Origin of the sequence: Mesorhizobium sp. M0293 (assembly GCF_040321735.1) — a bacterium.
In the GTDB taxonomy this organism is placed as follows: domain Bacteria; phylum Pseudomonadota; class Alphaproteobacteria; order Rhizobiales; family Rhizobiaceae; genus Mesorhizobium.
Genome location: NZ_JAMYSA010000002.1, coordinates 56,075 through 113,745, shown reverse-complemented (window position 1 = coordinate 113,745; position 57,671 = coordinate 56,075). Strand labels below are relative to the sequence as shown.

43 protein-coding genes and 1 pseudogene (1 of these 44 cut by a window edge) are annotated in these 57,671 nt (G+C 63.4%); 33 read left to right on the top strand and 11 right to left on the bottom strand.

Annotated elements, in window-relative coordinates:
- Nucleotides 1–124: 124 nt before the first annotated feature.
- From NKJ06_RS01540 to NKJ06_RS01530, 3 genes are all read right to left on the bottom strand, one after another.
- Nucleotides 125–883, bottom strand: coding sequence for a M15 family metallopeptidase (locus NKJ06_RS01540; protein ID WP_352635676.1), 759 nt, complete (start codon nt 881–883; stop codon nt 125–127).
- 204 nt (nt 884–1,087) lie between these two features.
- Nucleotides 1,088–3,178: a penicillin-binding protein 1C gene (gene pbpC, locus NKJ06_RS01535; RefSeq protein ID WP_352635674.1), complete on the bottom strand. Its 2,091-nt coding sequence runs from the start codon at nt 3,176–3,178 to the stop codon at nt 1,088–1,090.
- Between the two features lie 216 nt (nt 3,179–3,394).
- Complete coding sequence (locus NKJ06_RS01530) at nt 3,395–8,875, bottom strand: alpha-2-macroglobulin family protein (protein ID WP_352635672.1); 5,481 nt, start codon at nt 8,873–8,875, stop codon at nt 3,395–3,397.
- A gap of 272 nt (nt 8,876–9,147) precedes the next feature.
- Here NKJ06_RS01530 and NKJ06_RS01525 point away from each other — a divergent pair, with 272 nt between their 5' ends.
- The 7 genes and pseudogenes from NKJ06_RS01525 to NKJ06_RS35760 all read left to right on the top strand — a co-directional run bounded on the left by NKJ06_RS01525 (nt 9,148) and on the right by NKJ06_RS35760 (nt 24,330).
- A complete protein-coding gene (locus NKJ06_RS01525; protein ID WP_352635671.1) occupies nt 9,148–11,076 on the top strand; it encodes an autotransporter assembly complex protein TamA in 1,929 nt (642 codons plus the stop codon).
- A 2-nt stretch (nt 11,077–11,078) separates the two neighbouring features.
- Nucleotides 11,079–17,132 carry a translocation/assembly module TamB domain-containing protein gene (locus tag NKJ06_RS01520; RefSeq protein ID WP_352808676.1) on the top strand — a complete coding sequence of 2,018 codons (6,054 nt, stop codon included), beginning with the start codon at nt 11,079–11,081 and terminating at the stop codon, nt 17,130–17,132.
- Between the two features lie 266 nt (nt 17,133–17,398).
- Nucleotides 17,399–19,051 carry an ABC transporter substrate-binding protein gene (locus NKJ06_RS01515; protein WP_352631536.1) on the top strand — a complete coding sequence of 551 codons (1,653 nt, stop codon included), beginning with the start codon at nt 17,399–17,401 and terminating at the stop codon, nt 19,049–19,051.
- Between the two features lie 233 nt (nt 19,052–19,284).
- The gene (locus NKJ06_RS01510) at nt 19,285–20,319 is read left to right on the top strand and encodes an ABC transporter permease (protein WP_352631538.1); all 1,035 of its coding nucleotides are present in this window, start codon (nt 19,285–19,287) and stop codon (nt 20,317–20,319) included.
- A 12-nt stretch (nt 20,320–20,331) separates the two neighbouring features.
- A complete protein-coding gene (locus NKJ06_RS01505; protein WP_352808673.1) occupies nt 20,332–21,489 on the top strand; it encodes an ABC transporter permease in 1,158 nt (385 codons plus the stop codon).
- Nucleotides 21,490–21,555: 66 nt separating this feature from the next.
- Nucleotides 21,556–23,859 (top strand): annotated as a pseudogene (locus NKJ06_RS01500) (dipeptide ABC transporter ATP-binding protein); the annotation flags it as partial.
- Nucleotides 23,860–23,943: 84 nt separating this feature from the next.
- On the top strand, nt 23,944–24,330 hold the full coding sequence (locus NKJ06_RS35760; RefSeq protein WP_502905579.1) for a helix-hairpin-helix domain-containing protein: 387 nt from the start codon (nt 23,944–23,946) through the stop codon (nt 24,328–24,330).
- 16 nt (nt 24,331–24,346) lie between these two features.
- Here the strand turns inward: NKJ06_RS35760 and NKJ06_RS01495 are convergent, their stop codons facing one another.
- Nucleotides 24,347–24,937, bottom strand: coding sequence for a transglycosylase SLT domain-containing protein (locus tag NKJ06_RS01495; RefSeq protein WP_352631541.1), 591 nt, complete (start codon nt 24,935–24,937; stop codon nt 24,347–24,349).
- Nucleotides 24,938–25,154: 217 nt separating this feature from the next.
- Here NKJ06_RS01495 and NKJ06_RS01490 point away from each other — a divergent pair, with 217 nt between their 5' ends.
- Nucleotides 25,155–26,693 (top strand): trimethylamine methyltransferase family protein, encoded by a 1,539-nt coding sequence (locus tag NKJ06_RS01490; protein ID WP_352631542.1) that lies wholly within the window; start codon nt 25,155–25,157, stop codon nt 26,691–26,693.
- A 57-nt stretch (nt 26,694–26,750) separates the two neighbouring features.
- Nucleotides 26,751–29,177, top strand: a complete 2,427-nt coding sequence (locus NKJ06_RS01485) for a GcvT family protein (protein WP_352631544.1) — start codon at nt 26,751–26,753, stop codon at nt 29,175–29,177.
- Nucleotides 29,178–29,204: 27 nt separating this feature from the next.
- Here NKJ06_RS01485 and NKJ06_RS01480 read toward each other — a convergent pair whose 3' ends face one another.
- Nucleotides 29,205–29,597, bottom strand: a complete 393-nt coding sequence (locus NKJ06_RS01480; RefSeq protein WP_352631546.1) for a DoxX family protein — start codon at nt 29,595–29,597, stop codon at nt 29,205–29,207.
- Nucleotides 29,598–29,801: 204 nt separating this feature from the next.
- Between NKJ06_RS01480 and NKJ06_RS01475 the strand changes: the two genes are divergently transcribed.
- Complete coding sequence (locus NKJ06_RS01475; RefSeq protein ID WP_352631547.1) at nt 29,802–30,290, top strand: hypothetical protein; 489 nt, start codon at nt 29,802–29,804, stop codon at nt 30,288–30,290.
- 82 nt (nt 30,291–30,372) lie between these two features.
- On the opposite strand, the gene NKJ06_RS01470 is transcribed toward NKJ06_RS01475, so the two are convergent.
- Nucleotides 30,373–31,149 (bottom strand): VOC family protein, encoded by a 777-nt coding sequence (locus tag NKJ06_RS01470; protein ID WP_352631549.1) that lies wholly within the window; start codon nt 31,147–31,149, stop codon nt 30,373–30,375.
- A gap of 172 nt (nt 31,150–31,321) precedes the next feature.
- On the opposite strand from NKJ06_RS01470, the gene NKJ06_RS01465 reads away from it, so the two are divergent.
- From NKJ06_RS01465 to NKJ06_RS01415, 11 genes are all read left to right on the top strand, one after another.
- A complete protein-coding gene (locus NKJ06_RS01465) occupies nt 31,322–32,047 on the top strand; it encodes a gamma-glutamylcyclotransferase (protein WP_352631551.1) in 726 nt (241 codons plus the stop codon).
- Between the two features lie 122 nt (nt 32,048–32,169).
- Complete coding sequence (locus NKJ06_RS01460) at nt 32,170–33,534, top strand: NAD(P)-dependent oxidoreductase (RefSeq protein ID WP_352808668.1); 1,365 nt, start codon at nt 32,170–32,172, stop codon at nt 33,532–33,534.
- 2 nt (nt 33,535–33,536) lie between these two features.
- Complete coding sequence (gene preA, locus NKJ06_RS01455) at nt 33,537–34,850, top strand: NAD-dependent dihydropyrimidine dehydrogenase subunit PreA (protein ID WP_352604281.1); 1,314 nt, start codon at nt 33,537–33,539, stop codon at nt 34,848–34,850.
- A 107-nt stretch (nt 34,851–34,957) separates the two neighbouring features.
- Nucleotides 34,958–35,467: an RrF2 family transcriptional regulator gene (locus NKJ06_RS01450; RefSeq protein ID WP_352808666.1), complete on the top strand. Its 510-nt coding sequence runs from the start codon at nt 34,958–34,960 to the stop codon at nt 35,465–35,467.
- Nucleotides 35,468–35,487: 20 nt separating this feature from the next.
- The gene (locus NKJ06_RS01445; protein WP_352631556.1) at nt 35,488–35,946 is read left to right on the top strand and encodes a carboxymuconolactone decarboxylase family protein; all 459 of its coding nucleotides are present in this window, start codon (nt 35,488–35,490) and stop codon (nt 35,944–35,946) included.
- A gap of 69 nt (nt 35,947–36,015) precedes the next feature.
- Nucleotides 36,016–36,393 carry a DoxX family protein gene (locus tag NKJ06_RS01440; RefSeq protein ID WP_352631558.1) on the top strand — a complete coding sequence of 126 codons (378 nt, stop codon included), beginning with the start codon at nt 36,016–36,018 and terminating at the stop codon, nt 36,391–36,393.
- 110 nt (nt 36,394–36,503) lie between these two features.
- On the top strand, nt 36,504–37,565 hold the full coding sequence (locus NKJ06_RS01435) for a glycosyltransferase family 4 protein (protein ID WP_352631560.1): 1,062 nt from the start codon (nt 36,504–36,506) through the stop codon (nt 37,563–37,565).
- Between the two features lie 35 nt (nt 37,566–37,600).
- A complete protein-coding gene (locus NKJ06_RS01430) occupies nt 37,601–39,763 on the top strand; it encodes an amylo-alpha-1,6-glucosidase (RefSeq protein WP_352631561.1) in 2,163 nt (720 codons plus the stop codon).
- A 149-nt stretch (nt 39,764–39,912) separates the two neighbouring features.
- Nucleotides 39,913–41,691: an alpha,alpha-trehalose-phosphate synthase (UDP-forming) gene (locus tag NKJ06_RS01425; protein WP_352631563.1), complete on the top strand. Its 1,779-nt coding sequence runs from the start codon at nt 39,913–39,915 to the stop codon at nt 41,689–41,691.
- Nucleotides 41,688–42,452 carry a trehalose-phosphatase gene (gene otsB, locus NKJ06_RS01420; RefSeq protein WP_352631565.1) on the top strand — a complete coding sequence of 255 codons (765 nt, stop codon included), beginning with the start codon at nt 41,688–41,690 and terminating at the stop codon, nt 42,450–42,452. The genes NKJ06_RS01425 and otsB overlap by 4 nt, the downstream gene beginning before the upstream one ends.
- A 27-nt stretch (nt 42,453–42,479) precedes the next feature.
- On the top strand, nt 42,480–42,773 hold the full coding sequence (locus NKJ06_RS01415) for a hypothetical protein (RefSeq protein ID WP_352631567.1): 294 nt from the start codon (nt 42,480–42,482) through the stop codon (nt 42,771–42,773).
- A gap of 30 nt (nt 42,774–42,803) precedes the next feature.
- Here NKJ06_RS01415 and NKJ06_RS01410 read toward each other — a convergent pair whose 3' ends face one another.
- Nucleotides 42,804–43,526, bottom strand: a complete 723-nt coding sequence (locus NKJ06_RS01410; protein ID WP_352631569.1) for an SDR family oxidoreductase — start codon at nt 43,524–43,526, stop codon at nt 42,804–42,806.
- Nucleotides 43,523–44,368 (bottom strand): SDR family NAD(P)-dependent oxidoreductase, encoded by an 846-nt coding sequence (locus NKJ06_RS01405; protein WP_352631571.1) that lies wholly within the window; start codon nt 44,366–44,368, stop codon nt 43,523–43,525. The genes NKJ06_RS01410 and NKJ06_RS01405 overlap by 4 nt, the downstream gene beginning before the upstream one ends.
- A 103-nt stretch (nt 44,369–44,471) precedes the next feature.
- Between NKJ06_RS01405 and NKJ06_RS01400 the strand changes: the two genes are divergently transcribed.
- On the top strand, nt 44,472–45,353 hold the full coding sequence (locus NKJ06_RS01400) for a helix-turn-helix transcriptional regulator (RefSeq protein WP_352631573.1): 882 nt from the start codon (nt 44,472–44,474) through the stop codon (nt 45,351–45,353).
- A gap of 4 nt (nt 45,354–45,357) precedes the next feature.
- Here NKJ06_RS01400 and NKJ06_RS01395 read toward each other — a convergent pair whose 3' ends face one another.
- Complete coding sequence (locus NKJ06_RS01395; RefSeq protein ID WP_352631575.1) at nt 45,358–45,993, bottom strand: TetR family transcriptional regulator C-terminal domain-containing protein; 636 nt, start codon at nt 45,991–45,993, stop codon at nt 45,358–45,360.
- A gap of 224 nt (nt 45,994–46,217) precedes the next feature.
- On the opposite strand from NKJ06_RS01395, the gene aptA reads away from it, so the two are divergent.
- The 6 genes from aptA to NKJ06_RS01365 all read left to right on the top strand — a co-directional run bounded on the left by aptA (nt 46,218) and on the right by NKJ06_RS01365 (nt 51,643).
- The gene (gene aptA, locus NKJ06_RS01390; protein ID WP_352631576.1) at nt 46,218–47,546 is read left to right on the top strand and encodes an omega-aminotransferase AptA; all 1,329 of its coding nucleotides are present in this window, start codon (nt 46,218–46,220) and stop codon (nt 47,544–47,546) included.
- A gap of 139 nt (nt 47,547–47,685) precedes the next feature.
- Complete coding sequence (locus tag NKJ06_RS01385; RefSeq protein ID WP_352631578.1) at nt 47,686–48,105, top strand: endonuclease domain-containing protein; 420 nt, start codon at nt 47,686–47,688, stop codon at nt 48,103–48,105.
- Nucleotides 48,106–48,108: 3 nt separating this feature from the next.
- Nucleotides 48,109–49,359, top strand: coding sequence for a Zn-dependent hydrolase (locus tag NKJ06_RS01380; protein WP_352631580.1), 1,251 nt, complete (start codon nt 48,109–48,111; stop codon nt 49,357–49,359).
- A gap of 64 nt (nt 49,360–49,423) precedes the next feature.
- The gene (hydA, locus tag NKJ06_RS01375; protein ID WP_352631582.1) at nt 49,424–50,875 is read left to right on the top strand and encodes a dihydropyrimidinase; all 1,452 of its coding nucleotides are present in this window, start codon (nt 49,424–49,426) and stop codon (nt 50,873–50,875) included.
- A 2-nt stretch (nt 50,876–50,877) separates the two neighbouring features.
- A complete protein-coding gene (locus NKJ06_RS01370) occupies nt 50,878–51,249 on the top strand; it encodes a hypothetical protein (RefSeq protein WP_352631584.1) in 372 nt (123 codons plus the stop codon).
- Nucleotides 51,250–51,265: 16 nt separating this feature from the next.
- Nucleotides 51,266–51,643 (top strand): hypothetical protein, encoded by a 378-nt coding sequence (locus tag NKJ06_RS01365; RefSeq protein ID WP_352631586.1) that lies wholly within the window; start codon nt 51,266–51,268, stop codon nt 51,641–51,643.
- 29 nt (nt 51,644–51,672) lie between these two features.
- Here the strand turns inward: NKJ06_RS01365 and NKJ06_RS01360 are convergent, their stop codons facing one another.
- Complete coding sequence (locus tag NKJ06_RS01360; protein WP_352631588.1) at nt 51,673–52,077, bottom strand: cupin domain-containing protein; 405 nt, start codon at nt 52,075–52,077, stop codon at nt 51,673–51,675.
- A 129-nt stretch (nt 52,078–52,206) separates the two neighbouring features.
- On the opposite strand from NKJ06_RS01360, the gene NKJ06_RS01355 reads away from it, so the two are divergent.
- The 4 genes from NKJ06_RS01355 (at nt 52,207) to NKJ06_RS01340 (ending at nt 56,377) form a co-directional block, all read left to right on the top strand.
- A complete protein-coding gene (locus NKJ06_RS01355; protein ID WP_352631590.1) occupies nt 52,207–52,998 on the top strand; it encodes an ABC transporter ATP-binding protein in 792 nt (263 codons plus the stop codon).
- A gap of 337 nt (nt 52,999–53,335) precedes the next feature.
- On the top strand, nt 53,336–54,214 hold the full coding sequence (locus NKJ06_RS01350) for an ABC transporter permease (protein WP_352631592.1): 879 nt from the start codon (nt 53,336–53,338) through the stop codon (nt 54,212–54,214).
- The gene (locus tag NKJ06_RS01345; protein WP_352631594.1) at nt 54,211–55,365 is read left to right on the top strand and encodes an ABC transporter permease; all 1,155 of its coding nucleotides are present in this window, start codon (nt 54,211–54,213) and stop codon (nt 55,363–55,365) included. Before NKJ06_RS01350 ends, NKJ06_RS01345 begins: the two co-directional genes overlap by 4 nt.
- A gap of 40 nt (nt 55,366–55,405) precedes the next feature.
- Nucleotides 55,406–56,377 (top strand): ABC transporter substrate-binding protein, encoded by a 972-nt coding sequence (locus tag NKJ06_RS01340; RefSeq protein ID WP_013894623.1) that lies wholly within the window; start codon nt 55,406–55,408, stop codon nt 56,375–56,377.
- A gap of 41 nt (nt 56,378–56,418) precedes the next feature.
- Here NKJ06_RS01340 and NKJ06_RS01335 read toward each other — a convergent pair whose 3' ends face one another.
- Nucleotides 56,419–56,877, bottom strand: a complete 459-nt coding sequence (locus NKJ06_RS01335; RefSeq protein ID WP_352631597.1) for an Lrp/AsnC family transcriptional regulator — start codon at nt 56,875–56,877, stop codon at nt 56,419–56,421.
- Nucleotides 56,878–56,998: 121 nt separating this feature from the next.
- Here NKJ06_RS01335 and NKJ06_RS01330 point away from each other — a divergent pair, with 121 nt between their 5' ends.
- A protein-coding gene (locus tag NKJ06_RS01330; protein WP_352631599.1) for a cystathionine gamma-synthase family protein crosses the window boundary here: on the top strand, nt 56,999–57,671 show its 5' portion. It continues 611 nt past the right edge of the window; 673 of the gene's 1,284 nt are visible here — the first part of the coding sequence; it begins with the start codon at nt 56,999–57,001; its stop codon lies beyond the right edge, outside the window.

The window sequence follows — 57,671 nt, the reverse complement described above, 5'->3', positions numbered from 1 at the left end:
ATCTTTCGTCGTATGGAGAAATATTTTCCTCCTGCGTCTCCGGGACGAATCCATGCCGGCCACCCCAGCCTATTTAGAAATGAGCAGTGCCGAGGCAAGGCCGTGTGGAATTTAGTCCGGCGCCTCAATCGGCGGTGACGGGAAAGTCGAAACGCTCCTTGGCAAACGGTTCGTTCGCCAGCGTGAAGTGCCACCATTCGCGTGCATAGTTCTTGAAACCGCCGGTGCGCATGGCCTCGACAAGCATCTTGCGGTTTGCCGCCGCTTCACCGGCGAGGCCGCGGTGGGCGGTTTCGCTCTTCGGGTCGAAGCAGTCGAAGCCAGTGCCGAAATCGAGCGTGTCGGCATCAACGGTGCCGCAGGTCGGGTTTAGGCTGGACTTGAGGTCCGTTCGGGCGAGGGCGACATCGACGGTCGAGCCACGTGAATGGGTCGATAGTTCACCGACATAGCCCTTGGCGATGAGGTCGCCGCGCCTGACCTTCGGATACCATTGCGGATCGGGTGGCCCGCCTTGTCTCGTCCATTCGCCCATGTCGGCGACGGCTCGGGCAGGGCGGTAGCAGTCGAACACGACCAGCGTCAGGCTTTTGGCGACGATCGCCTTCTGGACGGCGGCAAGGGCTTCCGCCGCTTGTCTGGTGAGAATGCAGACCGGCGCTTCATAGCCATCGGCCTTGCGATGCAGGAAGTTTTCGACGCCGGCATAGCGGATGTCCTGGCGGATCGAGGGGGCGACATCGGCGAGCCGGACAAAGCCGGCGGGCAGGGCGTCGGCGAAAGCGGGTAGAGGGATTGCGGCGACAAGGATTGTTGCTGCCAGTGCTGAGGCTAACAACGGTCGAGGATTGCGCGAGGCACCCCCCTCTGCCCTGCCGGGCATCTCCCCCGCATGGGGGAGATCGGCAGGTTTGCCGTTGCGTATTGTCTTTGACAGTTGGCGAAAGCGGAAAGGAAATCCGATCTCCCTCCTTGCGGGGGAGATGGCCGGCAGGCCAGAGGGGGGTGCCTCGGAACAGGCATGGGTGAATATCCTGCTATCTGCCGAGCGCCCGGAAAGCCAATTCGATGAATCGCTTGGCTCGGTCTATTCGACGAACACCTTCACACTCGCCGCACGCCCCGCGGCGTCGATTACCGTCAGCGTCGAATAGCCGGCGCCGTCAGGTTGCCAGGTCGCGGTGCGGCGACGGTCGATGCCGGTGAGCGGCTTGCCGTTGGCCAGCCAGCGGAACGGCGCGCGCCCGCCTTGCAGCTTCAGCACCAACGGCGAGGCATCGACCGAGTTGGTGCCGAGATCGACGCGGGCGCCGTCGGGCGGGAAGATGATGGTCGGTGCGGGTTCGGTCACTGTCGCCTGCACCAGGCCGTCCGACCCGGCTCCGAAGCGGGCGAGGGTCACCGGCAGGTCTTCGCGCCTGGGGTTGAACAGACCGGGCGGCTTGCCCGGCAATGGGACGGTGGCCAAGCCCGAGCGCACAAAACCCTCGAAGAGGATGGGAGCGGCCGAGACATAGCCGGACAGGCCGGGCACCGCGCCGGCGTCGGGGCGGCCGACCCAGACACCCAGGACATAGCGGCCGTCGAAGCCGACCGACCACGCGTCGCGGTAGCCGTAGGAGGTGCCGGTCTTGTAGGCGATGCCGCGCTGCAGGGCACCCTCGGGCGGCTTGACGCCCGACAGGATGTCGATGATCTGCCAGTTGGCCTGACCGTCGAGGATGGTGGCGGTGGTGCGCTCTGCATTGGCAGGCTCGGTGCCGTCATGCAGCGTGTGCGTCTTGCCGCCATTGGCGAGCCCTGTGTAGAGCTGGACGAGATCGCGCAAAGTGATCCCAACGCCGCCAAGCCCGATGGCCAGGCCCGGCGCCTCGTTGACCGGCAGCACGGGGCTTACACCGGCCTGACGGAAGCGCGCCATCAGCCGCGTCGGACCGACAGCGTCGAGCACGCGGATCGCCGGCACGTTGAGCGACAGTTGCAGCGCTTGCCGGATGCTGACGTCGCCCTGGTAGCCCATATCGAAATTCTTCGGCCGATAGCCGGAGAAATCGACGGGGCTGTCGTCGATCAGCGTCTCCTGCGCCACCAGGCCCTGTTCGAAGGCAAGACCGTAGATGAACGGCTTCAGCGTCGAGCCGGGCGAGCGGACGATCTTGGTCATGTCGATCCAGCCGGAGCGGCTGGCGTCGAAGAAATTGGCCGAGCCGACTTCGCCGAGGATGTCGCCGGTGCGGGAGTCGGCCAGGACCATGGCGACGGAGAGTCGGGGTCTAAGCTTGGTGGCCGCGTCCCGCGCCACCTGTTCCAGCCCTTCCTGGACGCTCTTGCGGATCGTCAGCTGCAAGGGTTGGCCGGGCACGGCCTTGGGCAACATCGCATAGGCGGCGTGCGGGGCGAGCGCCGGCAAGGTGCGGCGCAGGCCCGCCACGTCGTCGAGGGCGGCACGTGCGGCCTCGCGTTCGCCGAGCAGGCCGGAGGAAACCATGCGGGTCAGCACCCGGTCGCGTGCGGCGTGGGCAATCTTCAGGTTGCGATCGGGCCGCCGCTTTTCCGGCAGCTGCGGTAGAGCGACGAGCAGGGCGGCCTCGGAAACGGTGAGCCGCTTCGGTTCCTTGCCGAAATAGGCCAGCGAGGCGGCGCGCACGCCTTCCAGGTTGCCGCCATAAGGCGCCAGCGTCAGGTAGCGTTCGAGGATCTCGCGTTTCGACAGCCGCCGCTCGATCTGGATGGCGCGCAGCATCTGCTTGATCTTGGAGCCGAGGCTGCGGCTCTCGCGCGGCTCGATCAGCCGTGCAAGCTGCATCGACAGGGTCGAGCCGCCGGAGACGATGTGGCCGCTGGTGGCAAACTGGCCGGCGGCACGGGCCAGAGCCAGCACGTCGACACCCTCATGATCCCAGAAACGCTTGTCCTCATAGGTGACAAGCATGTCGACGAATTGCTTGTCGACCTGGTCGAGCCGGGTTTCGAGCCGCCAGTAGCCGTCCGGCGTGGCGAAGGCGCGCAACAGCTGGCCATCGCGATCCTGGACTTCGGTGGAGACAGTGAGTTCGGCAGGCAGCGGTGGCGGGAAGGCGCGGTCGAGTTCCCGGAGGGAGGCTGCGGAGAGAACGAGAATGCCAATGCAGGAAGCTGCGGCAATGACGGCGCGGCGAAGGTGTTTTCTTGAAAGCATGGCGCCGCCCCTCATTGCCCTGCCGGGCATTTCTCCCCGTATAGAGACGGGGAGAAAGAGGCCTGCATTGAGGATTTCGCCAATTTCCAAAGTTGCAGAACAGGTGCCGACGATCGCGACAGTGCCCTTCTCCCCGTCACTATACGGGGAGAAGGTGCCGGCAGGCGGATGAGGGGCAGCGCCATCGTCCTGTTCATGATCGTCACCATCGGCGCCTTACGGCGCCTTGATCTCCATCATGCCGGTAGCGGTGCGGGCCGAGTATTGCGGCCTGTACATGTCCTCCACCGTTGCCGCCGGGTGCGCATAAGTACCAGGCGTCACCGCACGCACGACATAGGCGAGGGTCAAATTGTGGTCGTGGTCGCCGTCGGCCGGGTTGAACGCCGCGACGAAACGGTCGTCGCGGAATTCGAGATGGGCCGCATCGGTCTGCGCCAGCCAGGAGAAGTTCGTCAACTGGGCGCTGGAAACCAGGCCCGGATTGTCGATCTCGAAGCCGGCCGGCAACAGGTCGGTGATCAGCAGCCGCGACGGCCATTTGTTCTGCTCGTTGACCTTGAGCACGACGACATAGCGTTCGTTCTGCGTCGCCTCGGTGACGTTGGCTTCGGTGCCATCGAGCTTGTAGTAAGTGCGATCGATGGTGAAGCCGTCGCCGCCGGCTGGCAGGGGCTGGATCGGCGACGCCACGGTGGTGACGACGGTCTGCAGCGGGGTTTTGCCGGTGTTGGCGATGGTCAGCGGGCTGTCTATCAGGTCACTGCCGTCGACCTGGTTGGAATAGCCGCCGGAGTGCGCGGCGCCATTGACGGTCAGCGTGATCGTATCGTTGCCTTCCTTCAGCGCGCGGGCAGCCAGCAGCATCCAGGATTCGTCCTGGGTGCTGGTCCAGCGGGCTTCGGCGCGTTCCCTGGTTACCAGCTTGATTAGCTCCGGCACGATCGTCGGCACCGGCTTCGATTCCGCCGCCAGCGCCAGCATCGCCGCGCCGTCACGCAGCCGCGAGCCGTAGTCGGAGCGGTAGTAGTCGTAGTCGGTGGTCGACTTGGCGAGTTGCAGGGCTGTCTTGAACGTCGCTTCGGCGCGCGGCGTGTCGCCGTAGAGCGCCAGGCTCGCCGCCAATTGGGCAACGGCCATCGGGCTTGAGAACGCTTCGAGCTGGGTGTCCGCGTAGTAGCGCAGATCGCCGATCGAGGCCTTCTTGTTGCGGGCCAGCACGTAGAGGGCGTAGGCAATCTCGCTGCCACGGTCCTGTACGCTCTGGTCGTAGCCGATCGAGTTCTGCAGATTGCTCAGCGCCTGGTTCATGGCCAGGCTCGGCACGTCGTATTTCTGCTCGCGCGCCCTGGTCAGGAAGTCGCTGACATAGGCATCGAGCCACAGATCGCCGGAGCCCGGACCCCACAGGCCGAAGCTGCCGGCCGAGGCCTGGTAGCTCAGAACCTTGTAGATGGCGTCCTGGATGCGGCCATGGATGTCGGGGTCGCTGGCCATGCCGATGCCGGCCGCCAACTCATTGACGTAGAGAAGCGGCATGGCGCGGCTGGTGGTCTGCTCGGCGCAGCCATAGGGGTAGCGGTCGAGCGTCATCAACAGCGACGGCACGTCGAAGGCGGCGGCCTGGGAAACGCCGACGCTGACGGAAGCGCCGTCAAGCAGGCTTGCTGCCAGCAGTTCCTTGTCGACGCGCAGCGCGCCGCCATTGCCCTTGAGGTCGACCACCAGCCGGGTGGTGACCGGCAATTGCGCCGGACGCACCGGCACATAGAGCGTCTGCTCGACCTTGGTGCCGTCGGCATGGGCGAGCTTGATGGTGAGCGAGGCATTGCCAGCCGTCTGCGCGATCAGCGGCACGGTCAGCGTCTGGCGCTTGCCCTGGGCGAGCGTCAGCTTCTGGGGCAGGGGCTTGTCGCCCGTTGACAGGTCGCCCGTGGTTTCGATCGACAGCGCATAGTCGCCGGTAGGGCCGTCGGTGTCGGCGACATCGAGGCGCATGACGGCGGCGTCACCAGGCGCCAGGAAGCGCGGCAAGCCGGCGGTGATGACTATGGGATCGCGCACGATGACGTCGGACTGGGCATGGCCGACCGCGTCCTTGGTCCAGGCGACGGCCATGACGCGCACGGTGCCGTTGAACTGTGGAATGTCGAAGTCGATCCGCGCCTTGCCGTCGGCATCGAACTCGACGGGACCGGAGAAGAAGGCGACCAGCTTTTCGGTCGGCGGGCTGCCTTGCGCCTGCATGTTGGCGCCGTCGCCGCCGGTCCTGAGCTTGCCGGTGTTGCCAAGCGAGCCGTCGATCAGGCGACCGTAGATGTCGCGGATTTCCATGCCCAGCATACGCTGGCCGAAGAACCAGTTCTCCGGATCGGGTGCCTTGTAATTGGTCAGGTTGAGGATGCCGACATCGACGGCGGCAACCATGACATAGGCATTGCTGCCCGGCTGCACGCCGGCGACCGAAACCGGGATCGACAGCTGCTGGCGCGGCATGGTCTTGTCCGGCGGCGTCAAGGTGATGGCGAGCTTCTTCGAGCCCGGATCGACCTTCAGCCATTTCACGCCGATGGCGCGCGCCGGCATGCGCGTTTCCTGCGCCTCGCCCGGCCGGAACAGGGTTGCTGTGACATAGGCGCCGGCGCCCCAGTCGTCGCCGACCGGGATATCGACGGTGCTGCCGCCGGCCGGCACCGACGCCGTGACGGTCTTCAACAGCTTGTCGGAGCCGATGTTGATCAAGAGTTCGCCGGCAAAATGCGGCGAGACTTTCAGCTTGGCCACTTCGCCGGCGGCATAGGTGTCCTTGTCGAGGGCGATCTCGAGGCCGTCAGGCGTTTCGGTGGTGGTCGAGGAGACATACCAGCCTGCGTCGAATTCGTAGCTGGTCGCCGGTCCCTCGGGATCCGATGTCTCGACCTCGAGCCGGTACTGGCCCCAATCGACCGGGACGGAGACGGTTGCGTCGCCGTCGGCGTTGAGGTCGACTTGGCCGTTGGCGATCGACTTGGTGAAGCTGACCGGCTCGTAGTTCCAGGAATTGTTGGAGCGGTACCACTGGTAATTGCGTTCGACCTTGACCAGCGTCCATAGCGCGCCTTTCAGCGCCTCGCGCTTGCCGTCGGGATCGACAGCGATCAGGCTGAACTTAGCGGTGCCGCCCTGCGGCACTTCATTGTCGGCGAAGTCCGGGCGGATGCCGATCATATGGCCTTGCGGGCGGATGCCGATGTTGAGTGAACGCTCGATGGCGCGGCCACCGGTTTCGCGCATCCTGACCGTCACCTTGGCGTCGACCAGCTTGGTGGTAGAGGGCAGCTGCTCGACGGAGACCGGGAAGGTCACCTTGCCGTCATCGCCAACCACCGGCAGATCGGCGAGGGGGGTAACAGTGGGTTCTGCGGACTGCTCGTCTGCGAGGCCGAAGGAAAAGCCCTGGAAACGGTCCCAGTCGCGCGAGGTCGACAGCGTCAGCTCGCCTTCCAGCGCCAGGCCCGCTGCCGGCGCGCCGTAGAGAAAGCGGCCGTCAATGTTGATGTTGGCGGTTTCGCCCTGTGCGATCTCCTGCTTGTCGGCCTTCATGTCGAATTCGATGCGATCCGGCACGAAATCCTCGACCAGGAACATCTGGCTGGCTACGGCCGCCTGCTTGGGATCGGTGTAGATCGACACCGACCAAGTGCCGCGCATGGCGTTGGGTTCGAGCGGCAGGTCGACGGCATGGCCGCCGGCAGACGCGCCGTCGCTGACGATGCGGCGGTCCTCGACGCCGTCGGGGCGCGAGAAGATGAAGGTCAGCGGCAGGTTTTCGACCGCCTTGGCGGCGCCGTCGCGGGCAAGGGCCGCGACATGAACATCCTCGCCGGCCCGGTAGATACCGCGCTCGGTCCAGGCATAGACATCGAGCGCGCCTGGCGCTGCGCGTCCGGTAACGCCGCGGTCGGACAGGTCGAAGCCGGCTCGACCCATGTCGAGGAAGACGAAATCATTGTCGCCCTGCTTGGCCATCAGCACGGCCGGCACCATGCCGCCGTCGCCGCGCGTCAGGCCGGGGTTGAAGACGGCATGACCATCGGCATCCGATGTCGCGGTGCCGAGAACCTCATTGTTCCTGGCCACCAGCGTCAGTTCGGCGCCCGAGATCGGCTTGGCGCTGCCCAGCGACCGGGCAAAGACATTGAGCCCATCCTGGCCGGTATAGGTCGACAGGCCGATATCGGAGACGACGAACCATTGCGTGGCCATGGAATTGTAGTCGTCGCTGTTGTCGTTGACGGCCTGGGCGGTCAGCACATAGACGCCCGGCTTGCGCTGCGGCAGCGCCTCGTCGACCGGGAAGGATGTGGTGACCTCCTTGTTGAGATCAGTGGCGATGTCGAGCTGGCCTTGCCAGACCGGCGCGCCCATCTGCTCGGAAATGTTGGAAATGTCATAGCCGTCGAGCTGGTGCAGGAACTGGTAGCCCGACAGAAGCTGGGCCAGCGAGCGGTCGCCGATGCGGTAGAGCTTCATTTCGGCGGCGTTCATGTTGACGGTGACGACCGGAATGCCACGGCGCGCGCCGGCCGGAAGCACGAAGCTGTCGCCGGTGAAGCGGGCGGACGGTGCGCGGTCCTGAACATAGATCGACAGCACCACGGGGGCCGCGGTCACTTCGCCGATGGCCGCTGGCAGGCCGGCGCGGAAGGTGACGTCGTAATGCTGGCCGTGCTCCAGCCCTTCGACGCAGATCTGCTTGTCCTTGGCCTCGACGCCCTTGGGCGGCGCATTGTCGACGGTGACGAACTGCGCGTAATCGACGCCGGTCTTGACCAGATCCTCGGAGAATTGCGCGCATATACGCGGCGCGCTGGTGTCGGCATCGACCGTGTGGTCGATGACGCGGAAACCCTTGCGCGCCTTGAGATCGGCATAGTCGGCCTGGACGGCGGGCGAAGGGTTCAGGGCAAGGCTGGCTTCATAAGCCTGCAGCGCCGGCCGGTAGAGGTCGCGCTTGTCAAGGCCGTTGCCGAGCAGCGCCAGCACTTCGGCGCGCGTCTTGGCGGTGCGCAGCAGCTTGTAGGCATTGAATGCGGCGGAGGTGCCGTTTGCCGGCAAAGTGGAGGCATCGGAGGTGTTGGCGGCAGGCTGCACGGCCAGTGTTTCACGCGCCAGGTTGAGCCAGAGCTGGCCGTCATCGGGCATGACAGACACGGCGCCTTCGTATCTCAGCATGGCGGAGCGGTGGTCGCCGGTAAGCACCGATTGCTCGGCGGCATTCGTCAGCGCGGTCAGCCCTTCGGTCGGCTTGATGTAGGCCGGACCCAACAACTTGTTGCGGTATTGCTGGGCCTGATCGGCCATCCAGTTGGGGAAGAAGGCGAGTTCAGGCGGCGCGCCGATATCGGGATCGCCATCGATGTTGACGACCTTGCCGCCGATCGCGCCGTTGAACGGCTTCAGTTGATTGTAGTCGGATTTGAGAAAGCACCATTTGGCTTTGTTGTTGTAGGTGAAGGCGCGGCAGGCCGGATCGCCCAGACATGTCGTCTTGCACTGGTCGAGCGTCACATTCTGGTCGGATCTGAGATCGAAGCCGAAATAATCGGAATTGTCCGTCGTCGCAATTCGCCGGGCCTCAGTCGCTTGCGCGATACCGCTCCAGGCAAAAAACAGAAGAATCAGGATCGACAGACCACGAGCCGCGCGCATTGCCATAACACCCCTCCAGACACAGCTGACGTCCAGGCATGATCAAGCTTCAGTCAGGCTTGTCAACACAAGGACGCGGCAGGGTTCCGCCTGCCAACGGTTTCCTTTCCGGCCGATGGCCGGTAGTACCTCCATAGGACAGGGGATCACGCTTTCTTGCGGCAACGCAAAAGGTGTGAATTCCAAGCCCGTCCTATTTCAGACAATTGGATTGTGGCCCCTTTACGAGCGCTTCAGAACTTCATTCCAATTTTAGTTTTATAACCTAGGTTGTCTTAATGCCGGCGCATGAAGAGCAGATGTCAGGAGGTGGCGCGCCAGGGCGTGTGCTTCCGCGCGCCCTGCTTTTGGCCATGATCTGCTCGAGCGCGCTGGTCGCCGAATCGCGGCCAGTGGCCGCTTTCGAGCTTTTCGGCATCAAGCTGTGGGGATCGTCCAGCGACGAGGATGCCGACATCGTCGATCCCCTGCGCTATGCGGTCACCATCAACGCCCCCGACGCCGACAAGGATCTGGTCAAGAAGCTCGAAAACGCCTCGACGCTGAAAAGTGACGAGGAACGTCCGGTTTCCGGTTCGCTCGGGCTGATGGCCAAGGCGCGCAGCGATCGCGAACAGCTGGTCGCCGCGCTCTATGCCGATGCACGCTACGAAGGCGTCGTCACCGTCACCATCGACGGCAAGTCGCTCGACGATCTGCCGCCGGACGCCGAATTCAAGGGCCCACAGCCGGTCCCGGTGGTCATCGACATTGCCAGCGGGCCGAAATTCACCTTGGGCAATATCAGGCTGCAAGGCGACGCGGCGGGGCTGATGAGCGCCGATTATGGCTTGATATCAGGCGGCGATGCCGGGTCCGGCGCCGTTCTCAAGGCCGAGGCACTGATCGTGCGGACGCTGAAAGAGCAGGGAAGGCCGCTGGCCAAGGTGACGGACCGGCAAATCGTCGCCGACCATGCGACTTCGACGCTGGACGTGACGCTGACGGTCGCCGCTGGGCCGGTGGCCGGCTACGGCCCGACCACGGTGGAAGGCACCGAGAAGGTCGACCGCGACTTCACCGAATACATGACGGGCCTCAAGCGCGGCCGGCAATACTCGCCGCAAGAGATCGACGATGCGCGCGACCGGCTGCTGGCGCTAGAGGTCTTCAACAGCGTAACGTTCAAGGAAGCCGACACGCTCGATGCCGACGGCAACATTCCGATCGGCGTCCAGGTCAGCGAGCGAAAGCCGCGTTATTTCGGCGTCGGCGGCACCTTTTCCAACACCGAGGGGTTGGGCCTGGAAGGCTATTGGGGCCACCGCAACCTGTTCGGCCGGGCCGAGAAGCTGCGCATCGACGGCGCCATCAGCGGCATCGGCAGCAATGACCTCGGCGAACTCAACTACAATGCCGGCATTATGTTCGAAAAGCCGGGCGTGATCGGGCCGGCATCGAAGTTCTTCGCCAGCGTCAAGACCGTGCTCGAACATCCGGACGCCTATGACCATTTCTCGATCAAGGGCAGCACTGGCCTGTCCTACGAGTTGACCAAGAAGCAGACGGTTTCCGCGGAAGTCGCACTCGACTATTCCCGCATCCACGACGCATTCGGCAAGCACAAGTACCTGATCGCCAGCATTCCGCTGCAATATGTCTATGACAACCGGGACAACCGGCTGAACCCGACCAGCGGCTTCCGTGTGCTGGCCTATGCGGAGCCCAGCTACGACATTTTGAGCGGCGCGGCCTTCCTCAAGCTGAAGGGCGAGGGATCGGCCTATCAGTCGCTGGATTCGGCCTCGAAGTTCGTGCTGGCCGAACGTGTCGCCATTGGTTCGATCGTCGGCACCAGCCTTGAAAATGTGCCGGCCGACCGACGCTTCTATTCCGGCGGTGGCGGTTCGGTGCGCGGCTATGCCTATCAGGGCATTGGCCCCAAGGATTTCACCGGCCAGCCGATCGGCGGTCTGTCGCTCTTCGAGACCTCGGTCGAAATGCGCATCGCCGTCACCGACACGATCGGCATCGTGCCGTTCGTCGATGCCGGCACCGTGTCGACCAAATCGTTTCCCGATTTCTCCGACGTCAAGGTCGGCGCCGGCGTTGGCCTGCGCTATGTCACCCCATTCGGGCCGCTGCGCATCGACGCCGCCGTGCCGCTCAACCGCGATCCGGGCGACCCGCATTTCGGCATCTATGCCGGCATCGGACAGGCGTTTTGACGATGAAGACGGTCTGGCGCATCCTTCGCATTGTCCTTTACACGGTGCTGATCGTGGTCGCTGGAGCGATCGGTGCGCTGGTCGTGCTGACCAAGACCGAGCGTGGACGCGACAATCTCGCCGGCATCATCTCGCGCCTGGCATCGAGCGACGACCGCAAGATCACGGTCAGCGGCATAGACGGCATCTGGTCCGGGGCTCTCAGCGTCGACCATGTCGTGCTGGAGGACCGCGAGGGTGCCTGGCTGGTGGCACGCAAGGTGGCCGTCGACTGGTCGCCGCTGGCGCTGCTGTCGAAAAACTTCAGCGCCGACCGCATCGCGGCCGGGCGCATGGAACTTGCCCGGTTGCCGGTGGCGACCACGCAGCCGACGCAGAGCGGCGGCACGACGACACTGCCGGTTTCGCTCGACATCAAGCAGATCGACCTGCCCGAGATCGCGCTGGGGCAAGACCTTGCCGGCAGCGGCATCGCCGAACTTGCAGCCAAGGGTATGTTCAAGGCGGATGCTGCGCCGCTGGCGGTCGAGACGGTGCTTAACGTCACCCGCCGTGATGGCAAGCAGGGCAATGTCGACGCCAAAATCCACTTTGCGCCGGCAGACAACAGGCTCGACCTCGACCTCAAGGCCTCGGAGCCGGCAGGCGGCATCATCGCGAATCTGCTCAAATTGCCTGATACGCCGCCGGTCGACATAATCGTCTCGGGCACGGGACCGCTCGCCAACTGGAACGGCATCGGCACGTTCACGGTCGACAGCAAGATCGTCACTCAGCTGACGGGCCGCCACCAACTGACCGACAAGGGAAACTACATAGAGGCCGAGGGGGATGGCGATTTCGCCCGCTTCCTGCCGGAGAATTTGAAGCCGCTGTTTGCCGGCAAGACAAGTTTCGATGTCGCGGGTACCGCCACATCGGCCGGCGGCGTCAGTGTCGACCGCGCCAACATCGACAGCGATGCGGTGCATGGCACCGCCACCGGTATCGTCGATCCCGCCGGCGCCAGCGATCTCTCGGTCGAACTCGCCGCCAAGGGCCCGCCTGTCGTCGTCAGCGTGGGAAGCAAGGCGCAACCGATTACGCTGGCGATCAGCAACGCCACCGCCCGCGCGTTCGGTGACGGCAAGGCGCCGATCATCGATATCGGCGCCTCCTTCGTTTCGATCGTCGCCGGTGGTACGCGCTTGGACGATCTGGCGGCGCAGATCCATTCCGACGGTTTCGACATCCAGAATCGCGCCGGGCCGGTCACCGTCAAGCTGGAGGCGGGTGGTCTAAAAACTGACGTGGCGACGCTGGCGCCCTTGATCACCGGCAAGGTCGGTGTCGATCTGGCCGGATCGGTCAGCAAGGATGTCATTGCCATCGACCAGGGCACGCTGCGCTCCGACGCGCTCAATGCCTCGCTGACAGCCACGGTGGCGCTTGCCGATCTGTCGATGCAGCTCAAGATGAACGCGGATGCGGTGGCGACGGCCTTGCCGCCGCAGATCGCCTCGGTGCTCGGCGCCCGGGTGAAATTCTCAGCCACCGCGACGCGCGATCCACAAGGGTCCTTCGCTGCAAACTCGATCGAATTCACCTCCGGTACACTCAGCGCCGCCGGTACCGCCAGCATGCAAGGCACCAACATCCAGGCCGACATCAAGGGCAAACTGGGCGACGTTTCCGTGCTGTCGCCAACGGTCGGCGTGCCGGTTGCCGGCGGCGTCGATTTCGCGCTGTCGGCAAGCGGCGCCATGACGGCGCCGGATTTCACCGGTTCCGCCGACAGCGACAGCCTGACGGCCTCGGGCCGCACGGTGAAGAGCATCAAGCTGACGGCGAGCGGCAAGGCGGACATTGAGAGCCCCGCCGCCAATGTCTCGCTGACCGGCTCCGTCAACGACCAGCCGCTCGACATCAAGGCAGCGCTGGTGACGAGCGAAGGCAAGCGTTCGATCAATGGCTTCCTGGTCTCGCTCGGCGACAACAAGGTCTCGGGCGATCTCGCATTGGACGACAAGTTCATGCCGCTCGGCACGCTGACGTTCGCGGCACCCGCCATCGACCAGTTGGCCGCGCTCGCCGGTCAGTCGATAACGGGCGACATCGACGGCACCATCCGCTTTTCCAAGGAAGGCGACGCACCCTCCGTCGCGAACGACGCGAAGAGCACGTCGATCGCGCGCGGCGAGGTGACGGCCAAGGCCATCGCCGTCAATGCGCTGATCGCCAACTATCTCAAGGCGCCGGCGATCGCAGGTTCGATCAAGGCCGACAGCGTCACCTCGGGAACCACGGAAATCGGCGGCATCGCCGTCGACCTGAAGCGCGATGGCGACTGGACCAATTTCACCGGCGGCGCTACCATTTCGGGCATTCCGGCAACCGCTGCCGGCCGGGTGAAGATCGCCGATGGCACGACCAGCATCGAGATCGCCTCAGGCGAGGCCACGGTTCACGGCATCAAGGCGGCAATCGCTCAAGCTTCGACGTTGAGCATCGCCAACGGCACGACCAGCATCGAAAGACTGGCACTCGATGTCGGTGGCGGCTCGGTGACCTTGTCCGGTACCGCTGGCCAGACGCTCAATCTCGCGGCGCAATTCTCGGCACTGCCGGCAGCACTGGTCAATGATTTTTCGCCCGGCCTCGATGCGGTGGGCACGCTCGGCGGCACGGCGCAAGTGAGCGGATCGCCGGCCGCTCCCGACGTCCATTTCAACGCGCAACTGGCTGGCATCGAAACCAGCCAGACCCGCCAGGCCGGGCTCGGGCCGCTCGCTGTCGATGCGGCCGGCAGCTACACCATGGCCGGCGGCGTTGTGCTCGATCATGCGACGCTTTCCGGCGACAAGATTTCCGGCAAGGCGGCCGGAACCCTCAACCCGAACGGCGCCAGCGATTTCGTGTTGGATCTCATCTCATCCGGCCCCAGCCTGCCTCTGACGGTCGGCAGCGCCGAGAGCCCGGTCAAGGTCGAGATCCAGTCCTTGTCGGCAAAGGTGGCGGGCGAGAGCACGCGGGCCCGTCTGGATGTGTCTGCGATCCTACCCTCGATCACCACCAGCCCGGCGAAGGTGGATGGGCTTGTCTTGGCATTGCATTCGGATGCATTCGATCTCAAGAACCGCGCAGGACCGGTTTCCGGCACGGTGTCGGTGGACAAGGTCGGTCTCGACAATCTCGTGATCGCACCTCTGATCGCCGGCAAGGTCACGGCAGCGCTCAGCGGCCGCTTGACAGCCGACGCGGTCGCCATCGACAGCGGCTCGCTCAAGAGCGATGCGCTGAACAGCCAGGTAGCGGGCCAAGTGTCGCTGCGCGACGGCGCCATGGACCTCAATCTGACGGCGGATGCCCCATCATCGGCCTTGCCGGCGGCGGTGCGCGGCATGCTTGGTGAACGCGCGCAGATCAGCGCCACGCTGAAGCGCGACCCCAATGGCAGTATCGATATAGGCGGATTGAAGCTGACCTCGGGCGCGCTGGCCGCGCAGGGGCAAGCCAGCCTTGCCGACAATAAGGTGGCCGCCGACATCAAGGGCGCGCTGAGCGACATCTCGCTGCTGTCGAAAGACGCCAAGGGCGCCATCGCTTTTGCGTTGAACGCACAGGGACCAGCGACCGCGCCGGATCTGTCGCTGACGGTCGACAGCGACCGGCTGCTGGTGGCGGCGCGCGAGATCACCGGGCTGAAGCTGACCGCTACCGGCAAGGCCGATGCCGCCAACCCGGCGGCAAATGTGCAATTGACCGGCAATGTCGCCGGCCAGGCACTGCAAGGCAGCGCGGTGCTGGCGACGGCGGACGGCAAAAGCGCCATCAACGGCCTGCTGCTGTCGCTCGGCAAGAACAGGATTTCCGGCGATCTGGCGCTGGATGAGAAGTTCGTGCCGGCCGGCACGATTGCGCTCGACCTGCCCGATATCGGCCCGCTAGCGGCGCTGGCGCTGGAAAAGGCCGAAGGCGACGTGCGCGGCACGATTGCTTTCTCGAAGAACGGCACCGCACCGCAGGTCGCGATCAAGGCGACGACAGCGTCGGTTACGCGGGGCGACCTTCAGGCGAAAGCTGTCTCTATCGATGCCCTGGTCGCCAACTATCTGGCAGTACCCGTGATCTCCGGAAAAATCCGCGCCGACACCGTCACGTCAGGCGGCACCGTGATCAGCGGCATCGATGTCGACTTGAAGCGCGACGGCGACTGGACCGGCTTTTCCGGCGGCGCAACCGTCAAGGGCATTCCGGCGCGGGCCGCTGGCCGGGTGAAAGTGGCCAACGGCACGACGACCATCGAGCTTGCGTCCGGCCAGGCGACAGTCCAGGGCATCAAGGCGGCCATCGCCCAGGCCTCGACCGTCAGCATTGCCAATGGCGCGACGACGCTGGACCGTCTCGTGCTCAACCTTGGCGGCGGCACGGCGACGGTGACCGGCAAGGTCGGCACGGCGCTCGACATCAATGCGACGCTGGCGCGGGTGCCGATGTCGCTTGCGAACAGTTTCTCGGCCGGCCTCGACGCCGCCGGCTCGATTTCGGGCACGGTGAAGGTGACGGGTGCACCGGCGAGCCCTGCGGTCGCCTTCAACATCGACGCGGCGGGTGTGCAGACATCGCAGACCCGAGGTGCTGGTCTCGGGGCGGTGAGTGTCTCCTCGTCCGGCACCTTTGCCGCCAACAAGCTGGCCTTCACCGCCAATGTCAGCGATGGCGCCGGCCTTGGCCTCAAGGGCGGCGGCACCGTGACGACGGCCGGTACGCCGGCGCTGGTGCTCGATTTCAATGGCGCCGTGCCGTTCGGCCTGCTCAGCCAGAAGCTCGCCGCGCAAGGCATGTCGCTGTCTGGAACCGCCAATGGCAACGTGCAGGTGCGAGGTCCCGCGACATCGCCTGTCATCGGCGGCAGCGTCGGCACCTCCGGCGCGCGCCTTGTGGATGCGCGCTCGGGCCTCGCGGTCAACGATCTCGCCGCCGATGTCTCGATTGCCGGCGGCGTGGCCAGGATCAACCGGCTGACCGGAACGCTGTCGACGCGCGGCAGCCTGTCGGCCAGCGGCACCGTCGGCATCACCCCGGCGCAGGGTTTCCCGGCCGACCTGTCGATCAAGCTGGTCGACGGCCGCTATACGGACGGAAGGGTGGTGACCGCCAATCTTGGCGGCGACCTGACGATCAGGGGACCGCTGACTTCCGCACCGGTAATTGCCGGTACCATCAACCTCGCCAAGACGGTGATTACGGTTCCAGACAAATTGCCGGGCTCGCTTGCGGCGCTCGACGTCAAGCACAAGAACGCGCCGGGTGCGGTACGGGCGCAGGACAAGGCGCTGCGGCCGCCGACGACAAGCGGCAAGGGCGGCGGCACGGGCCTTGCCCTCGATGTCACGGTCAATGCGCAGAACCAGATCTTCATCCAGGGCAGGGGCGTCGATGCCGAACTCGGCGGCTCGCTCAAGCTGACCGGCCCGGCCTCGTCGCCGCAAGCGGTCGGCACCTTCACCTTGCAGCGCGGCCGGCTGTCGATTCTCGGTAAGCGGCTGACCTTCACCGAAGGCACGGTCGGCTTCTCCGGCTCGCTGGTGCCCTATCTCAACCTGACGGCGACAACCACGACGACCAGCACTACCGTCACCATCCTGGTGTCGGGCGAGGCGACCAATCCGAAATTCACCTTCTCCTCGGTGCCGGCGCTGCCCGAGGACGAGGTGCTGGCGCAATTGATCTTCGGCCGCTCGATGTCGAACCTGTCGCCGCTGCAGATCGCCCAGCTCGCAGAGGCGGCCGGGCAACTGGCCGGTGTCGGCGGCTCGACGTCGCTGCTGGAAAACCTGCGCAGCGCCATCGGCGTCGACGATCTCGACGTCACCACGGACGACCAGGGCGGCACGGCGGTTTCGGCCGGCAAATACCTCAACGACCGCACCTATGTGACGATCCAGAAGGGCGACAAGCCGGGCTCGGGCAAGGCGACGATCGACCTGAATGTCGGTCGCGGTGTCAAGCTGCGCGGCGAGGCCAACGATGCCGGCGAAGCCAAGGGCGGCATCTTTTACGAGAAGGAATACTGATACTTCGGCGGGAGTTTTGGCCCCATGGCGGCTCGATGGTGGCGCTGTCCGGCCCCCAGTAAATGTCTCAGTTTAATCGACTATCGAGATTTCAGAGGAATCCGTCGCGCAGTAGCAATTTTGCGCCAAGACTGTCGTTATCACGCGAACCGCTCCCTTTCCAAAGTTGCACATTCCCTAACATGTTCTCAATCCACGCCGTCTTTGACATCATGGCCTGGATGCGGAATGTTAAAAGGCGGAAAGCCAACAATGGGAGTTAAGTCATGACAATTTATAAGAGTAATGGCGATCGCGTTCCGGATCACATCCTGGCCATGGCCGAAGACGCCAAGGCAGGCAAGGTGGATCGCCGCGAATTCCTGGCCATGGCCAGCGTCTTCGGTGCATCGACGGCAATGGCTTACGGCTTGCTCGGCCTCGCCGACCCGACGCCGGCGAAGGCCGAAGAGGTAAAAGGCAAGAAGGGCGGCACGCTGAAGATCGCCCAGTGGATCAAGGATCCCAAGGATCCGCGCAAGGCCGACTGGTCGGAAATCGCCAATGCCGAGCGCCAGGCGCTCGAGCCGCTGGTCAAGTACACACCCGAATACACATTCCGCCCCTATCTGCTGGAAAGCTGGGACGTGAACGACGACGCCACGCAGTACACGCTGCATGTGCGCAAGGGCGTGACCTGGTCGAATGGCGATGCCTTCACCGCCGCCGACGTCGTCTTCAACCTCAAGCGTTGGGCCGACAAGAAAGCCGAAGGCAATTCGATGCCCGGTCGTCTCGGTTCGCTGGTCAAGGACGACAAGCTCGACGAAAGCGCCGTGACCATGCCTGACGACCACACGGTCGTGCTGAAGCTCGGCAAGCCTGACATCGCGCTCATTCCCAACATGTGCGACTATCCCGGCTTGATCGTCCACAAGAGCTTCGACGAGAAGGGCGGCGACTTCAAGGCCTGCCCGATCGGCACCGGCCCGTTCGAGCTCGTCTCCTACGATGTCGGCCAGAAAGTGGTCTACAAGCGCCGCACCGACGACAAGTGGTGGGACGGCGAAGTGTTCCTCGATGGTCTGGAATTCATCGACTACGGCACCGATCCGGCGGCCATGGTCAGTGCTTTCGAAGCCGGTGAAGTGCACACCAATTTCGAGACTTCGGCCGACTACGTGTCGATCCTCGACGGCATGGACCTGGTGAAGTCGGAAATCGTCACGGCGTCGACCATCGTCTGCCGCACCAACATCAACAACAAGCCTTATGGCGACCAGAAGGTGCGCAACGCGCTGCAGCTCGCGGTCGACAACAATGTCGTTCTTCAGCTTGGCTACGGCAATGCCGGCACGGTCGCCGAAAACCACCATGTCTGTCAGATTCATCCGGAGTATTATGAGCTTGCGAAGGTCGCCCGCGACCCAGCCAAGGCAAAGGCGCTGATGGCGGAAGCCGGCCAGGCCGACTTCGAACACGAGCTGATCACCGTCGACGAGGACTGGCACAAGAACACCGGCGATGCGATCGCCGCCCAGATGCGCGACGCCGGCCTCAAGGTGAAGCGCACCGTGCTGCCGGGCTCGACGTTCTGGAACGATTGGACCAAATATCCGCTGTCCATGACCAACTGGAACATGCGGCCGCTTGGCGTCCAGGTGCTTGCGATCGGCTATCGTACAGGCGAAGCCTGGAACGAGACGGCCTATGCGAATCCCGACTGGGATGCCAAGCTCAATGCGGCGCTCGCCGTTGCCGACGCCGCCAAGCGCAAGGAAATGATGAAGGACATCGAGCAGATCCTGCAGGATTCCGGCATCATAATCCAACCATACTGGCGCAAGCTCTACAGCCACTCGGTCAAGGCGGTGCAGAACTATAAGATGCATCCGACCTTCGAGCGCGACTACGGCAAGGTCTGGCTCGACCAGGCTTGATCGCACCGACAAGGGGGGGAGGGACGTCGTCGTCCCTTTCCCCTGCTGTTTGCATCGTCCATGCCTGTTGGTCCGCGCTTTCTCAAAAAAGTTGCGGGACTCCAAGGCAAGGTCATGCAACAAAAACAGGGTTGATCGCATCCGAAGGCCTGTTTGATAGCCAGCCCCGCCGGTCACGGCAGGGTTGGCTTTCATAGCCGGCTCAAACCCCAACCCATCGGCAGGGGGCCGCCATGCTTTCTTTCGTTATCAGGCGTCTTGGCACCATGGCATTGACGATGCTGTGCCTGACCATGGTTGTCTTCTTCCTGATCAACCTCGAACCCAATCTGAAGAAGCTGGCGATCAGCCAGACCGAAATGCACACGTCGGCCGAGCAGCTCGAGAGTTGGCTGGTCAACCATGGCTACCGGCAAAACTTCTTCGTGCGCTATGGCCAATGGCTGGGCGTCGTGCCCAAGCAGCCGGTGACCGACCCGGCGACTGGCAAGCCTGCGCAGCGTTTCTCCTTCTGCAACGATCCGCTTGTGCCGACCTTCGCAGGCGTTTTCGAGGGCGATTTCGGCTGCTCGACCAAGTTCAAGGCAACCGTCGCTTCGAAACTGTTCCCGGCGCTCGGCGCCACCGGCATCCTTATGTTCTGGGTGCTGGCGGTGATGGTGCCGATCTCGCTGCTGGTCGGCATTCTCGCCGGCATGCGCGAGGGCTCGCGAACCGACCGCGTGCTTTCGGTGGCCTCCATCGCCTCGACGGCGACGCCCGAATATGTGTCGGGCGTCATCTTCACCGTCATCTTCGCCTCATGGCTTGGCTGGCTGAACGGCTCGGCGGCTTCGGCAAGCCAAGGCATCACCTTCTATAATTTCACGCTGCCGGTGATGACGCTGGCGATCTACGGCATCGGCTACATCGCCCGCATGACGCGCGCTTCGATGGTCGAGGTGATGACGCAGCAATATATCCGCACCGCCCGGTTGAAGGGTCTCTCCTTCGGCAGCGTGGTGGTCAAACATGCGTTGCGCAACGCACTGATCGCGCCGTTCACCGTCATCATGCTGCAGTTTCCCTGGCTGCTCACCGGCGTCGTCATCGTCGAGGTGATGTTCCGCTACCAGGGTTTTGGCTACACGCTGGTCGAGGCGGCCGGCAACAACGACATAGACCTCTTGCTCGGCTGCTCGCTGGTTTCGGTGTTCATCGTCTTGATCACGCAGCTCATTTCCGATGTCGGCTACGCGTTTCTCAATCCGCGTATCAGAGTTCAGTAGGGAGCGAAGCGGATGCCGGTTCAATATATCAGTGGCTTCACCGTCGTTCTCGAAGTGCTGTCGCGCTTCTGGCCGGTCTGGATCGCGCTCGTCATCGTCATGGGTGCGAGTTTCGCCTACAAGAAGAAGCTGGCGCTCTACGGCCAGCTGTTCGATAGCGGCGTCGGCATCGTCGGCGTCGGCATCTGCCTGTTCTGGCTGTTCACGGCGATCTTCGCCGCGACCGTATCGCCGTTCGATCCACTGGCTCAGGTCCCCATCATGAAGGACGTACTGCCGGGCGCCATCGAACCGCAATCGGGACTGACCTATCTGTTCGGCGGCGACAAGCTGGCGCGCGACGTGTTCTCGCGCATGGTCTATGGCAGCCAGATCGTGCTGATCATCGCGCCTGCCGCAACCGGCTTCGCGCTGATGGTCGGCATCACGCTGGGCCTGCCCGCGGGCTACTACGGCGGCAAGATCGACACCGTGCTATCGTTCCTGGCCAATTTGGTGCTCGCCTTCCCGGTGATCCTGCTGTTCTACCTGCTGGTGACGCCGGGCATCATGGACACGCCGATCCCCTATGGCATGGCCGGCGTGTTCTTCCTGTTTCCGATCATCTTCTTCAGCGTGCTGTTCTGGACGCGCTACAAGAACCGGCCCGATCGGCTCTACATCCTTCTCGGCATCACCCTGATCCTCGGCGGCTGGATCTATGCCGGCCTGGTCTTCGACGCCGATCCGTTGAAGATCGTGCACATCGATCCCAACCAGCTCAACATCTTCGTGGCGGTGGTGTTCGCCTCCAGCCCCGGCGTGTTCCGCATCGTGCGCGGCCTTGTGATGGACATCAAGACGCGCGACTATGTGGCGGCGGCGCAGACGCGTGGTGAATCGCCGTGGTACATCATGCTGTGGGAGATCCTGCCCAATGCGCGCGGGCCGCTGATCGTTGATGCCTGCCTGCGCATCGGCTACACCACGATCCTGCTCGGCACGCTGGGTTACTTCGGCCTTGGCCTGGCGCCGGAAAGCCCCGACTGGGGCACCGCGATCAAGGACGCCAGCCGGCTGCGGCGCTCCTTCATCCACCCGGCGCGGCCGCCGACGATCGCGCTGATGTCGTTCGTGCTGGGCTTGAACCTGCTCGCCGACTCGTTGCGCGAACAATCGATGAAAGACTGATCTGCGGGTTTCGACCCGATGCGCCTGGAAGAACCAGGCCCGAAAGAACCAGGATTGGAGCGACCCATGAATGAGGCAGTTCGAAATCCCGCCAAGCCGACCCCAACCAAAGGGCCGATTATCGAGATCGAGAACCTGTCGATCTCCTTCTTCACCCGCAAGGGCGAAATCCCTGCGGTCATGGATTTTTCCTGCACGGTCATGCCGGGCGAGGCGATGGGCATCGTCGGAGAATCCGGCTGCGGCAAGTCGACAGTGTCGCTCGGCATCATGCGCGACCTCTCCAACATCGGTAAGATCGTCGGCGGCAAGATCAAATTCCAGGGCAAGGACATGGGCGAGCTCTCCGTCGAGGAGCTGCGTGCCATCCGCGGCAATAAGATCGCCATGATCTACCAGGAGCCGATGGCCAGCCTCAATCCGGCAATGAAGGTCGGCCAGCAGTTGATGGAAGTGCCGCTGATCCACGACAAGGTATCGAAGGAAGAGGCATATAAGCGCGCGCTCGAAATGGTGCGCTCGGTCAAGCTACCCGATCCCGAGCGCATGATGCGCTCCTATCCGCACCAGCTTTCCGGCGGCCAGCAGCAGCGTATCGTCATCGCCATGGCGCTGCTGTCGAAGCCGGCGCTGCTGTTACTCGACGAGCCGACGACGGCGCTCGACGTGACGGTGGAGGCGGGCATCGTCGACCTGGTCAAGGGGCTCGGCGAAAAGTTCGGCACTTCGATGATCTTCGTCTCGCACAATCTCGGCCTGATCCTGGAAACCTGCGACCGCATCACGGTGATGTATTCGGGCGAAGCGGTTGAGACCGGCAAGATCAAGGATGTGTTCGACCGGATGCGCCATCCCTATACGCAAGGGCTGTTCCGCTCGATCCCGCTGCCCGGCGCCGACAAGAATTCACGGCCGTTGATTTCCATCCCAGGGCAATTGCCGCTGCCACACGAGCGCCCCAAGGGGTGCAATTTCGGCCCGCGCTGCCACCATTTCGTCGAGGGCGTCTGCAACGCCGCCGAGATCCCGATGATCGAGGTCGCGGGACATGAAGGCCATTTCTCGCGCTGCGTGCGCTTCAACGAGATCGACTGGGAAGCGCTGCCGCCCGGCGCCAAGAAGGTCAATGAGCGTGTCGTGCCCGGCGCGCCGGTGCTCAAGATCGAGGACCTGCGGAAATACTACAAGGTCGGCGGCAGCGAGGTGTTCGGTTCGAGCGAAGGCCGTGTCGTCAAGGCCAACGAAACGATCTCGTTCATGGCGCGCGAATCCGAGACCGTTGCCATCGTCGGCGAATCCGGCTGCGGAAAGTCGACGCTGGCCAAGGTGCTGCTCGGGCTGGAGACGGCAAGTGCCGGCAAGGTGACGCTGGGCAACAAGGAAATCCAGTCGACCGGCATCGAGAGCCGCAGCGTCGAAACCGTATCGTCGATCCAGATGGTGTTCCAGAACCCGTTCGACACGCTCAATCCCAGCCATTCGGTGGGTTCGCAGATCATCCGCACGCTGGAGAAGTTCAATGTCGGCAAGACGGTTGCCGACCGCCGCAAGCGCATGCTGGAATTGCTGGACCTGGTGAAGCTGCCGCGGGCCTTCGAGACCCGCAAGCCACGCCAGCTTTCGGGCGGCCAGAAGCAGCGCATCGGCGTGGCGCGTGCCTTTGCCGGCGACGCCAAGGTGGTGGTGGCCGACGAGCCGGTCTCGGCACTCGATGTGTCGGTGCAGGCGGCGGTGACCGAGTTGCTGATGGACATCCAGCGCAAGAACAAGACGACGATGCTGTTCATCAGCCACGATCTGTCCGTCGTGCGCTACATCGCCGACCGCGTGGTCGTCATGTATCTCGGCTATATCGTCGAGCAAGGCACGACCGATCAGATCTTCGCGCCGCCCTATCATCCCTATACCGAGGCGCTGCTGTCGGCTATCCCGACCGCCTACACCAGCGTGGTGAAGAAGCACATCGTGCTCGAGGGCGATATTCCGTCGGCGATGAACCCCCCCACAGGTTGCCCGTTCCAGACACGCTGCGGCTACAAGAAGCTGGTGCCCGACAATCTCTGCGAGACCAAGGTGCCGCCGGTCAAGCATCTCGGCGACGGCCATATGAGCCTGTGCTGGCTCGCCGACGACGTGCTGGCCAAGATGGAACCGGTGATCAGGTTCGACAAGGAGCATGCCGCGCAAGAGGGCGTGCCGGAAGACGCGCCGCATGGCGATGGTCCCGGTTTTGTCGGCACGCCACCCAAGCGGCCGCATGGCAAGACGGGCAGCGCGGAAGCCGATGCGGTGGGGCAGGCTGCCGAGGAGACCGAAGCCGTTTCGAAAGCCCGCCGTCACGAGGTCCGTGACGAGTTCTCGGAAACCGGTGCACCCGCGACGGATGCCAACGCCACCTCGGCGCCGTTCACGCCAAGAACGCTTGGCGACGGCCGTCAGGCGGAGAGTGCACGCGTGGCGCCACTTGGCGAGCGCGCCGCAAGGCGGGCCAGGCCAAGCCAGGATGCGACAAAGACGAGCGGGACGGTCGAGCCAGCCCGGCTGACCGGCGCAAGTGCCGTCGACAAGAACCGCCCGGATGGCATCGCCAGGCCTGCCAAGCCGGACGACTTGAAGCTGATCGCCGGTGTTGGCCCGAAGATCGAGCGCACCCTGAACGGTCTCGGCATCTTCACCTATGCGCAGGTCGCGGCGTGGAAGAAGGCCGAGCGCGAATGGGTCGACGACCATCTGAAGTTCCACGGCCGCATAGAGCGCGACGACTGGGTCAAGCAGGCCAAGGCGCTCGCCAAGGGCGGCGAGGCGGAATACATCAAGGTGTTCGGCAAGAAGCCGCGCTGATCGGAACGGGCGCTATTTAATTGCCGCACTCGCTCAGTTGCTGCGCATAGTCCCGCGCCATCTTGTCGGTGGCCCGGGCGTAGCCCTGCACGCCGGCATCGCCCCGGTTGCCGCGACCATAGGCGGTCCAGCCGAGATAATAGGCGAGGTAGAGATTGTAGGTGTCGTTGCGCGCGACGCCATAGCTGTCTGCGGTCTTGGAGTGATACCAGCCGACGAAATCGACGGCATCGGCGAATTTCGTGCGCCGTGCCGCCCAGTTGCCGGTCTCGCGCTGATATTGCGACCAGGTGCCGTCCAGCGCCTGCGAGAAGCCGGTGGCTGATGAGACATGCTTCCACGGGATGAAGCCGAGCAGCTTGGTGCGTGGCGGCCGGGCGTTGCTCTTGAAGCCGGACTCCTTGCGCACCGTTGCCATCAGCACGGGAACAGGGATGCCGTATTTCTGCTGGGTGCGTTCGGCGGCCGACTGCCAGTTGTCGAACCAACCGTCATTCTGGTCGAAGACGGCACAGACATTGTTGATGTGGTTGGGCGGCGTCGCGCAGGCAGAAAGTGCCAGCAGCACGCAAACCGCACCAATTTTACTAAAACTCGAACTACGCATTGGCAGAGCAATAGGCCGAAATCATAAAGGGAATCTTGCAGCGTTCGTTAATGCCTCGCCGGCGCGGTCCCTTGAAAAAATCCAATACCAGTAAATCGACGTGTTTTGTCGCTTTTTCTAAACAGATGCTGCAGAAATGCCGCCTTGGCTAAAATCACGCCCGCAAATGGCGTATTTCTGACAGCTTGCCTGGTTCGCCGGAGCTTTGATGCCAGGCATGAACGAACCGAGACGCAAACGCGGCGCCGAGCGCACCAGCAACAGAGGGCCATCGGCCATTCCGCAACTGCCGCTTAGGCGGGTGACAAATCCCTATCCGCCAATGGCCATGCTGTCGCCGGATCACATCGAGGCGATCCACCAGGCGTCGATGCATATATTGGAGAATTTCGGCATCGAGGTGATGAGCCCGCGCGCGCTGTCGTTGTTCGAGAAGGCCGGTGCAAAAGTCGATCATGCCTCAGCGAATGTCCGCATCGATCGCGGCCTGGTCGAAGAAGCGCTGAAGACCACGCAGTCCAGCTATGTGTTGACGCCGCGCAACCCGGCCAGCGCGGTTCATCTCGGCGGCAACACCATCAATTTCACCCTCGTTGCCGGGCCGCCCAACGTGCACGACATGGAGCGCGGCCGCCGCGCCGGCAATCTGCGCGATTATTCGGATCTGACCCGGCTGGCGCAGCATTTCAACTGCATCCACATGCTCGGCAACCAGGTCTGCGCACCGGTGGAGTTGCCGGCAAACTCCCGCCATCTCGACACCTACTTCACCAATCTGACGCTGACCGACAAGAGTTTCCATGTCTCGGCGATCGGCCGGGGCAGGGCGCTGGACGGCATCGAGATGATGGCGATTTCGCGCGGGTTGACGCTCGACCAGATGCGCGACGATCCCGGCATCACCACCATCATCTCGGTCAACTCGCCGCGCCGCTTCGACGAGATGATGGCCGAGGGGCTGATGACCATGGCCGAGTTCGGCCAGTCGGTGGCGGTGACGCCGTTCACGCTGATGGGGGCGATGAGCCCGGTGACGCTGGCCGGCGCGCTGGCGCAGCAGAACGCCGAGGCACTGTTCGGCGTCGTGCTGACGCAGCTTGTGCGTCCAGGCGCGCCAGTCATGTATGGCGCCTTCACCTCCAATGTCGACATGAAGTCCGGCGCGCCGGCCTTCGGCACGCCGGAGAACACCAAGGCCAACATCGCATCGGGGCAACTGGCGCGGCGCTACGGGCTGCCGTATCGCACGACGCCGGGCTCGGCCTCCAACGCCGCCGACGCGCAAGGCGCTTATGAGACGCTGATGGCGCTGTGGGGCGCGGTGCTCGGCCACGGCAATCTCGTCTATCATGCCGCCGGCTGGCAGGAGGGCGGGCTGACGGCGTCGTTCGAGAAGCTCATCATCGATGTCGAGATGATCCAGCACATGATGGAGTTCCTTCGCCCGATCGAGGTCAACGAGGCCGAGCTTGCCGTCGAGGCGCTGGGTGCGGTGCCGACCGGCGGCCATTTCTTCGGCGAGCCGCACACGCTGGAGCGCTATGCCACCGCCTTCTACCAGCCGATGCTGTCCAACTGGCAGAACTACGAGGCCTGGCAAGAGGCCGGCGGGCTCGACGCCACGGCACGCGCGACGCGGCTGTGGAAGAAGGCGCTGGAGGACTATGTCGAGCCGGTGATAGACATCGCCGTGCGCGAGGCGCTGGAGGCTTACATGGCCAGGCGCAAGGAAGCGATCGGGCAGGGCGAGCCGTGATGCTTCCCTCCTCGAATCCATTCACCCATCCAACTCACTGATATCAGAGAAAAATCCATGAAATCGCATGCAAAGGTCGTGGTCATTGGCGGCGGTGTCGTCGGGTGCTCCGTGCTGTTCCATCTGGCCCGCCACGGCTGGACCGATGTCGTCCTTTTGGAGCGAGACGAGCTGACCTCGGGCTCGACCTGGCACGCCGCCGGCGGCATGCACACCATCAACGGCGACCCCAACGTCGCCAAGCTCCAGAAATATACGATCAATCTTTACAAGGAGATCGAGGAGCTTTCCGGCCAGGCGACCGGCGTGCATCTAACCGGTGGCGTGCTTCTGGCGGCGACCGAGGCGCGGCTGGACTGGCTGCGCGGCGTCGTCGCCAAGGGTCGCTATCTCGGCATCGAGCTTGAGGAAATCTCCGCCAACGAGGCGGCCGAGTTGATGCCGCTGCTCGACCCCAAGCAATTCGTCGGCGCCGTCAGGAACAAGGAGGACGGCCACCTCGATCCCTCCGGCGTCACCCATGCCTATGCCAAGGCGGCGCGGAAACTGGGCGCCGAGGTCGAACGCTTCACCAAGGTCGAGGACATTGTGCGGCGTCCTGACGGGATGTGGCGCGTCATCACTAACAAGGGCGAGGTGGTGGCCGAGCATGTCGTCAATGCCGGCGGCCTGTGGGCGCGCGAGGTCGGCCGGATGGTTGGACTGGAGCTTCCGGTGCTGGCGATGGAGCACATGTACCTGATCACCGAGGACATGCCGGAGGTCGCTGCCTGGAACGCCAAGACCGGCACCGAAATCATCCACGCGGTCGACTTTGACGGCGAACTCTATCTGCGCCAGGAGCGCGGCGGCATGCTGATGGGCACCTATGAGAAGGCCAACAAGCCGTGGTCCGAATACCAGACGCCGTGGAATTTCGGCCACGAACTGCTGGCGCCCGATATCGACCGCATCGCACCGTCGCTGGAGGTCGGGTTCCGGCATTTCCCGGCCTTCCAGAACACCGGCATCAAGCAGATCATCAACGGGCCTTTCACCTTCGCGCCGGACGGCAACCCGCTGGTTGGGCCGGTGCGCGGGCTGCCGGGCTTCTGGGTTGCCTGCGGCGTCATGGCCGGCTTTTCACAGGGCGGCGGCGTCGGGCTGGCACTGTCCAACTGGATGATCGAAGGCGATCCCGGCGCCGACATATGGGCGATGGATGTCGCGCGCTATGGTGACTGGGCGACGATGGCCTACACCAACGCCAAGGTGCGCGAGAACTATTCCAGGCGGTTCTCGATCCGCTTTCCCAATGAGGAACTGCCGGCCGGGCGGCCACTGAAGACGACGCCGATCTATGATTTGTTGTCGGCCAAAGGCGCGCAATGGGGCGTCGCCTATGGGCTGGAGGTGCCGCTCTGGTACGCGCCGGAGGGCGTCAAGGACGAGTTCTCGTGGCGCCGCTCGAGCGATTTCACGCAGGTGGCCAAGGAGGTCGCGACCGTTCGCGACGGTGTCGGCCTGTCCGAGATTTCGAGTTTCGCCAAATACAAGGTGACGGGCGAGGGTGCGGCCGCCTGGCTCGACCGGATGCTTGCCTGCAAGCTGCCGAAGCCCGGCCGCATGACGCTGGCGCCGATGCTGAAGGAGGATGGCAGGCTGATCGGCGATTTCACGCTGGCCAATCTGGGGAAGGACGGCTGGTTCCTCGCCGGCTCCGGCATCGCCGAGCAATACCATATGCGCTGGTTCGAGAAGCACCTGCCTGACGACGGCTCGGTTCGTATCGAGGCGCTGGGCGCCAAGCTGACCGGCCTATCGATCGCCGGGCCGAAGGCGCGGGATGTGCTGGCAAAAGCCACGCGCTCCGATGTGTCCAATGCGGCGTTTCCATTCATGGCCATCGGCAGGATGGACATCGGTATGGCGCCGTGCCTGGTCGGCCGCGTCAGCTATACCGGCGATCTCGGCTACGAGATGTGGGTGGCGCCGGAGTATCAGCGCGCCGCGTTCCAGGCCCTGATGACCGCCGGCGAGGAATTCGGCATCGGCCTGTTCGGCTCGCGCGCGCTCAACGCGCTGCGGCTGGAAAAGAACTACGGCTCATGGGCGCGCGAATACCGACCGATCTACGGGCCGCTCGAGGCCGGGCTCGACCGTTTCGTCGCCTATGGCAAGGAGGCCGACTTCATCGGCAAGGCCGCGGCGCTCGCCGAGCGCAAGCAGGGCGGTAAGCTGCGCCTGCGTGCCTTCATCGTCGATGCCGACGACGCCGACGTCATCGGCGACGAGCCGATCTGGTTCGGCGGCGCCGTGCGCGGCTGGGTGACCTCGGGCGGCTACGCGCATCACTCGAAAAAATCCGTCGCCGTCGGCTATGTGCCGAAAGAGATCGCCGATGAGAGCGACGGGTTCGAGATCGAGTTGCTGGGCAAACGCCATGCGGCGCGCATGCAGCCGGCGGCGCTGTTCGACGCCAATTTCGAACGGATGCGCGCTTGAAATCAGGCACGCATCCTTCTTTTGGAGTCAGGTGCTACGGCGATTGTCCAGCGCGAAGGCGCCGGCGCCTGCAAACACCAGATAAAGAAAGATGAAGCAGAACGAGATCGCTGAATCGCCGCCATTGTTGACGGGGAAGAAGTCGCGCGGCATGTGCGCCATGAAATAGGCGATCGCCATTTCGCCGGCCAGAAGGAACGCGATCGGCCGGGTCAACAGCCCCAGCGCCAGCAGGATGCCGCCGGCGAATTCGAGGACGCCAGCGGCGAGCGTCAGCCCAGTGAGCGCATGGGGCTGGTCGCCGACGGGAAAATTGAACAATTTCTGGCTGCCGTGTTCGATGAACTGCAGCGCCGTGATGATACGCAACACGCCCAGAGCTTGCGGCTGGTATTTGGCGAGGCTTTCAAAAAGCTTCATCTAAAACTCCATCTTAGCCTTCCCGGACCGGCCATAAATTATCTCCCGGCGTTGGACCACTCACTTCCCTTGCTCCGCCATCAACAATCGGTGACTAGAATTGTTCCCCGGTCTCACCTCATATTTTTCTCGCCAGGGTTGCATTTGTATCGCTATGGTTGTATTGATATGCGGCTATTTCGAAACATGTGGGTTTCCTTTGCCATGAAAAAAATCGTCATCGGCCTATTCGCAATCCTTGCAAGCTCCAGCCTCGCCATGGCCGAGGACGCCGGCTGTGAGGCGTTCAGGTGGCCGGTGACACGGGAACAGGCGCTGTTTGCCGCAGCATCCGCAACGCCTTCCGGAGCGACGCTGGCGGTGGGTGCCGCCGCGGACCTTGCGCTGGTTCCGGTCGAGAAGGCTGGTTTCGAGGTGCCGCCCGAACGTGCCCCGGCATCTGGCACATTCGGTGCTGTGGCCACCGTGGAGGTGCCGCCTGAAGGAGCAATCCAGATCAGCCTCTCGGGCGACGCCTGGATCGATGTCATTCAGGACGGCAACGCCGTCAAGTCGGCGGGCTATAGCGGCGTGAAAACCTGCCCCGGCATCCGCAAGAGTGTGCGTTTCAAGCTTGCCGCCGGCCCGGCCACCGTCCAGTTCAGCGGCGCGAAAAAGGCTGACCTGAAAGTCGCGGTGCTGGCGCCGGAATAGTTGGCGCCAACCTAAGGAATGCGGCCCTTCCTCAGTGCTGCGATGAAGGGCCGGCGCTTTGTTCCTGCGGTGTTTATCGCCGTCAGCGTACGGGCGCCATCAATGCGAAATGAGCGTCTTGCGGATCCTGGCACTGGACAACCCAGCTGCCGCCTGGGACCTCCATCGGACCCATCAGGATCTTGCCGCCATTGTCGGTCACGCGTTTGGCGGCAGCGTCGATGGCCGGAACATTGAAATAGAACTGCCAGACCGGGACCGGGATTTGCTCCGGCTTGTTCATGATGCCGCCACCGGATTCGGGGCCGGCCGTGAAGGTCTGGTAGATGCCCATCGGGCCCATGTCGAAATCGCCGGCATCGACCCAGCCGAACTGGCCTGAATAGAAATCGAACGCGGCCTTCCAGTCCGACGTGTAAAGCTCGTGCCAGCCGATATGGCCGGGCGTGCTGGCCGGCACAACAGGCTGTTCGGGGCCGTTCGGCTGCAGGAACATGAAGGTAGCACCCTGCGGGTCGGCGACGACGGCAAAGCGGCCGACGCCCGGAATGTCGTCGGGCTGGCGGTGAATGGTGCCGCCGGCTTTTTCCAGCGATGCCGTCGAGGCATCGACATCGCTGGTGTGGATATAGCCGAGCCAGGCGGGCGGCATACCCATCTTGGCGGCATCCTCGGGCATCGTCATCAGGCCAGCGACGCCGCGCTCGCCGACATTCATGACGACATAGCGTGGCATGCCGGGAGCCTTGTCGAAAGGCTGCGCCGTCCAGCCGACCACCTTGGGGTAGAACGCCTCGGCGGCGTCGAGATCTGTGGTCATCAATTCGTACCAGAAGAAGGGCATCGGGGTTTTTGGCATTTTCGGTCTCCTCACCTTTCATGCATCGATCGTCGTCCGATCCATCCTAGGACGATCCTCACGACCGAAATCCGACAGCCGCCCGAACAACAATGTCTCTGCATGCCAAGCGTTCCCCGGTTGCGCGCCCGTCGGTTTTCGATTTTTCTGTGGTCATGAGGGGTTGTCGTCCATGCGCTTGATGTCGCTCACGCCGGAGCTTGTCGCACTGTGCCATCGGGAAGAGGCCGATCCCGGTCCGGATCCAAGCTGGACGGAGTTGAACGACGAGGATTTCCGGGCCCTTGCCCTGCGGCTGTCCGGTGAAGCCGACGAGGGGCCGCTTTGGGTGTTCGCCTACGGGTCGCTGATCTGGAAGCCGGAATTCGAGTCGGTCGAGCAACAGCTCGCCACCGCCTTTGGCTGGCACCGCTCTTTCTGCCTCGACATGGTGCGCTGGCGCGGCAGCGCCGAGCAGCCGGGTTTGATGATGGCGCTCGAGCGGGGCGGCCGGTGCAATGGGGTGATCTATCGTATGCCGGAGGGCGAAAAACCGGCGCAGATCGAAAGGCTGCTGCGGCGCGAGATCAGCGACCACGAAAGCATCGACACGGTCAGGTGGCTGCCGGTGCATACGTCGCAAGGCGCGCTGCGCGCGCTTGGCTTCTGGGTCGGCGTGAAGGGCAGGGGAACGTCGCTGAACCAGCCGCTGGACAAAGTGGCGAGCGTGCTGGCCAGAGCTTGCGGTCATATCGGGTCCGGCGCCGAATATCTCTACAACACGGTCAGCCATCTCGAAGCATTCGGCATCCACGATCGCAACCTGTGGCGGTTGCAGCAACTGGTCGCGAACGAGGTCAGGGTTATTCATGGCTGTGGACTTGAGCCCGACCATTCGCTCGCGCTGCAACCGCAATAACATGAGTAAAAAATTCATGTTAATATCCAGCCTTTTCAGCGACTTGCGCCAAAAATTGACCAATTGATAAAAAAATAAAACGTGCTAGCCTTTCCCAAAACGAAAACATAAGGGAACTGACGATGCCAGAAGGCCAGTTTAGGGAAGGCATTGCAGGCGGCAGGCTCTCGGCCGACCAGTATGCGGACAATTTTTCCGACCTGCACCCGCCGCTCGACCACCATGAGGCGCTAGTCGAATCCGACCGCTGCTATTTCTGCTACGACGCGCCGTGCATGAATGCATGCCCGACTTCGATCGACATTCCCCTGTTCATCCGCCAGATCTCGACCGGCAATCCGATCGGTTCGGCCAAGACCATTTTCGACCAGAACATTCTGGGCGGCATGTGCGCCCGCGTCTGCCCGACAGAGACGCTGTGCGAGGAAGTCTGCGTGCGTGAGATCGCGGAAGGCAAGCCGGTGCAGATCGGCCGCCTGCAGCGCTACGCCACCGATGTCGCCATGAGCGAGAACAAGCAGTTTTATCCGCGTGCCGAGCCGACCGGCAAGTCGGTCGCCGTGGTTGGCGCCGGGCCGGCCGGCCTTGCCGCCGCGCATCGGCTCGCACGCCGTGGCCATGATGTGACCATACTGGAGGCGCGCCCGAAGGCCGGCGGTCTCAACGAATACGGTATCGCCGCCTACAAGAGCGTCGATAATTTCGCCCAGGCGGAAGTTGACTATGTGACCGCGATCGGCGGCATCGATATCCAGAACGGCAAGGCGCTCGGCCGCGACTACCAACTCTCCGACCTGATCCGCAATTACGACGCGGTGTTTCTCGGCATGGGGCTCGGCGGTGTCAATGCGTTGCGCGCCGATGGCGAGGACGCGGACGGCGTCATCAATGCGGTCGAGTTCATTGCCGAGCTGCGCCAGGCAAGTGACCTTTCCGGCCTGCCGGTCGGCCGCCGCGTCGTCGTCTGCGGCGGCGGCATGACGGCGATCGACGCGGCCGTGCAGTCGAAGCTGCTCGGCGCCGAGGAGGTGACCATCTGCTACCGGCGCGGCCAGGAGCACATGAACGCTTCCGAGTTCGAACAGGATCTGGCGGCCGCCAATGGCGTCACCATCCGCCACTGGCTGCAGCCGAAGCGGGTCATTGTCGAAGGCGGCAAGGTGTCGGGCGTCGAACTCGAATACACCGCCATGAACGGCGACAAGCTTGCCGGCACCGGCGAGCGGCTTACGCTTGTTGCCGACCAGGTGTTCAAGGCGATTGGCCAGAGCTTTGTGCCGGCAGCACTCAACGGCAGCGGCGCGTCGATCGACCTCGAGGCCGGCCGCATCAAGGTCGATGCGGAAGGGCGCACTTCGCTCGCCCATGTCTGGGCCGGTGGCGACTGCATCTTCGGTGGCGACGACCTGACCGTCTCTGCCGTGGCGCAAGGCCGCGACGCAGCGGAGAGCATCAATCGGGCACTGACCTCGAACGGGAGGGCATGAGCATGGCAGATATCCGCAACAATTTCGTCGGCATCAAATCGCCCAATCCGTTCTGGCTGGCCTCGGCGCCGCCGACCGACAAGGCCTATAACGTTATCCGCGCCTTCAAGGCGGGCTGGGGCGGTGTGGTGTGGAAGACGCTGGGCGAGGAAGGCCCGCCGGTGGTCAACGTCAACGGTCCGCGCTACGGCGCGATCTGGGGCGCCGACCGGCGCCTGCTCGGCCTCAACAACATCGAGCTGATCACCGACCGCGACCTGCAGGTTAATCTGCGCGAGATCAAGCAGGTCAAGAAGGACTGGCCCGACCGCGCCATCGTCGTCTCGCTGATGGTGCCTTGCGTTGAGGAGGCCTGGAAGGCGATCCTGCCGGTGGTCGAGGAGACCGAAGCCGACGGCATCGAGCTCAATTTCGGTTGCCCGCACGGCATGTCGGAGCGCGGCATGGGTGCCGCCGTCGGCCAGGTGCCGGAATATATCGAAATGGTGGTGCGCTGGTGCAAGCAGAACACCCGCATGCCTGTCATCACCAAGCTGACGCCCAACATCACCGATGTGCGCAAGCCAGCGCGCGCGGCACACGCGGGCGGCACCGACGCGGTGTCGTTGATCAATACCATCAACTCGATCACCGGCGTCGATCTCGACAGCTTCGCGCCGCAGCCGACCATCGACGGCAAGGGCTCGCATGGCGGCTATTGCGGCCCGGCGGTGAAGCCGATCGCCATGAACATGGTGGCCGAGATCGCGCGCGATCCCGAAACCCACGGCCTGCCGATCTCCGGCATCGGCGGCATAACCACCTGGCGCGATGCGGCCGAGTTCATGGCGCTCGGCGCCGGCAATGTGCAGGTCTGCACGGCGGCGATGACCTACGGCTTCAAGATCGTGCAGGAGATGATCGCCGGCCTCGAAAACTGGATGGACGAGAAGGGCCATGCCTCGCTCGACGACATCGTCGGCCGCGCCACGCCCAATGTCACCGACTGGCAGTATCTCAACCTCAACTACGTCGCCAAGGCGCATATCGACCAGGACGCCTGCATCAAATGCGGCCGCTGCCACATCGCCTGCGAGGACACCTCGCACCAGGCGATCACCAGCATGGTCGACGGCGTCAGGCATTTCGAGGTGATTGAGGCCGAATGCGTTGGCTGCAACCTCTGCGTCAATGTCTGCCCGGTCGAGAACTGCATCACCATGGAGCCGCTGGCCGTCGGTGTGATGGATCAGCGCACCGGCAAGCCGGTGTCGCCGATCTACGCCAACTGGACGACGCACCCGAACAATCCGATGGCCAAGGTGGCCGCGGAGTAGCGAGCCGTTCGACAAAAACGGCGCCTTCGGACGCCGTTTTTTCATTTTCCTATTGCAGATAAAAATTATCCACGATAATATATATCCATGATTAGGAGATCCACCCAATGAAGCTGGGCGAGGGCGTTGAGGCAGCCATCCACTGCGCTGCCATGCTGGCCGGTGTCGAAGGCAACAGCACCATGGCGGCATCTGCCATGGCGGAGGCCTTTGGCCTGTCGCCGAGCTATCTCCTGAAGCATCTCAACATGCTGAGCGCGGCGCGCATCCTGGAATCGGTCTCGGGGCCGGCTGGCGGCTACCGGCTGGCGCGGCCGGCCGAGCGGATTTCGCTGCTCGATATCGTGCTGGCGGTCGAAGGGCGCGAACCGGCTTTCCGTTGGGGCGAGATCCGCCGCAACGGTCCGGTCAGGCTCGACGCTTCTGCCTATGTCAAACCCTGTGGCATCAATGCCGCGATGCTGAAGGCCGAGAAGGCCTATCGCGCGGCACTCGCCGAGGCGAAGCTGTCCGACATCGTTTCGGAATACATGACCGATGCCGATCCGCGTTCGGTGGCAGCCGGCTGCGCCTTCGTGGCGCGCCATCAGCGGCCGCAGAAACCCAGTTCAACCTAGCAAGCGTAAAGGACATCAAGATGAAGCAGAGGCTGCAATTTTTCGCCAAGGCGCCGGAGATCATGAAGGCGGTGTCGGCGCTCAACAAGGCGGTGGACGAATGTGGGCTCGAGGAAAGCCTGCTGCACCTGATCAAATTGCGGGCGTCGCAGATCAATGGCTGCTCGTTCTGCGTCGAGATGCACAGCCGCGAGGTGAGGCGTGACGGCGAGACCGAGCAGCGGCTCTACCTCGTCTCGGCGTGGAAGGAATCGCCGCTGTTTTCCGAGCGTGAACGCGCCGCTTTGGCCTGGACCGAGGCGGTGACCCTGATCGCCAACAACGGCGTGCCGGACGAACTCTATGCAAGGACACTTGAGCATTTCTCGGAAGAAGAATTGGTCAAGCTGTCTGTCGCGCTCGGCATGATCAACACCTGGAACCGGCTCTGCGTCCCGTTTCAGGCCCTCCATCCGATGCCGGCGGCCAAGGCTGCCTGATTGTCCGGATTTGGTTTTGGAGTGCCGTCGAGAGGCGGCGCTCCCACTGCTTTTCAAAGGGAGCGTTTGATGCCTGCCGATTTGCCTTCGACCCTGTTGTTCCTGGGCCGCCTGTTGCTCGGCGGCGCCTTCGTTTTCGCCGGCCTGCGCAACATCCAGAACGCGGCCTTCCTGACCCAGTTGATGGCCGCGCGCGGCGTGCCACAGGCGCGGTTGGTGTTGTGGCTCGGCATCGTGCTTCAGGTCGCTGCCGGCATGCTGGTGATCGCGGGCCTGTGGACGGCAATCGCTGCGGCGGTACTGCTGGTATTCCTCATCGTCGCCACGCCGATGTTCCACAATTTCTGGGATCATCAGGGCCCGGATCGCGCGTCGCGCATCAATGGCTTTGTCGGCAATGTCGCGCTGAGTGGCGGTTTCCTGTCGCTGATCGCGCAATCTGTTTGACGCCATAGCGACTGCGGCACTGTGGCGCCGCCAGTATCGATCATTAAATCGGAACCAATCGAGCGGTTGACGCATTTCGCACCTGTATGCCGAGCATCCCGGGATGAAATATGAAAATTGCCCATGTCGCGCCGCTGTATGAATCGGTGCCACCCAGGCTTTATGGCGGCACCGAACGCATCGTCTCGTATCTGACCGAAGCGCTGGTCGACCTGGGCCATGAGGTGACGCTATTTGCGAGCGGGGATAGCCAGACCTCCGCAAAGCTGGTGGCTGGCCGGGAATGCGCGCTACGCCTCGATCCGCGTCCGCTCAAATCCGAGATCGCGGCGCATCTTTCGATGCTTGCGCAGGTGCGGAAACGGGCGCGAGAGTTCGACGTCATCCATTTCCACCTCAGCCACTTCCTGCATTTTTCCTTCTTCGAGGACATGGCGGAGCGGACGGTGACGACGCCGCATGGCAGGCTGGATTATGTCGACCTGGCGCCGGCCTATGAGCGTTTCCCACGCTTCCCGATGATTTCCATTTCGCACAGCCAGAAAACCGGCCTTGCCCGCGCCAACTGGTTGGCAACAATCCATCACGGACTGCCGACCGGCATCTACGAACCGACTTTCGAGACGACGGCGGAAGAACCTTATCTTGCCTTCCTTGGCCGGTTTTCACGCGACAAGCGCGCGGATCGCGCCATCGAGATCGCCTTGCGCTCGGGGCTCAGGCTGAAACTTGCGGCGAAGATCGGCGACGATGACCGCGCTTTTTTCCACGAAGCGATCGAGCCTTTGATCGACGGCGATCGGATCGACTTTGTCGGCGAGATCGAGGAGGGTGAGAAGGCGGAATTTCTCGGCAACGCAGCCGGCCTGCTGTTCCCTATCGACTGGCCGGAGCCGTTCGGCCTTGCGGCCATCGAGGCGATGGCCTGCGGCACGCCGGTGATCGCCTGGAATTGCGGCGCACTGCCTGAGATCATCGATCAAGGCGTCACCGGCTTTATTGCCGACACAATGGATGGCGCCGTCGCCGCGGTGCCGGACTTGCTGCGGCTCGACAGGCGGACCGTGAGAACCGTCTTCGAAAAACGGTTTTCCGTCAGAAGAATGGCCGGCGACTACCTGGCCGCCTATGCGCGGCTGATCGGTCTCCCGGGCGAAGCGAAGGCGTCGTGAACAGCGACGGGAACGAACGACAGGATCTGTAACGGATGACCCAACTCGATGAGCGCCAGCTCGATCCCGCCGTAGCGCTTGCATCGCTCGACGCGACCGCACCTCGTGAGCCGCACCGGCTGTTTGCGCTCAAGCAGGCCGACTGCTTTGCGGTTGCCGATGCCTATGGCGACATACGCGGCGCCGGCGACGGTTTCTTCCGCGACGACACACGGGTGCTCTCCGAATTCCGGCTGACCGTCGGCGGCAGGCCGACATCGCTGCTTGGCGCCTCGCTCAGCCAGGACAATGTCTTGTTCACCGCCAACCTGACCAATCTGCCGATACTGAGCGCCAGCGGTCGCGACATTCCGCAGGGCGCGATTCATATCGAACGCACCAGGCTGCTTTGGCAGGACAGGCTGTTCGAACGCATCACCCTTTCCAACTACAGTCGGGAAACTTCGACAATCGGCGTTTCCCTGCACTTTGCCGCCGATTTCCGCGATATGTTCGAAGTGCGCGGCTCGACGCGGCTGAAGCGCGGACTGGCCCATGTGGCCGAGATGGATGCCACATCCGTCCTGTTGCGCTACGACGGGTTGGACGGGCTGGTGCGCACATCGGCGATATCGTTCTCGCAAGCACCGGATCAACTGACAGCCGAGCGCGCGGATTTCCTGATCGCCGTAACCAAGCGCAGCAGCAATGTGCTGTATATCGAGATCGGCCCCGAGATGACGGATCCGCCCGATCGCGACCGTTTCCGCGCCGCCGCCGCCAGGGCCCGCTTTGGCATGCGGGCCAAGCGCCGCCACGGCGCCACGGTGCACAGTTCCGGTCGCGTCTTCAACGACTGGGTCGAGCGCGCCCGCGCCGATGTCGCGCTGCTGACCACCGAACTGGCGACCGGACCCTATCCCTATGCCGGCATCCCCTGGTTCTCGACGGCGTTCGGCCGCGACGGCGTCATTTCAGCGCTGCAGATGCTCTGGCTCAATCCAGGCCTGGCGCGGGGCGTGCTGGCCTTCCTTGCCCAGCACCAGGCGACGGAGACGTCGCCGTTCAGCGATTCGCAGCCGGGCAAGATCATGCACGAGACGCGCAAGGGCGAGATGGCGGCGCTGCGCGAGCTTCCTTTCGGCCGCTACTATGGCGGCGTCGACACGACGCCGCTCTACATCCATCTCGCCTGTGCCTATGCCGATCGTACCGGTGACATGGCGTTCATCGACAGCCTGTGGCCGTCGCTGTGCGCTGCGGCCGAATGGACGGAGGAGGCGGGCCGCGAGACCGGATTCGTCACCTATCAGCGGGCCGCCGAGTCCGGCCTCGCCAACCAGGGATGGAAGGACAGTTTCGATTCCGTCTTTCATGCCGATGGCCGCATTCCCAAGGGCCCGATCGCGCTCGTCGAGGTGCAAGGCTATGTCTTTGCCGCCTTCCGGGGGCTGGCCGCACTTGCCCGTCGCCGCGGCGAGGACGACAAGGCCGCTCACTGGGAGGACCGCGCCGAGGCCATGCGGGTCGCGGTGGAACGCGATTTCTGGCTCGACGATCTCGGCTTCTATGCCCTGGCGATCGATGGTGCCGGAGAGCCCTGCAAAGTGCGGACCTCGAATGCGGGCCATCTCCTCTTTGTCGGATTGCCCGAGCTGGAGCGGGCGCAGATGGTCGCCAATCAGCTGGTTTCGGCCTCCTTCCATTCCGGCTGGGGGCTGAGGACGCTCGCCGACGATGCCGTGTTCTTCAACCCGATGTCGTACCACAATGGCTCGATCTGGCCGCATGACACCGCCATGTGCGGTGCCGGCCTGGCGCGCTATGGCGAGCGTGAAAGTGTGGTCCGCCTGATGAGCGGCACGTTCGAATCCGCGGTCCATTTCAATATGCGGTTGCCCGAACTGTTCTGCGGTTTTACCCGCGCACCGGGCGAAGCACCGATCGCCTATCCCGTCGCCTGCCTGCCGCAAGCCTGGTCGGCGGGCTCCGCCTTCATGCTGATGCAAGCCTGCCTTGGCCTGGAGATAGACGGTTGGGATGGCGAAATCCGCGTTACCCGTCCCAGGCTGCCGATCGGCATCGATACGCTCACGCTGCGGCACCTGGGCGTCGGCGAAAGAGTGGTCGATCTCAGTTTCCAGCGCGTCGGCGACAGGGTCGTCGCTTTCCTCGCCGATCGCCATGAAGGACTGGTGCCGCTCGTAGTCAGAACATGATCTGAGCCAAATTGGCCGGGAACCGATCCCGGCTTTGTGCGTTGCAAAAGCACATGATCGGACGGCGACCATGTCGCCACCGGACAGTTTTAAATCGGAAACACGAACAAAAAAGGCCGCCGAACGGCCGGAGGCGAGTTGACATTCCAATGACAAACTACGGTGCGGACCTGCTCTGGGTTCTGATCCTTGCGAGCCTCGGTCTTTCCGCTCTTGCCGTTTTCTTCTCCATATCGCGCCAGCGTCGCAGTCCCCCCCCGGCGGTCGCACATCCGGCCGGCGAGGACGTGGCTGCGGAAGCGGCGCGCAAGGTGATACGGGAGTTCGAAAAGAACGGCCAATCGGCCGATGCGGCCCTTGTAACATGGTCGCCCGAAACATTGCGCAAGATCCTGGCCGATGATTTGCCCGATGCGCAGGTCATCGTGGTCTCCAACCGCGAACCGTACATCCACAACGCAAAGGACAATGGCGTCGAGTTGCTCGTGCCGGCCAGCGGACTGGTGTCGGCGCTTGAGCCGATCACCCGCGCTTGTGCCGGCACCTGGATCGCCTATGGCGGCGGCACGGCGGACCGGCTGATGGTCGACGAGGACGACCGGATACAGGTGCCGCCCAGCAATCCGTCCTACACGCTGCGCCGGGTCTGGCTGACGGAGGAAGAATATCAGGGCTACTACCTCGGCTTCGCCAATGAGGGCCTCTGGCCGCTCTGCCATATAGCCTTCACACGGCCGATTTTTCGCGCCTCGGACTGGGAGGCATACGAAGCCGCCAACCGGAAGTTCGCCGACACGGTGGTGGCCGAAGCCCGCAACGAGCGGCCGATCGTGCTGGTCCAGGATTACCACTTCGCGCTGCTGCCGCGCATGATCCGGGAGCGCCTGCCCGAAGCGATCGTCATCACCTTCTGGCACATCCCGTGGCCGAACTCGGAAGTGTACAGCATCTGTCCGTGGCGTGAACGCATTCTCGAGGGACTGCTCGGCAGCTCGATCATCGGCTTCCACACCCAGTTCCATGCCAACAATTTCACCGAAAGCGTCGATCGCTTCCTGGAAAGCCGCATCGAGCGTGCCGATGCGGCCATCTCCTATGGTGGGCAGACGACGCTGGTGCACGCCTATCCCATTTCCATAGAATGGCCGGCGGACCTTCTGGCAAAATTGCCAGACGTCGACGACTGCCGCGCCCGCCTGCGCGACAGGTTCGGACTGAAAGCGGATGTGAAGCTGGCCGTCGGGGTCGAGCGTCTCGACTATACCAAGGGCATTCTGGATCGTTTTCACGCGCTGGACGAATTGTTCAAGCGATACCCTGAATGGATCGGAAAACTGGTTTTCCTCCAGATCGCGGCCCCCAGCCGCGGCACGCTCCCGGCCTACAAGCTGCTCCATGACGAATGCCGCCGCTATGCCGAAGAACTCAACCAGCGTTATGGCAGCGAAGGCTACAGTCCGGTGATCATGGTGGCCGAACACCATTCGCAGGAACGGGTCTATGAGATCTATCGGGCCGCCGACATTTGCATGGTCACCAGCCTGCATGACGGCATGAACCTGGTCGCCAAGGAATTCGTCGCGGCGCGCGACGACGAACAGGGCGTCTTGATGCTCAGCACATTCGCCGGTGCCTCGCGCGAATTGCTGGAAGCGCTGATCGTCAACCCCTACGACGCCGCCATGATGAGCGAAGCGCTGCTGCAGGCGCTGACCATGACTTCAGACGAACAGCGCGAACGCATGCGGCCCATGCGGCAGATAGTCCGCGACAACAATGTCTATCGCTGGGCCGGCAGCATGCTTCTGGACGCGGCACGCTTGCGCAAGCGCGGCGACCTAGATCGGGTAACCGGTGCTGGCGACCGGCCGTCAGGCATCGACAATGTCGTCTCCATGTTCGAGCGCAAACGGGTGGCACTATCATGAGCGAAATCCTGCAAAAGGCTGTGAGCGAGACCCTGCAAAAGCCGCAGCCCTTGCTGACTGGCGAATGGGCGCTGTTCCTCGACATCGATGGCACCCTGCTGGAGCATGCCGAACATCCGGACGCCGTTTCGGTCAGCGCCGAGCTTCGCTCTTTGCTGCAAGGCCTGGATCACAAGTTGAACGGGGCATTGGCCTTCATCACAGGCCGCTCCGTTGCGGTCGTTGACCAGTTGTTTCAGCCTTTGAAGCTGCGCGCAGCCGGGCTTTATGGCCTGGAACACAGGCTCCTGCCGGACGACGACGTCGAAATCGCGGACGAGCCGGCGGATATTGCCGCTCTTGCCGAGGAGATCGAGGCCGAGTTCGGTCGTGGGCAGGTCTATATCGAGCGCAAAGGTCGGGTGCTGGCCATCCACACGCGCGCCGCCCCGCACCTGCTCCCCCGCGCCACGCAGCTTGTCGAGCAAGCGCTGGCCGTCCTGCCGAAGGGCTACCGGGTGGTTGCCGGCAATGCCGGTGTGGAGTTGCTGCCGCTCGAGGCAGCCAAGGGCGCCGCGATCCGGCGTTTCATGGACATCGCGCCATTCACAGGCCGCCGCCCGGTCTTCCTGGGCGACGACACGTCGGACGAAAACGGCTTCGAAGCCATCAACGATGCCGGCGGCATATCGATACGGGTGAAGCCACCAGCGTATACCGCCGCGCGGTACGGGCTTGCCGGCGTTACCGAGACGCTCGCCTGGCTGAGAGGTCAACTTTAGGTCCAGCCGGCGCAACCGCGATCGCGCATGCTGGAAACGGCAAGGAAAGGAACGGCTTCGATGGGACGCTTTGCAGAATTGGTTCGAGAGATCACGCCGAGTTGGCTTCATTCTCGCTCCTCCCGCCATGGGACCGCCGACGTTTCACCGTCCGATGCGGACTACAACTGGCAAGAGGCGATCGACAACAAGATGTATGGAGCCGACACGGCTGATTATTCCTATGTTCCGGGAAAGCCCACTTCAGATGCCGCAAGACCGGCCGGCGACAGCTCCATGGACGAGGAGGACATGCAGCGCGGTCCAAGGAAAGCCAATTGAGGGTGAAAGCCTTTCGGCGGCGGACGATCGCTACGCCGCAAACCGCAGGCCGCCGTCGCAGGTCAGCACCTGACCGGTCATGAAGCCGTTGGAGACGAGAAAGGCGATTGCGCTGGCGACGTCTTCGGCGCGGCCGACGCGACCGACCGGGGTCTTGCCGGCATAGTCGGCAAACAGCGCCTGCCTCTGCTCCTCGGCCAGAAAATCCCACCAGGGCGTGTCGATGACGCCGGGCGCAACGACATTGACGCGCAAGGGCTTCAGTTCCATCGCCAGGATCGGCACCACGGTCAACAGCATGCCATTGATGGCGGCGATGCCGGCGACGCCGGGCGTTGCGAGTTGGGCCGATACCGCTGAGATGAAGGTGACAGATCCGGCCTTGTTCAGAGTCGGCAAAGCGGCCTGCAAGCAAGACAGCTGCGGGCGGACTTTCTCGTCGACGCCGCTGCCGATGTCGGTCAGGTCAAGCGTGGGGAAGGGGCCAAGACCCTTGCCGCCGCTGGCGGCCAGTACCAGATGGTCGAAAGGGCCAAGGCGCTCGAAGAACCCGCTGACCTCGTCCGGCTTCGCGGCATCGAAAGCAGCCTTGTCGGCAGCGCCGCCAAGGCTTTTCCACGCGCTCCTCAGCTTCTCTTCGTTGCGCCCGGTGATGGTCACCTTCATGCCGGGGCCAAGCAGTTTGCGCGCCGTCGCCAAGCCGATGCCGGACGAGCCGCCGATGATAACGGTGTGCTGGATTGCCTTGGTCATGAACGCTGTTCCTTCGATGTTGGTGAGGCCGGGCCGATGAGGTCGAGGCTCAAGGCTCGCAACTGTTGTCTTGCCTTGGCGTCATAGGCCTGGGCGTCGGCACGGGATTCCCGCAGGCCGTCGAAATAGAGGCCGCTTTTGCCGTCGAGCGCGGGTGACGTGGCGAGGTTGAGGATGGCGTCGGCGCCGGTTTCGACCGAGTTCCAAGGCGTCACGCCTGCCTGCCGAACCATGGTGGTGTTCATGTAGCTCGCCGGATGCAGTGCGTTGACGGTGACGCCGGTGCCTTTCAGCCCCTGAGCCAGGTCGACGGTAAACAGGATCTGCGCCAGCTTGCTCTGGCAATAGGCACGCACGCCGTCATACGAGCGGGTCAGCATGACATCGCCGAAGTCGATCGCTTGCTGCCCGGCCGAGGCGACGTTGACGATGCGTGCCGGAGCGCTCGCCTTCAGCAATGGAAGGAGCTCGCTGGTGAGCAGGAAACCGGCGAGATAATTGACTGCGAAGCGCAGTTCGTAACCGTCTGCGCTGACTTGCCTTTTGGCGCCTTGGCCCGCCGTGCCGATGCCGGCATTGTTGATGAGGATGTCGAGCCGGTCGGTCCTGGCACGCACCGCCTCGGCAAGGCGGCGGACCTCGGCCAGAGAAGAGAGGTCGGCGACCAGCAGCTCGGCCTTGCCGCCGGCGGCTTCGATCTCAGTGATAACAACCTTGCCGCGCGTCGCATCGCGGCCGTGAACCAGCACCCGGGCGCCAGCGGCGCCGAGCCGTTGCGCGACGACGCGGCCAACGCCGTCAGTTGAGCCGGTGATGAGGATTGTCTTGTCTTTGAGTTCCATGTTCGGAGCCTCCGTTCTGTTGCTCTGAACGGAAGATGGGACAGTTGGCGCGCGTCAAACAGTTCAAACTTTATCCTGGTATCAATACTGCTATAATAGGCACATGGAGTCCCACGCTGCTCCCACACACTCCGCTGAAGACAGCCGCCGGCGCGAACTCGGCGCCTTCCTGCGCTCGCGACGCGAAAGGCTGACGCCCTCGGCCACCGGCATCGCGACTGGTCTCAGGCGGCGCACGCCGGGCTTGCGCCGCGAGGAGGTGGCGATGATCGCCGGCGTCGGCACGACCTGGTACACATGGCTGGAGCAGGGGCGCGAGGTCAGGCCCTCGGTTGAGGTGCTGACCGCGCTCGCCGAGGCACTGCGCCTCGACGCGGCCGAAAGACAGCATTTGTTCATCCTTGCCGACCGCCAGCAGCCGGAGCGCCGTGCCGCGGCGCCGGAAAAGGTCGATGGTCCGTTGCTGCACATGCTGCAAAGCCTGGTGCTGCAGCCGGCCTATGTGGTCGGGCGGCGCTGGGACGTGCTGGCCTGGAACCCGGCGGCCGTCGCGGTGTTCGGTGATTATGGCCTGCTGGAGGGTGACGCCCGCAATATCGTCCACATGGTGTTCACCAGCCCGCACCACCGGCGCCTGCTGGTCGACTGGGAGGAATTGGCGCGCACCGTGCTGGCCTCGTTCCGGGCGGCGAGCGCCCGGTATGTCGGCGATCCGGATTTCGAGCGGCTGATCGAGTTGATGACGCGCTCGAGCCCCGAATTTCGCGCCTGGTGGCCGCAGCGCGACGTCGCGCACCGACTGTCGGGAGTAAAGCATGTCCGGCACCCGAGCGCGGGCGCCATGACCTTCGAGCATATGAGCCTGTCGATCGGCGACGGCTCGGACATGAAGCTGATCGTCTACACGCCGCTTGCCGAGCAGAATTCGGTCGCCAAGCTGCAGACACTGCTGGACGCGCTGCCAGCTGAGCGGCGCAGCGCCTGAGGCGTCAGCCTTTCGGCTTCAGCCCATCCAAGAACAACTGCTCGAGAAATCTTGCCGCGTCCTCGAAGCGGCCGTCGCCGTCGCGGTTCGGGCCGAGCACGGCGCGGACCTGGACGTCGAAATCGGCATAATGCTGCGTCGTTGCCCAGATCGAAAAGATCAGGTGCCAGGGGTCGGTGCGGGCGATCTTGCCGGCGCGCATCCAGCCCTTCATGACGGCGGCCTTCTCGTCGACCAGCGTCTTCAGTTCGCCGGCCAGCAGCGGCATGATGCGCGGCGCGCCTTGCAGAATCTCGTTGGCGAACAGCCGGCTCTCGCGCGGGAAATCGCGCGCCATCTCCAGCTTGCGTCTGATATAGCTGCGCAATTCGGTCAGCGGATCGCCGATGTCGTCGAGTTCGCGCAGCGGCGCCAGCCAGGTGTCGAGCAGGCGCTGCATCAGCGTCTCGTGGATGTCTTCCTTGCGGCGGAAATAATAGAGCAGGTTCGGCTTCGACATGCCGGCGGCTTCGGCGATCTGGTCGATGGTCGAGCCACGGAAACCGTTGGTGGAGAACACTTCGAGCGCCGCCTCCAGGATGAGTTCGCGCTTTTCCTGCTGGATGCGGGTGCGGCGAGGGGCGTCCGTGCCGGTGGTCACCGTTGCAAGCCCTCGTGTTGAGGGTCATCTGGACCAATTCTCTGGACCAGTTTTTCCCTAGCCTGTGGAACGCACTTCAGGTGCCGCATTTCCGCTAGTAATCCCTTGACCGCCGACAGGGCGGTGCTAACGTTTGTCCAATCGGTCAAAAATTTGCGTAGCATGAAAACGCAGCAAAGACCAAGCGTTGGGCGCACCGAAACAGGTTACAGGAAGTCTTGGTCATGTCCAACCGGCTGAAAGTCACGCCGAACGATCTCAGCGCATTCTGGATGCCGTTCACGGCAAACCGGCAGTTCAAGCAGGCGCCGCGCATGATGGTGTCCGCCAAGGACATGCATTACACGACCAGCGACGGCCGCAAGGTGCTCGACGGCACCGCTGGCCTGTGGTGCGTCAATGCCGGCCATTGCCGGCCGAAGATCACCGAAGCGATCCAGCACCAGGCCGCCGAGCTCGACTATGCGCCCGCCTTCCAGATGGGCCATCCGATCGTGTTCGAACTGGCCAACCGCCTGGTCGACCTCGCGCCCAAGGGCATGGATCATGTCTTCTTCACCAATTCCGGTTCGGAATCGGTCGAGACAGCGCTGAAAATGGCGATCGCCTATCACCGCGTTAAAGGCGAGGGTTCGCGCACCCGTCTGATCGGCCGCGAGCGTGGCTATCACGGCGTCAATTTCGGCGGCATTTCTGTCGGCGGCATCGTCACCAACCGCAAGATGTTCGGCACGCTGCTCGGCGGCGTCGACCACATGCCGCACACGCATCTGCCGGAAAAGAACGCCTTCACCAAGGGCGTGCCGGAACATGGCGCGGAACTCGCTAACGAGCTGGAGCGCATCGTCGCCCTGCATGACGCCTCGACCATCGCCGCTGTCATTGTCGAGCCGGTCGCCGGCTCCACCGGTGTTATCCTGCCGCCGAAGGGCTATCTTGAGAAGCTGCGCGAGATCTGCACCAAGCACGGCATCCTGTTGATCTTCGACGAGGTCATCACCGGTTTCGGCCGCCTCGGCACGCCGTTCGCCGCCGACTATTTCGGCGTCACGCCCGACATCATGACCACCGCCAAGGGCGTCTCCAACGGCGTCGTCCCGATGGGCGCGGTGTTCGTGAAGAAAGAAATCCACGACGCCTTCATGACCGGCCCCGAGCACATGATCGAGTTCTTCCACGGCTACACCTATTCGGGCAACCCGATTGCCTGTGCCGCGGCACTCGGCACGCTCGACACCTACAAGGAAGAGGGCCTTTTGACTCGCGGCGAGGAGTTGGCGCCGTACTGGGAAGACGCACTGCATTCGCTGAAGGGCGAGCCGAACGTCATCGACATCAGGAACATCGGCCTGATCGGTGCGATCGAGCTGGCGCCGATCGCCGGCCAGCCGACCAAGCGTGCCTTCTCGGCCTTCGTCAAGGCGTTCGAGCGCGGCGCGCTGATCCGCACCACCGGCGACATCATCGCGCTGTCGCCGCCGCTGATCATCACCAAGGGCCAGATCAATGAATTGATCGACCATGTGCGCGATGTGCTGAGGTCGATCGATTGAAGAACTGGGCGCGGATATCCCTCCCCCTCGAGGGGAGGGTGGCCGCGAAGCGGTCGGGTGGGGTCGGTGCGACAGTGCGCCGACCTGATCTTTTGCTGCGAGGTCGCTCGTGATGCCCCGTACCCGCGTGAGCTTCGAAATGCGCCAGAAGGCGCGTGCGCTTCGAGTTCACGCGACCAAGGGCGAATCCCTGCTGTGGTATGAACTGCGGGAGCTGAAGTCGAGCGGCATCAAGTTTCGCCGTCAGTGCCCGATTGGGCCTTACATCGTCGACTTCGCTTGCCTCGCGGTGAAGCTAATCGTTGAGGTCGACGGTGATCTGCACGAACACGAGAACGGCAAGCGGCACGATGCTGTTCGTGATGCCTATCTGCGCTCACTCGGGTTCGATGTCTTCCGTGTTGACGAGCCCGATGTCATAAACAGCGCTTGGCATGTCGCGCAGGTGGTCAAGGGGAAGGTTGAGCATATGTCAGCCGACCCCACCCGACCGCTTCGCGGCCACCCTCCCCTCGAGGGGGAGGGGGACGCCGGCGAATCGCAATCGATGAGGTTTTAGAGCATGGCCGCACCCGGTGAGAATCTGCGAATTAATTCAGACCGTTTGTGGGATTCCATCATGGAAATGGCGAAGATTGGCCCAGGCATTGCCGGCGGCAACAATCGCCAGACCGTGACCGACGAGGACGGCGAGGGCCGGCATCTATTCAAGCGCTGGTGCGATGCGGCCGGGCTCGAAATGAGCGTCGACGAAATGGGCACGATGTTTGCCCGCCGCGAAGGCACCGACCCCAGCCTGCCGCCGGTCTATGTCGGCAGCCATCTCGATACGCAGCCGACCGGCGGCAAGTATGACGGCGTGCTTGGCGTGCTGGGCGGGCTTGAAGTGGTGCGCTCGCTCAATGATCTAGGCATCAAGACCAAACATCCGATCGTCGTCACCAACTGGACGAATGAAGAAGGCGCGCGCTTCGCTCCGGCGATGATGGCGTCGGGCGTCTTCGCCGGCGTGCTCGACCAGGCCGATGTCTACGGGCACACCGACAAGCAGGGGAAAAAATTCGGCGAGGAGCTCGAACGCATCGGCTGGAAGGGCACGGAGAAAGTCGGTGACCGCAAGATCCACGCCTTCTTCGAATTGCATATCGAGCAGGGACCGATCCTCGAGGACGAGGGCATCGACATCGGTGTCGTCACCCACGGGCAAGGTTTGAAGTGGCTGCAGGTGACGCTGACCGGCAAGGAAGCGCATACCGGTTCGACGCCGATGCCCAAGCGCCGCAATGCCGGGCTCGGCATGGCGCGGGTGATCGAATTGGTGCACGAGATCGCCATGGACTACCAGCCCGACGCCGTCGGCGCGGTCGGCCACATGGAGGTCTATCCCAACTCGCGCAACATCATTGCCGGGCGCACCGTCTTCACCATCGACATCCGCTCGCCGGAAAAGGAAGTGCTGGATGCCATGGACGGCCGCATCCGCGAGGGCATCGATACGATCTGCGATGCGCTCGACATCCGCTACGAGATCGAACAGGTCGGCGCTTTCGATCCGGTCACCTTCGATGCCGGTTGCGTCAAGGCGATCCGCGATGCCGCCGAACGCCTCGGCTATTCCCACCGCAACATCGTTTCCGGCGCCGGCCATGACGCCTGCTGGATCAACCGCGTTGCGCCGACCGCCATGGTGATGTGCCCCTGCGTCGACGGGCTGAGCCATAACGAGGCCGAGGAAATCTCCAAGGAGTGGGCCTCGGCCGGCGCCGATGTTTTGTTCCACGCGGTGGTGGAGACGGCTGTCATCGTGGAGTGAACTCAGAAATCTACCTTCCAAACGCCGCTCGCAAAGAAGCGCGAAGAGAACAAGGGAACAGAAAATGACCAAAGTCATCAAGAACGGCACCATCGTCACCGCCGACCGCACCTGGAAGGCCGATGTGCTGTTCAGCCACGGCAAGATCGTCGCCATCGGTTCGGACCTGCATGGCGACCACGAGTTCGACGCCACCGGCTGCTACATCATGCCGGGCGGCATCGACCCGCATACCCATCTCGAAATGCCGTTCATGGGCACCTATTCGGCCGATGACTTCGAATCCGGCACGCGGGCAGCCCTTGCCGGCGGCACGACGATGGTGGTCGATTTCTGCCTGCCGGCGCCGAAGCAGTCGCTGCTCGAAGCCTTGCAGATGTGGGACAACAAGACCTCCAAGGCGTCCTGCGACTACTCCTTCCACATGGCGATCACCTGGTGGGGCAAGCAGGTGTTCGACGAGATGGCTGATGTCGTCGACAAGGGCATCACCTCGTTCAAGCATTTCATGGCCTACAAGGGCGCGCTGATGGTCGACGACGACGAGATGTATGCGTCGTTCCAGCGCTGTGCCGACCTTGGCGCGCTGCCGCTGGTGCATGCCGAAAATGGCGACGTGGTTGCGGCCCTGTCGCAGAAGCTGCTTGCCGCCGGCAACAATGGGCCCGAGGGCCACGCCTATTCGCGTCCACCGGAGGTGGAAGGCGAGGCGACCAACCGCGCCATCATGATCGCCGACATGGCCGGCGTGCCGCTCTATGTCGTGCATGTCTCCTGCGAGCAGAGCCATGAGGCGATCCGCCGCGCGCGGCAGAAGGGCATGCGGGTGTTCGGCGAGCCGCTGATCCAGCACCTGACGCTCGACGAGAGCGAGTATTTCGACAAGGACTGGGACCATGCGGCGCGCCGGGTGATGAGCCCGCCTTTCCGCAACAAATTGCACCAGGACTCGCTGTGGGCCGGACTGCAGGCAGGCTCGCTGCAGGTGGTGGCGACCGACCATTGCGCCTTCACCACCAAGCAGAAGCGCAACGGCGTCGGCGATTTCACCAAGATCCCGAACGGCACCGGCGGACTGGAAGATCGTATGCCGGTGCTGTGGACGACTGGCGTCAACACTGGCCGCCTGACGATGAACGAGTTCGTCGCGGTGACCTCGACCAACATCGCCAAGATCCTCAACATGTATCCGAAAAAGGGCGCCATCGTCGAAGGCGCGGATGCCGACATCGTCGTCTGGGATCCGAAGCGAAAGAAGAAGATTTCCTCAAAGAAGCAGCAGTCCGTCATCGACTACAACGTCTTCGAAGGGTTCGAGGTGACCGGCCTGCCGCGCTTCGTGTTCTCGCGTGGCGAACTGTCGATCCAGGAGGCGGAGGTCAAGGCCAAGCCCGGCCATGGCGAATTCGTCGCCCGCGAGCCGAATGCGGCGATCAACCGGGCGCTGTCGACGTGGAAGGAGATTTCCGCGCCGCGCAAGGTGGAACGCACCGGTATTCCGGCGACCGGGGTTTGAGCTTGGCGCGTTCGGCCGCGCTCATTTTGTTGGTCTTGGCGGCAAGTGTCGCTGGTCCGGCAGCAGCAGGCGGCGTGCTGGCCGGCTCCTGGGGCAATGATGTCGGCTGTGCCGGCGTCAAGGCCGGTTATCAGGACAGCGACGCCTATATCGTTCTGACCGCCGAAGGCATCGAGACCTATGGCAGCGGCTGCCGGTTCGCGCAGCAACTGACGCCGATGCTGGGCACGCAATCGCTCAGTTCGACCTGCTCCGCCGAAGGCGAGGCAGGAACGACGGTCGAAACCGTCGTGGTCACCAACAAGGGAGAGGATGGTTTCTTTGTCACCATCCCCGGCCTTGAGGAAATGGGGCCGCTGCAATCATGTTTGTGACGTTTTGGGGGTGAGCATGCGTGGTTTTGGTCTATCTGTCGCGATGGTTCTCGTGCTGGCTGCGGGCCAAGCCTCGGCGGCGGGCATCGATCTATCCAAGCCCTATGGCAACAAGTCCGGCTGCATCAACAAGAACGGCCAGAAAGTCTATGCGGAAGACATGCTGCTGCTGAACGCTACGGAATTCATCACCGCGACCAACGCCTGCACCTTTACCGACAAGAAGACGCAGGCTGACGGTTCGATGGTGGTGAAGTCAATGTGCGAGGCAGACGGCGGGGATGGTCAGTCGCCGATACAGTTCACCATCAAGCGCAGTCCCAAGAACGCCAAGAAGCTGGTAATCGCGGATGAGGATGGCACTGTGTACGGGGAAGTTTCCCGGTGCCGATGACGCGCAAGTTCCTATCGATGCAGTCGGATTCAGGCGACCAGCGCATCCAGTTCCGGCAACAGGACGACGCTTTCCTGTTCGTTGGGATCGGTGCGGGCAATGACGGCCGAAGACGGGGCGCCGCTCAGATTGGCCGGCAGATGCGGCACGCCGGCGGGAATGTAGAAGAGATCGCCGGCCTTGACGACGATATGATGCTCGAGCCGGTCGCCATACCAGGTATGGACTTCGCCGGAGAGCACATAGATCGCCGTTTCATGGCTCTCGTGCATATGTGCCTTGGCACGAGCGCCGGGCGGCATGGTGAGGACGTGCATGCAGATGCCGGAAGAGCCGACGGTCTCTGTGGCGATGCCGGCGAAATAGGTCAATCCCTGCTTGCCTTCATAAGTGCTTTCAGGGCGGATAAGATGACAAGTGGGTTTGGGCGACATCGGGAAACTCCGGGCGTCGATTGAGTGGGACAAGACCAATGGGACAGGGCGAGTGGAAAACAACATCGCAATAAAAGCAATCGGATTCCGGCCGGAGCCGCAGGGACGGGAACAGGCGGGCGGCAGCCGATGACAGGGACTTCGCCAGCCGTCGTCGCGGCAAGCAAACTCGGACTGACCTTCCAGACCAATGACGGGCCGGTGCAGGCGCTGTCCAATGTCGATCTCACCATCGGCAAGGGAGAATTCGTCTCCTTCATCGGGCCTTCCGGCTGCGGCAAGACCACGCTGCTGCGCGTTATCGCTGATCTGGAGAAGCCGACCTCGGGGACGATTTCGGTCAACGGCATGACAGCAGAACAGGCGCGCGAGAAACGCGCTTATGGCTACGTCTTCCAGGCCGCCGCGTTGTTTGCGTGGCGCACCATCGAGCGCAATGTCGGACTGCCCTTGGAGATCATGGGCCTGTCCAAGGCGGAACAAGCGGAGCGCATCAAGCGCACGCTCGATCTCGTCAACCTCTCGGGATTCGAGAAGAAATATCCCTGGCAGCTCTCGGGCGGCATGCAACAGCGCGCCTCGATCGCTCGCGCGCTGGCCTTCGATGCCGACCTTCTACTGATGGACGAGCCGTTCGGCGCGCTGGATGAGATCGTGCGCGACCACCTCAACGAGCAATTGCTGGAGCTGTGGGGACGGACCAACAAGACCATCTGCTTCGTCACCCACTCCATTCCCGAAGCCGTCTATCTGTCGACGCGCATCGTGGTCATGTCGCCGCGCCCAGGCCGCGTCAGCGATGTCATCGAATCGACGCTGCCGAAAGAGCGGCCGCTCGACATCCGCGAGACGCCGGAGTTTCTGGCGATCGCAGCGCGCGTCCGCGACGGGTTGCGGGCAGGGCACAGCTATGATGATTGAGCGCTTCGAAAAGCGAGAGGCCAACCTCGCCTTCGTCATCCTAGGGCGAAGCAAGCGCGAAGCGGCGAGCGCAGACCCTAGGATCCATGCTGTGACGTCCGCCGAAGGGCGCAAGCGGCGGAGAATAGCCGCCAAGCAGGGCGCGGGACAGGGAACCATGTTCCGCACCGCTGCGGAGCGGGTAGGTAACGGCATGGATCCTAAGATCTGCACCGCGTCGCTCTGCTCCTTGCTTCGCCCTAGGATGACGAAGAGAAAGGCACCCGACCTCCGCTTCGCTCCGGCCACCCTCTCCCCGTCGGGGAGAGGAGGGCGCGTACCTGGCGAGGCCGGCTAGATGGACACCTTCCGCGACAAGCTCATTCCCGTGACCTCGATCCTCGCTGGAGTGGTCATGCTCTGGTATATCTTCGCCGTCATCCTCAACACGCCGTTCCAGCGTGATCTCGATCGCCGCGCCGGTGAAACACCTGCCTTGAGCGAGTTCATCGGCAAGACGCTGTCGCAGCCGAAGCCGACGCTGCCGGCGCCGCATCAGGTGGCGGTGAACTTCTTCGAAAACACCTTTCTGCGGCCCATCACCTCGAACCGCAGCCTCGTCTACAATGCCTGGGTGACACTGTCGTCGACGCTGCTTGGCTTTGCCTTCGGCACGGCGCTCGGCATCATCATTGCTGTCGGTATCGTGCATGTGGCGACGCTCGATCGCAGTCTGATGCCGTGGATCATTGCCTCGCAGACGATTCCCATCCTGGCGGTGGCGCCGATGATCATCGTCGTGCTGGCGGCGGTCGGCATCACCGGCCTGGTCCCGAAGGCGATGATCTCGACCTATCTGTCGTTCTTCCCGGTGACCGTGGGCATGGTGAAAGGGCTGCGTTCGCCTGAGATCATGCATCTCGACCTGATGCACACCTACAATGCCAGCGCCGCGCAGACCTTCTGGAAATTGCGCGTGCCGGCCTCGGTGCCGTTCCTGTTCACCTCGATGAAGGTGGCGGTGGCGGCAAGCCTGGTCGGCGCCATCGTCGGCGAACTGCCGACCGGCGCTGTCGCCGGCATCGGCGCCAAGCTGTTGGCCGGCGCTTACTACAGCCAGTCCATCGACATCTGGTCGGCGCTGGTCGCCGGCTCGGTGGTGGCCGCGCTTCTGGTCATGGTGGTCGGCATTGCCGGGCGCATCGTCGATCGCGCCATGGGCGGGAGGCCGGCATGAACTGGCTGAAACCTTCCTGGCAAGCGGTGCTGGCCATTGTGCTGTGCCTGATCGCGGTCGCGCTTGGTGCGATGTCGAAGCCGGAGGCGGCTGCGCTTGCGGACCCAACGGTCAGCATCAACTATCCCTATCTCGGAACCAAAAGCTTGATGTTCGGCCTGGCCATGCTGGCGGCGCTGATCTCCATGATCAGGATTCCGCCCCTTGCGGAAGCGGTGGCGCTGTTCATAGGCGCCCATCTCGTGGCCTGGCTGCTGATCTCAGGCATTACAGGTTTTGAGGGCACCGCACTGGCGCCGTATTTCCTGCTGCTCGCGGCCGCATGGCTGCTTGGCTGGCGCTGCGTGGCGGTGCTGTCGTCATTGCGTCCTTTCGCCAGTTGGGCATGGACGGGCTTGCGCCTGATCATCCCGGCCATTTTCGGCGCCTGGATCCTGATCATCTGGGAAGCGGTGACGCGAGGCGCGGGCATCCCCTTCATCCTGTTGCCGCCGCCTAGCGCCATCGGCGTGCGCATCGCCGGTTCGCTGCCTGTGCTCGGCGCCGATGTCCGACAGACCATCTTCAAGGCGGTTGTCTTCGGCTATGTCGTGGGCAGTGGCGCCGGCTTCATCGCCGCGGTGCTCGCCGACCGTGTGCCGTTCCTGCGGCGCGGACTGCTGCCGATCGGCAATATGGTCTCGGCGCTGCCGATCATTGGCGTCGCACCGATCATGGTCATGTGGTTCGGCTTCGACTGGCAGTCCAAGGCAGCGGTGGTCATCATCATGACCTTCTTCCCAATGCTGGTGAACACGGTTGCCGGGCTTGCCGCCTCGGGCCACATGGAACGCGACCTGATGCGCACCTATGCGTCGGGCTACTGGCAGACGCTGCTGAAGCTCAGGCTGCCGGCAGCCGCGCCCTTCATCTTCAACGCGCTGAAGATCAACTCGACGCTGGCGCTGATCGGCGCCATCGTCGCCGAGTTCTTCGGCACGCCTGTCGTCGGCATGGGCTTCCGCATCTCGACCGAGGTTGGGCGGATGAACATCGACATGGTCTGGGCCGAAATCGCAGTTGCAGCACTTGCGGGTTCGGTCTTTTATGGCGTGGTCGCTCTTGTCGAAAGAGCCGTCACGTTTTGGCATCCCTCTGTCCGTGGTGGATAGGGGCGGTGGGTTTAGGGCACTAACTTCAGAGGGTAATAAAATGAAAAGACTGATTATTCCCGTTCTGGCCGGCGCGATGTCGCTTGCCGCTTTCCAGGCAATGGCCGCCGACAAGGTGACGTTGCAGCTGAAATGGGTCACGCAGGCCCAGTTTGCCGGCTACTATGTTGCCAAGGCCAAGGGCTTCTATGAGGCCGAAGGCCTCGACGTCGACATCAAGCCGGGCGGTCCGGATATTGCCCCCGAGCAGGTGATCGCCGGTGGCGGCGCCGACGTCATCGTCGACTGGATGGGCGGTGCGCTGGCCGCCCGCGAGAAGGGCGTGCCGCTGGTCAACATCGCCCAGCCGTTCAAGAAGGCCGGCATGGAGCTGGTCTGCCCCAAGGACGGCCCGATCAAGACCGAAGCCGACTTCAAGGGCCACACGCTCGGCGTCTGGTTCTTCGGCAACGAATATCCGTTCTACGCCTGGATGAACAAGCTTGGCCTCAAGACCGATGGCGGTCCGGACGGTGTCACCGTCCTGAAGCAGAGCTTCGACGTGCAGCCGCTGATCCAGAAGCAGGCGGATTGCATCTCGGTCATGACTTACAACGAGTACTGGCAGCTGATCGACGCCGGCTACAAGCCGGAACAGCTGACCGTATTCAACTACTCTGCGATGGGCAACGACCTGCTCGAAGACGGGCTTTATGCGTCCGAAGACAAGCTCAAGGATCCGGCCTTCGAGGACAAGATGGTGCGTTTCGTGCGCGCTTCGATGAAGGGCTGGAAATACGCCATCGACAACAATGACGAAGCAGCAGGCATCGTCATGGACGGCGGCGGCCAGGACGAAAACCACCAGAAGCGGATGATGAGCGAAGTCGCCAAGCTGATCGACAATGCCGACGGCAAGCTCGATCCGGCGACCTACGAGCGCACCGCTAAGGCGCTGCTCGACCAGAAGATCATCACCAAGGAGCCGACCGGCGCCTACACCACCGCCATCACCGACAAGGCGGTCAAGTAAGTCTATCCGGCAACATATCGATCTAGGAACGGCGCCTCTTGCTAGAGGCGCCGTTCCTTTATGGTGTTCATGACGAAGCTGGTCTCGATCGAGGCGACGCATTTCAGTCGCGCGATCTTTTCCTTGATGAAGCGCTCGTACTGCTCGAGGCTTCCGGTCACCACCTTCAGCACATAGTCGCGCGAACCGGTGACGAGGTGGCATTCCAGCACCTCTTCCCAGCCGCGGATTGCGTCCTCGAACATGACGATCTCGTCCTCGTTCTGGCGGCTGAGCCGGATTGTGGCGATGGCGACCATGCTCCAGCCGAAGGCTGAGGGATCGACCAGCGTGGTGTAGCCCCTGATGACGCCGGTTTCCTCCAGCCGCCGCACCCGCCGCAGGCAGGGCGAGGGCGACAGGCCAATCCGTTCGGCAAGCTCGTTGTTGGTGATGCGGGCGTCGGCCTGCAGCTCGCGCAGGATCTTGCGGTCGAAATCATCAGCTATCTTCTGCTGCACTTTCGGTCTCTCCAGGCAATTTGTTGCGGCATGCGCCCATGCGAGCCGCAGAAGAGCAAGGACTGGCGGATCGGGATCGCATAAATTGCCGCGACACCCCTCGAAAAAGGCAGGAAAAATCATGACCGCGCCACGCCCGTCGAAAACCCATATCGGCAACCACAAGCTCCATCCGGAAACGCTGATGCTGAGCTATGGCTTCGATCCGCAGCTTTCGGAGGGCGCGGTCAAGCCGCCGGTGTTCCTGACCTCGACCTTCGTCTTCAAGTCGGCGGAAGAGGGACGAGACTTCTTCGACTACACGTCCGGCCGCAAGGAGCCGCCGAGCGGCACGGCGTCGGGCCTGGTCTATTCGCGCTTCAACCATCCCAACAGCGAGATCGTCGAGGACCGGCTGGCGGTCTATGAGGGAACGGATGCCTGCATCCTGTTTTCGTCAGGCATGTCGGCGATCGCGACGACGCTGCTGGCCTATGCCCGTCCGGGCGATGTCATCCTGCATTCGCAGCCGCTCTATGGCGGCACCGAGACGCTTTTGACGCGCACGCTTTCCGGTTTCGGCATCGGCGCTGTCGGCTTCGCGGACGGCGTCGACGAGACGGCTGTGCGTGCCGCCGCCGAAGCTGCAGCCGCGAAGGGCCGAGTGTCGGTCATCCTGATCGAGACGCCGTCAAATCCGACCAACAGCCTGGTCGATATCGCGCTGATGCGGACGATCGCCGACGAGATCGGCGCGAGCCAAGGGTCGACGCCGATCGTCATCTGCGACAACACGCTGCTCGGCCCGGTGTTCC

Bases quoted from the DNA above. Each gene is read 5' to 3' on its own strand.
- NKJ06_RS01540 (WP_352635676.1), bottom strand. From the start codon at position 883: ATGCCCGGCAGGGCAGAGGGGGGTGCCTCGCGCAATCCTCGACCGTTG.
- pbpC (WP_352635674.1), bottom strand. From the start codon at position 3,178: ATGCTTTCAAGAAAACACCTTCGCCGCGCCGTCATTGCCGCAGCTTCC.
- NKJ06_RS01530 (WP_352635672.1), bottom strand. From the start codon at position 8,875: ATGGCAATGCGCGCGGCTCGTGGTCTGTCGATCCTGATTCTTCTGTTT.
- NKJ06_RS01525 (WP_352635671.1), top strand. From the start codon at position 9,148: ATGCCGGCGCATGAAGAGCAGATGTCAGGAGGTGGCGCGCCAGGGCGT.
- NKJ06_RS01520 (WP_352808676.1), top strand. From the start codon at position 11,079: ATGAAGACGGTCTGGCGCATCCTTCGCATTGTCCTTTACACGGTGCTG.
- NKJ06_RS01515 (WP_352631536.1), top strand. From the start codon at position 17,399: ATGACAATTTATAAGAGTAATGGCGATCGCGTTCCGGATCACATCCTG.
- NKJ06_RS01510 (WP_352631538.1), top strand. From the start codon at position 19,285: ATGCTTTCTTTCGTTATCAGGCGTCTTGGCACCATGGCATTGACGATG.
- NKJ06_RS01505 (WP_352808673.1), top strand. From the start codon at position 20,332: ATGCCGGTTCAATATATCAGTGGCTTCACCGTCGTTCTCGAAGTGCTG.
- NKJ06_RS01495 (WP_352631541.1), bottom strand. From the start codon at position 24,937: ATGCGTAGTTCGAGTTTTAGTAAAATTGGTGCGGTTTGCGTGCTGCTG.
- NKJ06_RS01490 (WP_352631542.1), top strand. From the start codon at position 25,155: ATGAACGAACCGAGACGCAAACGCGGCGCCGAGCGCACCAGCAACAGA.
- NKJ06_RS01485 (WP_352631544.1), top strand. From the start codon at position 26,751: ATGAAATCGCATGCAAAGGTCGTGGTCATTGGCGGCGGTGTCGTCGGG.
- NKJ06_RS01480 (WP_352631546.1), bottom strand. From the start codon at position 29,597: ATGAAGCTTTTTGAAAGCCTCGCCAAATACCAGCCGCAAGCTCTGGGC.
- NKJ06_RS01475 (WP_352631547.1), top strand. From the start codon at position 29,802: ATGAAAAAAATCGTCATCGGCCTATTCGCAATCCTTGCAAGCTCCAGC.
- NKJ06_RS01470 (WP_352631549.1), bottom strand. From the start codon at position 31,149: ATGCCAAAAACCCCGATGCCCTTCTTCTGGTACGAATTGATGACCACA.
- NKJ06_RS01465 (WP_352631551.1), top strand. From the start codon at position 31,322: ATGCGCTTGATGTCGCTCACGCCGGAGCTTGTCGCACTGTGCCATCGG.
- NKJ06_RS01460 (WP_352808668.1), top strand. From the start codon at position 32,170: ATGCCAGAAGGCCAGTTTAGGGAAGGCATTGCAGGCGGCAGGCTCTCG.
- preA (WP_352604281.1), top strand. From the start codon at position 33,537: ATGGCAGATATCCGCAACAATTTCGTCGGCATCAAATCGCCCAATCCG.
- NKJ06_RS01450 (WP_352808666.1), top strand. From the start codon at position 34,958: ATGAAGCTGGGCGAGGGCGTTGAGGCAGCCATCCACTGCGCTGCCATG.
- NKJ06_RS01445 (WP_352631556.1), top strand. From the start codon at position 35,488: ATGAAGCAGAGGCTGCAATTTTTCGCCAAGGCGCCGGAGATCATGAAG.
- NKJ06_RS01440 (WP_352631558.1), top strand. From the start codon at position 36,016: ATGCCTGCCGATTTGCCTTCGACCCTGTTGTTCCTGGGCCGCCTGTTG.
- NKJ06_RS01435 (WP_352631560.1), top strand. From the start codon at position 36,504: ATGAAAATTGCCCATGTCGCGCCGCTGTATGAATCGGTGCCACCCAGG.
- NKJ06_RS01430 (WP_352631561.1), top strand. From the start codon at position 37,601: ATGACCCAACTCGATGAGCGCCAGCTCGATCCCGCCGTAGCGCTTGCA.
- NKJ06_RS01425 (WP_352631563.1), top strand. From the start codon at position 39,913: ATGACAAACTACGGTGCGGACCTGCTCTGGGTTCTGATCCTTGCGAGC.
- otsB (WP_352631565.1), top strand. From the start codon at position 41,688: ATGAGCGAAATCCTGCAAAAGGCTGTGAGCGAGACCCTGCAAAAGCCG.
- NKJ06_RS01415 (WP_352631567.1), top strand. From the start codon at position 42,480: ATGCTGGAAACGGCAAGGAAAGGAACGGCTTCGATGGGACGCTTTGCA.
- NKJ06_RS01410 (WP_352631569.1), bottom strand. From the start codon at position 43,526: ATGACCAAGGCAATCCAGCACACCGTTATCATCGGCGGCTCGTCCGGC.
- NKJ06_RS01405 (WP_352631571.1), bottom strand. From the start codon at position 44,368: ATGGAACTCAAAGACAAGACAATCCTCATCACCGGCTCAACTGACGGC.
- NKJ06_RS01400 (WP_352631573.1), top strand. From the start codon at position 44,472: ATGGAGTCCCACGCTGCTCCCACACACTCCGCTGAAGACAGCCGCCGG.
- aptA (WP_352631576.1), top strand. From the start codon at position 46,218: ATGTCCAACCGGCTGAAAGTCACGCCGAACGATCTCAGCGCATTCTGG.
- NKJ06_RS01385 (WP_352631578.1), top strand. From the start codon at position 47,686: ATGCGCCAGAAGGCGCGTGCGCTTCGAGTTCACGCGACCAAGGGCGAA.
- NKJ06_RS01380 (WP_352631580.1), top strand. From the start codon at position 48,109: ATGGCCGCACCCGGTGAGAATCTGCGAATTAATTCAGACCGTTTGTGG.
- hydA (WP_352631582.1), top strand. From the start codon at position 49,424: ATGACCAAAGTCATCAAGAACGGCACCATCGTCACCGCCGACCGCACC.
- NKJ06_RS01365 (WP_352631586.1), top strand. From the start codon at position 51,266: ATGCGTGGTTTTGGTCTATCTGTCGCGATGGTTCTCGTGCTGGCTGCG.
- NKJ06_RS01360 (WP_352631588.1), bottom strand. From the start codon at position 52,077: ATGTCGCCCAAACCCACTTGTCATCTTATCCGCCCTGAAAGCACTTAT.
- NKJ06_RS01355 (WP_352631590.1), top strand. From the start codon at position 52,207: ATGACAGGGACTTCGCCAGCCGTCGTCGCGGCAAGCAAACTCGGACTG.
- NKJ06_RS01350 (WP_352631592.1), top strand. From the start codon at position 53,336: ATGGACACCTTCCGCGACAAGCTCATTCCCGTGACCTCGATCCTCGCT.
- NKJ06_RS01345 (WP_352631594.1), top strand. From the start codon at position 54,211: ATGAACTGGCTGAAACCTTCCTGGCAAGCGGTGCTGGCCATTGTGCTG.
- NKJ06_RS01340 (WP_013894623.1), top strand. From the start codon at position 55,406: ATGAAAAGACTGATTATTCCCGTTCTGGCCGGCGCGATGTCGCTTGCC.